A 57,671-nucleotide genomic window follows, 5' to 3' on the forward strand; every position below is an offset into this window, starting at 1 on the left:
AACCCTAGTTATCTTGGAGCCATCCAAACCTTTCGAAGTTACCAAGCCAATTTTGAGACAATCCCTACAAATGGGACAGGAATTGACAGTGCGGCTCTCGAATTATCAATTAAGCTTAACCGCCCCAAGATCATTTACCTAGCTCCCACATATCAGAATCCAACCGGCACCACTTTAACTGTTGAGGAGAGAAAGATGGTACTCCGTATCGCGAGTAAGTACAATATCCCCATAATTGAGGATGATCCTTACGGCGAACTTCATTATGATGGTTCTTCCATTTTACCTATTAGGTCTTTTTCTACCGAGGACGAAGTGGTTTATCTAGGTACCTTTTCTAAAACCCTCGCACCGGGGCTTCGACTCGGCTGGATTGTCGGCGGAAAGGATCTGATAACCAAACTCGTCGTTGCAAAACAAGGGACCGATTTACACACCAGCACTCTATTACAAAAAGCTACTCATTACTACCTAACTCATTTTAATCCAATTCAACACATCGAAACGATTCGCCAAGCCTATAAAATACGAAGAGATCTTATGCTTAACGAACTAAAGGAAAACTTTAACGATCAAGCTATATGGACCGAGCCATCTGGGGGAATGTTTATTTGGCTGACCCTGCCAGAAGCGTATGACACTCTTAAACTCCTGCCCTATGCCTTGGCTAGTAATGTGGCCTATGTTCCGGGGGTAAATTTTTTTACAGATGGAAAAATTTACAGCAACATGAGATTAAATTTTTCTAACCCCTCCCCACTGCAAATAAAACAGGGAATTAAACGTTTGGCAAGCATATTACCAAATTACTAATTCGGGATAAGTCGAACCGAGAACCACAATTTTAAATATTTGACTTCAGACATGTTAAATCGAAACAAGTAATGTGAGGAAAACAACAATGAAACTGCACTTAGACCGTTCCCTAAAAACGCCGCTTTACTTACAAATCAGAAGTCAGATTCGTCAACTCATTCTAGCTAATGAACTCCCTCCCGGATACCGCCTCCCACCTGAGCGCAAACTTGCCGCCTCTTTAGGAGTCAATCGCACAACAGTAGTCAACGCCTACCATGAGCTGACAGCAGATGGATTAATTCAGCCACATGTAGGCAAAGGAACCATCGTAAGTCCAGCCCAGACAGTTCAACATTTTCTCAACCGTTTGTCTAATCTCGACCATTCTGAGGTATTTGGTATGCCCGTCCAGCCAATATCTTGGCAGAACTTTTATACAAGTCAGTCTGAACGTATGCATAATCCGGTATTAGCCTCCATACTGGATGAGATCGGTGAAGAAGATCAGATTTCCTTCGCCTTGGGATCTCCCGCAGGGGAATACTATCCGCTAAACGAATTGAACGAAATTTGCAAGGAAGTAATGCGTCCTGGTAATTGGAAGGCCTTAGAATACGGACCTACCATTGGACATTATCCTTTACGCCAATACTTAGCGGATTGGCTTAGTTATCGAGGCATAAATGCTCAAGCCCAAACAATTCTTATGACCTCCGGTTCTCAACAGGGACTCGATCTGCTTACCAAAGTTTTCTTAGAACCAGGTGACTATATTGTAATGGAGGAACCTTCCTTTCTTGGAGCAATAGGGGTCTTTAAGGCAGCCGGGGCTCACATTCTTACTATACCTTTAGATGAGGAAGGCTTAAGAATAGATGTCTTAGAGCAGATTCTCTCACGACATCGACCTAAATTCATCTATACTCTCCCGACCTTCCAAAACCCCACTGGAACAACCATGAGTCTTGGACGGCGGCATGAACTTCTTAGATTAGCCTATCAATACCATGTGCCCATTGTAGAAGACGATCCTTACAGTGAACTCTATTACGAAAATCAACCACTTCCTTCCCTTAAGTCCCTTGATGAGCACGCACATGTAATATATCTTGGAACATTCTCCAAAATGCTCTTTCCAGGTCTCCGCCTCGGCTGGTGCGCAGCACCTCTCCCGGTTCTAGAGCAATTATCCCTAGCAAAACAGCACGTTGACCTCCATACCAGCACAACAACTCAGTGGATTATGACCGAATTTTGCAACCAAGGACTGTTGGACAAACACCTTCCACTTGTAAGAAGCCAATATAAGCGCCAACGAGATGCTATGGTGACCGCTTTAACGGAGTTTGCACCACAAGGCTTATCTTGGACCGTTCCAGCAGGCGGGTATTATTTATGGTGTGAATTGCCGCCGGGATTGAAAGCTGCAACACTGCTTACCAAAGCAGCGGAAAAGAAAGTGACTTTTGTCCCAGGAAATGCTTTTTACGTTAACTCCGGAGGGAAGGACAGGATCAGACTCTGTTTCTGTCGTCATTCCGAAACGACGATTCGAGAAGGGATCTTCCGTCTCTGCGGAGCTGTTTCCGAGTTGTTAAATCAGCCTCACCATGGAGGCAGGATTCTCAGACCTCGATTTAATGAACCTTTAGTGTGATGAATACTTAAAGAAGGGGCTTTGCTTCAAAATGATGCAAAGCCCCTTCTTTTATGGTATCGGCTAACTCTCAAATCATCTAATCAGTAACTCCCCTGCTGACAATCACGTGGTACCCCTGCTCCTCAGCCTCTAAGGCAAGTTTTCACCCCTTCCTCCATTCGGGCGACCTTAATATCGATCTCTAAAGCCTCTTCCAAACAACTGACTTCTTTAATCAAACTAGCCAGCTCTTGTAATGATGCGATAAATAAGATTTCGGCCATTTCTTACGCCCCCCGGGTTCGTGTTGCCATTGATCGACCAGCATGGCGTCTATGTCTTAGAATTTTGCCCCATACTTATTCACGTGAACCTTATCAAACCCTAAATCTCCCTCCACATGAGGCGACTTTGATTCTTCAGGGTATCCGATAGAAATAATCGAAGTAACTTTAAGATTCTCTGGAATGCTCAAGATCCTTCGTACGTACTGTTCGGCCGTTTCAGATTCCGAGAACTGGCGTTCCCTAATTTGAATCCAGCAAGATCCTAATCCTAAAAATGCTGAAGTCAGATGCAGAATCGTTGCCGCAATGGATGCATCTTCTATCCATACATCACTTTTCGCAGGATCAGCCAAAATAACAATGCCCAAGGCAGCATCCTTTAGAAACCCTGCACCTTTTTTACATGACGCTAACAGAGTTAAGACCTCAGGATCATCGACAGCAACAAATTGCCACGGTTGGAACCCTCGCGAGGAGGGGCTCAATAAAGCAGCTCCCAAAAGCAATTGAACTGTGTCAACATCCAACTTTGCAGATGCATACTTGCGAATACTGCGGCGTTTATAGAGAAGATCCAACATAATTCTACCCCCTGTCAAATTTGAACCTAGACGATAATTGAGCAATTTTATGTAAACTTAAATATACTCATTAAGATTATATTGAACGCCCCCGATTATTTTTGCAAGCCTCAAGCTTTTCCCGATACAGAGTTTTTTCGAAGGAAAAATATGGTTGGATCCATTCTCCTGTCCTTATGTTTCTATTCTAGGAGAGCATTTTAATATGCTGAAAAAAGAGGCGAGGATCAGGCATCCTCGCCTCTAGTGATTATATTCGAAATTCAAGTACATTTTGGCAAAGTAACATTAGCGTCTACCCAATCCAGCAATTCAGGAACACTGTTAACTGTCAAGCCTAAATTCAGATTATTTCTTTTGATAAATACAATCTCTAAACCCAATTCCAAGGCAGCAGAGATTTTCGTATCAGTCCCACCAGCAAACCCGCTGTCTCGAGTCAAAAGAATATCAGCACCGTAAAATTTAAAGAATACTCGATTTACTTCTCTAGAAAATTGTCCTTGCATAGCAACGATGTTCCTAGGCGGAATGCCCATATCTTGACACTTCTGTACTAAACGTCCCTCAGGCAGAACCCGGACAACTATACGGGCAAATCGGGCAAACGAACTTCGTACTATGCTTTCTAATTGGTGACTTCCCGTCGTGACAAAAATCGTTACAGGACGTCCTTTCTCTTGATGCAAAGCACCCACGCGCCGCTCCAATTGGAGCAGTGCTTCCTCCCAATTATCTACTGGATAGATTAATGGGCTAACAGGAATAATTGTCTCAGGTCTTTCTAAACGAAGATAAGGAATACCTCGCGGTTCACACCATTGGCGTAAAGGGGCAAACTTTACACTGCTGGAAGGCGGGCTGGCATCAATGATTAATGTCGGCGCATGGAGACACATCTTTTCGCTCCACGTTTGCATTCGTATTAGCTCAAGCCTTCTGCTATTAAGACATTCACTAATTTCACGCGCCGCAGCTGTTTCTCCCAAAAGTAATATCATTTGCTGACCTCCATTGAAGCTCTCATTCTATGCACTTTGCTGACCGCTCTTAACCGGAATGTTCTGGAATAATTCTTCTTTTGATTTTGGTAAAGGCGCAGACGGAGGCAGCCATCCTTTTTTGACCAACTCACTATGTGTCTCTATCAGCCAGGGAATGGTTAAATCAGCGCGTTTCACGATCTCTGTCCGAGAAAATAGTTCACCGGGTAATCCGTGCGCGATAATTTCTCCACGGTACATGATTGCTAACCTATTTGACCAGCTATAGGCTAAATCGACATCATGAGTCGAGAGAATAATTGTCTTTCCTTCATCACTTAACTTTTCTAAAAGTTGCATGAACTCTTGAGCGTGACGAGGATCCATCCCAGCAGTAGGCTCATCAAAAATAATAATTTCTGGCTCCATTGCCAATACCCCCGCAATAGAAACCCGCTTTTTTTGACCATAACTTAACAAGTGAGTGGGTTTATCTTCTATGTCTGTGGTTTCAGTATCTAACAAGGCTTGTTTAACTCTCTGTGTTACAACTTCCTCTGAAAGTCCGAGATTAAGCGGGCCAAACGAGATATCTTGCCATACACTGGCGGAAAATAGCTGACTGTCCGGATCTTGAAAGACAATTCCCACCTTTTTGCGCAGTTCGGTCAAGGCCTTCTTTTTATAAGATATATCTTGTCCTTGATATTTAATAAAACCCGAGTCAGGGCGATAGATTCCATTAAAATGCATAAACAAAGTCGACTTTCCGGCTCCGTTTGATCCTAGAATAGCTAACTTTTCTCCCTTTTGAACTTGCAAATTTACTTTGCGCAAAGCACTTGTACCATCTGGATAAGAATATTCTAAGTCAACTGTTTCAAGTATGAGCTCTGACAACTATATTACCTCCAAAGCAAATTCAATAAAATTAAAGGGATTTCGATCACAGCTATTATAAAATAATTTTTGAAGCTAACCGGCCGTTTCTTGGTAAGCACCTTGATCTCTCCCGTGTAACACCGTGCAGCCATGGAATTGTAAAGGTCTTGCGATTTAACAAAGACCTTCCCTAAGAGTGCAGAGAAGAGCCTGCTCATAGAACGAAAAGAACTATTCACGGAGATATAGCCTGAACGAGAATACTGTGCACGCCGAATCGCAGTTGCGGTTTCCATAAAAACGAAGATAAAGCGATATATAAGCACCATTAATTCTGTAATTATGAATGGTACTTTTAACTTATGGAGGACTGTAATCAATTCAGTGAGCGGAGTAGTCAAGGCCAGAAAATAGAGACACGATACCGCTCCTAACGACCTGAGAAAGAGGTTTGCCGCTGTCATTAGATCTGGGTAGCGTATTCCTATGGTAAATCCATTATACGTTTGAGCAAGCCAAAAACCTGAGGAGTTGGTCGATACTGAAAACACAATTGTTAACATACTGATTAAAAGAAAGGCCAGAGGAACAGTCATAAGCTTAATTAAAACTCGGGTTGGAATACCTGCTTTCAAGATAATTCCTCCGGCCATTACTGCCAAAACGATAAGAGGGGTAATCATCGTTGAAGATGCTAGGCATACACCCATTGTAAGCATCACAAAAAGTGACTTTTCTGCTGGATGAACGCTTTTTAGATTATTGTTATAGGCATAAGAATCAACGGCGATCACACTTGATCCCTCTTATTAATACTGTTTTTGCCCTTCGTGTACCCTAGATAATAAAAAACGAATCCACTCCCGACAGCAGCCTGCAAGGCAAACAAGAATGACTCCACCTCTCCGCTGGGCGGTTCCCAAAATGACTCAAACCAAGGTGTGTAAGTTGCATTGAGTGCGCTGATCGCTTCTGAGGCTTGAGTATCAGCACCAGCAAACTCGGCGCTTCGGGCTATGTAAAGTGGGACAAATGCCAGTAGCGCAACAAAGGCAAGAATTATCATATTTTTGTTAAAGAGTTTCATGCTTTCACCTCCCGCTTAATGGAAGATATCCTTTTGCCCGTAAATGCAGTTAAAACCTGCAACTCTTTTTGACTGTAAGCCGAAAGAATATTAAATACCATCACCGTAAGCAAACCTTCGCTAATAGCTAAGGGGATCTGGGTGAGTGCAAAAATGCCCAAGAATTTAAGTATAGCAGCAGTTACTCCGCCTGCCGCTGCCGGAAACGCCAGTCCTAACTGAATAGAGGTTGTCACGTAGGTCATTAAATTTCCTAAAGTTGCCGCCATAAAGATAGAGAGCCATTGGGGAGCTCCCAACTTCTTTAAACCTTTGTACACACCATACGAGACAAAAGGGCCAACAATCCCCATAGAAAAAGTATTTGCGCCTAAGGTTGTTATTCCTCCATGAGCCAGTAAAAGTGCTTGGAAGACTAAAACAATCATGCTTAAAACAGTCATGGCTGTGGGTCCAAACAAAATTGTCCCTAATCCCACACCTGTAGGGTGTGAGCTGCTGCCAGTAACAGATGGGATTTTTAAAGCTGACATCACAAACGCGAATGCTCCTGCCATACCTAGCAGCATTTTTAAATTTGGGTGGAGTGTGACTGTTTTTTTGATGGAACGCACCCCGGCAATGACAAAAGGAATCATGACGATCCACCAAAGAGCTGCCCAGTTAAAAGGTAGAAATCCTTCCATAATATGCATAGCATAAGCATCGTCTGGAAAGATGATGTATATAGACATAACATAGGTTATTAATAACCCAATATGTTTGCTTTTACGAAGAAACATAGCTTTATCACTCCTTCTTACATTTTAAATGCCAAACCTAATGTTTGTTAATTTAACTATCTGAGATACCTTTTATTCACTGTTCCGGATTTCCCTCCTCTCTCATGGAAAAAATAAAGAGATAACCCTACATCACTAATCCGAAAGACAGCAATGTACTGGTTATCTCGAACGGTGCGTTCTCTTCTGCTTTCAAGTCGCGCTCGCATTTTTGAAAGCAGATCCCGCATGAACAAGACATATACCTGCAGATAGTTTCCCTCGGGAAACCTATTATGTACACAAAATAATATATAAAGCCCTCCATGATATGGAGGGCTGAATTAACAAAAATTCCTGCCACTCATCCATCGTGAGTTAAAGCATACGAGCAGTCAGGTCTCCTGGCTTAGGATCATCGTTTATTGCCTCCTTCCCAAGTTTCCTCAGTGGATCCGGCAAAAACTCCCCATTTACAGTGGCGGGACCGCGCCGGATTCACACCGGCTTCCCTGTTTAATTTTTCTATAAAGAAAAATTACTTGCTCGAAATATTTACTTTTTATAAATTTAACACGAATACTCTTCACCGTCAAGTAAGAATTTTTTCAACTTTATAACTATTCAACCTCTTGAATAATCGGTAAAATAACAGGTCTGCGGCGTGTTTTTTCATAAAAGTGTTTACTTAAAGTATCTCGGATTTGGTTTTTAAAGACAGCCCATTCAGTAACTCGATTCTCTCGACAACGCGCCATCGTCTGTCTAACCTTTTGTTTAGCTTCTTCTAACATGGTCTCTGACTCACGTACATAAACAAATCCTCGTGTCACAATATCAGGACCCGATACAATAGCCCCACTTGAACGGCTTATGGTCATGACGACAATTAGAATACCATCTTGTGAGAGTTGTTTGCGATCTCGTAACACGATGTTGCCTACGTCCCCGATCCCTAACCCGTCTATCAAGACTTTTCCAGCCATTACCTTACTGCCTAAAGCTGCCCCGTGGCGCGTGAATTCAACAACCCCACCGTTCTCAGTAATAAAAATATTTTCTCTGGGAATACCGAGTTGTTCTGCTAACTGGGCATGTTTGATCAACATGCGATACTCCCCGTGAACAGGCATAAAATATTGCGGTCGAACCATGCTTAGCATTAATTTTTGTTCTTCCTGACTTGCATGACCCGAAACGTGCATTCCTTCCGCCGATTCGTAAATCACATTAGCTCCCAATTTAAATAATTGGTCAACCGTCTTAGCTACAGATTTCTCATTACCTGGAATTGGGCTCGCAGAAATGATCACAGTGTCTCCAGGTTGAATCGCTACATGCCGGTGATCGTGGTTTGCCATGCGGGTCAACGCTGACATCGGCTCACCTTGGCTCCCAGTGGTTAAGATACAAGCCTGATTTCCCGGCAATCCGATAATTTCATCGATATCCATAAGGGTCCCCTCTGGAATATCTAAATATCCCAGTTCCTCAGCAATTCCAACTATATTTACCATACTTCGTCCCACAACCGCTACTTTGCGGTTAGTATTAACTGCTGAGGTAATCGCTTGTTGAAGTCGGTATACGTTGGAAGCAAAGCTCGCAAGAATGACACGATCCTTAGCATTACGAAATGCTTCATCAATCATTTCCCCAACATGACTTTCAGAGGGCGTAAATCCAGCTCTTTCTACATTCGTACTGTCTGACAGTAAACATAAAACCCCTTTATCTCCCAGTTCGGAGAATTTATGAATGTCTAGTATCTCACCCGAAACAGGGGTGTGATCTAGTTTAAAGTCTCCCGTTACAACAACTGTTCCTAAAGGAGAATGGATAGCGATCGAAACTGAATCCGGTATACTGTGATTGACACGAATAAATTCAATGCGAAAAACTCCGAGCTTGATGACATCACGAGGCTGTACAACCGTTGCCTGGATATTATTTAAGTTATTCTCTTTCATCTTGGACTGTATGATTCCTAAAGTCAAACGCGTTCCAAAAACGGGCACATCCACATCTCTCAATAAATATGGCAAGGCACCGATATGATCTTCATGTCCATGGGTTAGCAATATACCTAGAAGCATTTCTTTGTGTTCAATCAAATATGTGTAGTCTGGTATTACAATATCAATCCCCAGCATGTCTTCATCCGGAAACGCTAATCCAGCATCAACAAGCACCATCTGGTTATCATAGCGTATTACTGTCATATTCTTTCCAATTTCTCCGAGTCCGCCCAAAGGAATAATTTGCAATTTATGATCTTTTGGCAATCAAATCCACCTCCTATTTTTGTACTAGTATAAGGGCAACCGCCTTCGGCTTGGCGCTAACCAAGTTTTCTTTACACTACCCAGAAAGTATTAACTTAACGTTATATACTTCTGAAGCATAAGGGCAACTAGGCGACCGCCTGCACCTTCGGCTTGGCGCTAGCCAAGTTTTCTTTATATCTCATGTGCCTAAAAAGCTAACGGGATCCCCGTGGTTTCTTCGAAGCCCCAAAATAAAGCAACAAAAAGACGCGAAATAACATAACGAACACAATGACGCCCAGTATTCGCCAGTACTTCGATAATCATCTATGAAACTAGCCGCACAATAAAGATAATACATTATAGCGCGAAAAACGAAGGCTTGCAAGTTAGTTCATTTTCTCTTAAAGCACCTTGATCACTCTATTTCTGACATGGATAATGTATTAAATACCACAATTCGGGAACTATACCTTTAAGTCGTACTTTCTGACTAGTACTAGAAAGGTGGAATAGTCATGACCAATGTTGTTTGCAGCGCAACCAAATGCCATCATAACGAGGATGGCCACTGTCAACTTGAAACATTAAGTGTCACCTCCAGCTTAATGGATCGTGAAGCTGAATGTGCTTTTTACGAACCCGGAGATAAATAAATCTTCTACAATCTATTAATTCCCTTATTATATCTCTTCTATAAGTCATCACCTTAGTAGGTGGTGACTTATATTATTTTTTACAGGCAGGAATTTAGATAGTGCTAGAGAATACTATTTTAAAATAAAGAATATTATAAAAATTTTGTGGCTATTTACAATGAGGAGGTTAAAGATGTTAAAATCTAAAGATGATCTTACCCGAGAGCAAGCACTAGCCCTGTTAGAAGATTTTGCAGTACGCTGGTTAGCGCATGATGGGCTTTGGTTCCAAGCTATTGAGCAAGTGCGAGGGATTGATGAAGCAGTCGAACTAGATATTAAGGCTTGGCGAACGTTTACTGTCTTAGAGGCTAAACGCATTATGAAGTTCCTTGGGTTACCTAAAGATGGAGGGCTTGACGCATTGGAAAGAGCTCTAAAGTTTCGGCTTTATGCCTTCATCAATGTACAAGAATGTTTCAGACCTAACGATCATACCCTTATCTTCCAAATGAAGGATTGCCGTGTTCAATCTAAACGAAAACAAAAGAATATGCCTGACCATCCTTGTAAGCCGGTGGGAGAAGTCGAGTATTCGTTATTTGCTTCTACAATTGACTCGCGAATCAAGACGATTTGCATAGCATGCCCGCCAGACCCTCACCCTGAAGAATTCTATTGCGGTTGGAAGTTTACTCTTGGCGATGAATAGCTATAAAGAAAATGAACCCCTGCATAGACGTAAGCAGAGGTTCATTTTCTTATAAGAATATATAAAGCGCAGAGCATTTTCTTCGGTTATTTCGGGTTTTGCTCGTAAAATCTCCTAGACGATTGGGTGTCCAGGTTTTTCGGAAGCAACTTTTAATTCTGATATTAGTTGTGCCTGAATTCTATTCTTAGGGGTTGACTTTTTTATAGTTTTCAGAAGATCTTGTAAAAAGGTTATTTCTTCACTCGTTGCCTCAACTAAAGGCAAGCGAACTCCACCGGCTTTGATACCAATCATATTCATAAGTGCTTTAATCGGAACAGGGTTTGAGGTTACAAATATCCCTTTAAATACAGGAAACAGTTCAAGATGCCATTTTGTTGCTTGAGCTGTATCCCCTGCAAACCACGCATCTACCATGGCTTTCATTTCGTCTCCAATGACATGGGCAGCAACGCTGATTATTCCGCTGCATCCTAAGGCCAGCATTGGCAAGGTCATTGAGTCATCTCCGCTGTATACCTCAAATTCAGCCGGCAACAGTCTTTTTAGCTCAGTGACCTGATCCAGGGAGCCTGCTGCTTCTTTTAAAGAAACTATGTTAGGAATTTCAGACAATCTCTTAACTGTTTCTGGCATTAAATTAGCTGACGTTCTGCCAGGTACATTATAAAGCATTAAAGGTAATGATGACGCCTCTGCTATCGCCTTAAAGTGCTGAAACATTCCCTCTTGAGAAGGTTTATTATAGTAGGGTACAACTGCCATTAAACCATCTACACCCGTTGTCGCCGCCATGCGGGCCAATGAAACACTGGAATTTGTGGAATTTGATCCAATCCCTGCAATCACCGTTGCCTTCGTTCCCAAAGCCCCTTTAATCGCCTTAAAGAGCTCAATTTTTTCTTGATCGGTTACAGTCGGAGATTCTCCTGTGGTACCACACACGACAACCCCATCTGATCCATGGTCTGTCAAATACTTAGCTAAGCGTACGGCTTCTTGATAATCCACTTCCAGCGCTTCGTTCATGGGAGTTACCATGGCAGTCAAGATTCTACCAAAAGACATCTTTCTCATCCTTTCTTCCCACATCCATTTTACATACTATATGTCTAGCTCAAACTTCTTGTGCAACGCTTGTACTGCAGTCACCATGTCCCCCTGATGAACCAGCACCCAAATTGTTGTATGTGAATCAGCCGATTGCAGGATAGTCACACCAGCGTCCGAGAGTGCTTCGACCATATCTGCCATAACACCTGGGACGCCTGCAATTCCAGCCCCAACTATGGATACCTTTGCACAACTAGGTAAAACCTCTGGTTCAAAGTCCATATCCCGTAACATTTGGATTGCTTTTGTGGCAACCTCATCTGAAACAGTATATAACACTGCTTCTGGTTGCACACTTATAAAATCTACACTTATATCAGCAAGTGCCATTGCTTTAAAAATCCGCTTATCTGTAAGATGTATGTTTGAAGCATCTGCGGTTAATATCCGAAGTTGAGTGACATTAGGTGTATGGGCGATTCCTGCAATGATGCGGTCAGTGGTGATATCCGTTCCGACTTCCCGATTGGGATGCATATTGGTTACCAATGTCCCTGGGGCTTTAGAAAAAGTTGATTTTATCCTCAGCGGAATATTTCGTTGCATCGCGATTTCCACGGCGCGTGGATGAATAACTTTTGCTCCTTGATAAGCCATCTGACATATTTCGTTATAAGTAACAATATCTAAAATACGAGCATTTTCAACGATTCTAGGATCAGCAGTCATGATCCCTTCAACATCTGTATAGATATCGATAAATTCAGCAGCAAGGGCAACCCCAAGTGCTGAAGCCGTAGTATCACTTCCTCCTCGACCAAGAGTTGTAACCTGACCACCTTCTGTAACTCCTTGAAATCCGGTCACAACTACAACGTATCCTTCTGCCAATTGCTTTAGTATCTCAGCCGGCTCCACTCGAACAATCCGGGCATCCCCAAAATCATTATTAGTAATGATTCCTGCCTGCCCTCCTGTCAAGAGGACCGCTCTCAACCCCAGGCTATTTAAAGTGCTTACCAAGACAGTCCCTGAAATGACTTCTCCACAACTCATCAATAAATCTAACTCGCGTTTGGGTAAATCAGGATGTATTCCTTTAACCATATTCAGAAACGTATCCGTTGCATAGGGGTCCCCGGATCGTCCAATAGCCGATACCACGACAACTGGAGAATACCCATCCTGAACTGCTTCTGAAACTATAGAAGCCACCTGAGTCCTTCGCTCTTCTGTAGCTAGGGAGGTACCGCCAAATTTCTGTACTAGGATATTCAATTCCTATCCCCCCTTCTCGTGGTTCGATGTTCGTGGTTCAAACCGCGAACTCCAAATTATATCTTTAACCAATAGAACTTTAGACCACTAAATCTCCAACTGCAATCCTCGATTAAAGTAATAGCTCTGCGATTTGAACAGCGTTTGTGGCCGCACCTTTGCGAATTTGATCTCCTACCACCCACATGTTAAATCCCTGATCGATGGAGTAGTCTTTACGCAAACGTCCAACATAGACTTCATCTTTGTCAGAGCTAAACCATGGCATTGGATAGTGATCCTTACTAGGGTCGTCTATTACTACGATACCAGGAGCTTTGCTTAAGGCCTCCCGAATTTCTGAAACACTCACCAGTCTGTCTGTTTCAACATTAATAGATTCTGAGTGACTCCGAAAAACAGGTACGCGAACTGTTGTCGCGGTAATGGCCATACTAGGTACGCGGAAAATTTTCTGGGTTTCTTTAACCATCTTCCACTCTTCTTTGGTATAGTCGCCCTCTTGAAATACATCAATGCGCGGAACAAGGTTAAAGGCAATCTGATGAGGGAAAACACTGGAAATAAGTTCTTCCCCTTGAGACCAAGCTTTCACCTGTGCACCTAATTCTTCAATACCTTCTCGCCCGGCACCTGAAACGGCTTGATAAGTAGATACTACCACGCGACGGATTCCAGCTAAATCATAAATAGGCTTAAGGGCAACTGCCATAATAATCGTCGAACAATTAGGATTGGCAATTATTCCCTTATGCCATTTTACATCTTCCGGATTAACTTCTGGTACTACAAGCGGCACTTCCGGGTCAAGTCTAAAAGCACTGCTGTTATCAATGACCACAGCCCCACTGTCAACCGCAGATCGGGCATATTCCGTACTTGCTGATCCACCTGCAAAGAGCGCAATATCTATCCCCTTAAAACTCTCGTGGGTTGTCTCCTGAACCTCTAGTTCTTGACCCTGCCATGCAATACGTTTACCAGCAGAACGCTTTGATGCTAATAACCTCAGTTCATCAACTGGAAACTTCCGCTCGGCAAGAATTTTAAGGAACTCTTGTCCTACTGCACCTGTGGCTCCAACAATTGCTACATTTGACATTAATTATGTGCCTCCTTACTTTATATCTGGAATTAGACCAGTGGGGGGTGCCTTACTGCACGCAAGGCACCTTGTTTTGCCAGACGATAATCACTTTACTAAATAATCCACTAATACCGGTTGAATTTGCTTTCCGGCACAAGCCATGAGAATGGTATCCGGAATTTTATCCATATGTGCCACTAAAGAATTTGCCTTGACTTCTGGATTATCTTGACCAAACGGCACCAAGTAAATATTTTTTGTAATGAGTAAGGTTCCAATATTACGGGCATTTAATCCCAGTCCGTCATTACTGGAAATTGCTAAAACTAAAGGTCTCTGATTTCGAAGATGGGATTTAGCAGCCATGAGCACCGGGCTGTCAATAATTCCGTTAGCAAGCTTTGCCAGAGTATTTCCGGTACATGGAGCAATCACTACGCAATCGAACATCTTATTGGGTCCAATCGGCTCCGCATCAGGAATAGTAGAAATCAGCTCCTTATGAGTAATCTCTTGAAATCGATGCTTCCAATCCTCTGCTTTGCCAAATCGTGTGTTCATACTATCAACAGAATAAGAGATAATCGGTGTCACCTCTGCACCCTCATCAACTAATCGCTTCATTACCTGGGTAACCTCATGTACTGTACAGTGTGATCCTGTTATAGCAAAACCAATTCTCAACCCATCAAACTTCATCCCTTACACCTCCACTTTACGAGTAGTGTTCACTGTGGTCAAGTGACGAAGAATAAGTTGCGGGTAAATATGAGCAAGAATTCGTCCGGCTGTTTTAGGAGCTACGGTGCCGGGGAGGCCGGGAGCTAAGAATGCTTTTATACCTTGATTCTGAGCATATTCGAAATCTGTGCCTCCAGGAGCAGATGCCAAGTCCACGATTACCGCATCTCGATCGACCTTTTCTAACACCATGCGACCTAAAACAGGATGAGGTACTGTGTTAAAGATGATTTCAGCGTGACCAATCTCATCTTCAATATCTGCGAAATGTACCGCATGAACTCCCATCTCGGTAGCACGTGCTAAATCGGAAGGCTTTCGAGCAACACCAGTTACATGGGCACCAATTCCTTGCAACATGCGAGCTAAAGTCCAACCACACCGACCTAAGCCAACGACAAAACTATTGCTGCCATGAATTGTAATCGTCGTGGCCTGCATCGCCATTTGAATAGCACCTTCTGCCGAAGGTATGGAATTAAGGATAGCAAGTTCATTTAGGCTGGCAGTTTCTACTAATTGAATTCCTAATTCAACTGCGCTTGCTTTCAGATCTGGTCGTGCAAAACCAATGACCAATGGTACATGCTTCGGAATAGATTCAAGTACCTTCTTGTTTAAGACAATGGGTGAATCTGAGTATTTAGCTTTGACAGCCCCACGTTCATCCGTGCCGAACATCGGAAAAAGCAACACATCCACTTGCCCAACAGCATCTTCCAGAGATGGCGCTAGCGTTAATCCCGAAATGGGAGAAGCCTTTTCGAATCCGACCCCGACTATGTAGGCTCCCTGTTTTTGTAGTTCGGAAATTAAATAGAGTTCCCGATCATCTCCCCCAACTACTGCAAAACGAATTCCCTTCAAACCCGCACTCATTTTTATGCCCCCTTTGAGACAGTGTCCTATGACTACTATCCATTATATGAGGGTATGCAGGCTGCGGTTACGCCTAAATCATTAATCAAGGAAATTATCGAGCCCTATTACCAGTTCTGTCAGATCAGAAGATTTACGTATACTCAGCATAACCCCAGGCATATAGGTTTCTCTGGAAAATGCATCATGCCTAATGGTCAGTGCCTGACCTAATCCCCCGAATATAACTTCTTGGTGAGCAATTAAACCTGGCAAACGTACAGAGTGAATATGAATTCCAGCAATGTCGGCGCCTCTGGCCCCTTGGATTTTTTCGTATTCATTCGGGTGTCCTTGGACCATAGGTTCACGGACTTCCAAAATTCCTTCCACCGTTTTTAAGGCTGTACCCGATGGAGCATCTAATTTTTGATCATGGTGCATTTCAATGATATCAACATTAGGGAAATATTTTGCAGATTCCCTAGCAAAACGCATCATCAAAATTGCCCCAATAGAGAAATTCGGTGCCAAAAACGCACCTGTTTTTTCTTTTTCTACGAGTGTACGAATTTCACCTATCTCAGCTTCATCTAACCCGGTGGTTCCTATAATCGGAACCACTCCAGCCATTATAGCTGTTTTCGAATTTTTTAAAACTGATTGAGGATTCGTGAAATCAACTAAGACATCGGCTCGCGAAGAACGCAAATTCTCAATCTCCAGTGGCCCTGTAATATCAATACCAACCCTCGGAGCACCAACAACAAACCCAACATCCATTCCTTGATGTCGCGTATCTGAAGCCCCTACTAAAAGGAGATCTTCTTCTTTCAAAATCGTACGGATCACTTCTTGACCCATCTTCCCACTTGCTCCAGCCACGTAAACACGAATTTTCTTCAACGAAACCCCTCCTGCGATGATAAGGTAAAAACCCCGTTGCCAAAACGCAATGCGGGGTTAAAGCTATTCCATTCATTTTATTGGGTATCAGGGCCTCTGTCAAATTGAATTTTCAGCGAATTCTTTCCGATCTGTTCTGTAGATCGACGATAATGACCTCAGACCCGACTTTTTTGACCGTTTGCCAAGGTATCACAAGCTGTTCACGCTCTCTATCTCCTTTGGAACCCCAAAAACCTGAAAAACCTCCTCGGGAAGTAAGAATGATTGCTTCAACAGATCCATTAAAGGAAATCTCAAGATCTGCATCTCCCACCAGTCCCAGTTTTGCTCCATCATAGAGATTAATTATTTCTTTCCCTGCCAGATCACTTAAAAGCATCTTAATCCTCTCCCCTATTTTCTCAATTTTATCCAAGCTTTTAGAACAAATGGTTGTAATATAGCCAGAAATAGAGAAATTACTGCAAGCGGCTCTACAAAGTATATTGAGTTATTGCTCCACCAATCTTCCGGTATCTTCAAGAAGGAAAATAAAAGTTCCAGTGACAGATAAATCCCCCCGGCGGTCCCAACTAATTGGCTTAAGGCCGAAGCAAGCATGTTAGATGGCGGCTCAGATGATCGCCACATCATTTTATATTTTCGTTCACGTACTGAAACAACAATACCGATTGCTAGAAGTATTACCCCAAGGGCTTGCATTTTCACTCCCCCTCATGGGGAGTGTATGAATAGACAAACTTCCTTAGAACAAAAAACAGAAGGTTTTTAGATTCCTAAGGAAGTTTGCAACGCACTCTATTTTTTTTAGTTACTAAGCTTGGAGCTAGCCAAGCATTTCTTTACACACCTGTCGAACCAAAACCGCCCGTTCCTCTGGCGGTTTCTTCCAGTTCTGCGACTTCTTCAAAGACTGCCCTGAAAATAGGCATAAATATCATTTGAGCTATTCTGTCTCCTGAATTGACCGTAATTGGCTGGTCACCCAAATTATGCATCAATACTTGAATTTCCCCACGATAATCTGAATCAATCACTCCAACACCGTTTGTTAAGCCTATTCCGTAACGACTGGCCAAACCGCTGCGTGCAAAGACAAGTGCAACAACATGCGGTCCTGGAAGTTCAATAGCCAGACCTGTAGGAATCTTAACATTCTCTCCTGGACTTAAGGTCAGGGTGTCTTTCAAATCGGCACACAGGTCAACTCCAGCTGAAGCCACGGTTGCATAGCTTGGCAGAGCTAAAGAATTTTTACTCACTTTTTTTATTTTTACATTTATAGAGTTAGACACTGAAAAACTCCCCCAAAACGATATTCAATGTTCGATATTCGTAGTTCGTTATTCCACTTTAAATTACGAATATTGAATTTCAGACCTAGGACGTCGAGCCCTAGTGCAGATATTCGAACCACGAACCGCGAACTACGATTACTCCCATCCTGTTTGCTTCAACATTTCGGGCATAACCACATCATGTCCGGCTGGGCCCAGGGTCATAATACTTATATTGTCCTTTTGCCAGAGACGTCCAATCACACGTAAAACATCCTCTTGAGTTACCTTCTCGAGTTTCTCTACCACTTCCTCCGGTGAAAGCACGCGGTTATAGGTTAGTTCCGTCTTCCCTAAGCGGCTCATTCGACTGCTAACCGCTTCCAATCCGAGATATAACCCGCCTTTAATTTGAGCTTTTGTTCTCACCAATTCTTCGACGCTGATTCCCTTTGTCTTCATCTCCATCAATTCTTCTAGAATACAGGCGATGACTTCTTGAGTATTTTTCGGGCTTGTTCCCGCATAGACCGCAAATAACCCGGTATCAACGTAAGTTGAGTGATAAGAATAAACAGAGTAAGCCAATCCCCGCTGTTCCCGTATCTCCTGAAACAAACGAGAACTTAATCCTCCGCCTAAAATATTATTAAATATGTGCATAGCATAGATATCTTCATCATCTTGACCCAGTCCAGGCACTCCCAAGAGGATATGCATTTGCTCTGTATCTTTCTTCTGATAATGTTCTATCGTCAAACCTTTGGGCGTCTCCTCGAGTACTCTTCGCCCGCCTCGGTTAAATGTGCCAAAATGAGGAGAAAGCTTAGCTACAACATCCTCATGTTTTATTTTACCAGCGACAGAAATCACCACATTATCAGGAGCATAATGTTCAGTAAGAAACTGCATAATTTTTTCTCTGCTCAGAGATCTTATACTCTCTTCTGTGCCTAATATCGGTTTCCCAAGAGGATGATCATTCCAGACATACTCTGAAAAGACATCATGGATTAACTCATCCGGAGAATCTTCGTACATTTTAATCTCTTCAATTACAACATTCTTTTCTTTTTCAATTTCCTTTTCATCAAATAGCGAACTGAAAAACATATCACTTAAAACATCAATCGCAAGATCGAGGTCCTCATCAAGTACTTTAGCGTAATAACAAGTGTATTCTTTGGTTGTAAAAGCATTCAGCTGCCCGCCAACCGCTTCAAGTGATTCTGCTAAAGCGCGAGCACTTCGATGCTCAGTTCCTTTAAAAAACATATGCTCAATAAAGTGGGAAATACCCTCAAACCCTTCACGTTCATCTCGAGATCCTGCCCCTACCCATATTCCTAAAGCAGCCGAACGAACATGGTCAATTTCTTCTGTAATAATCCTAACTCCGTTAGGCAACAACGTCTTTTTATACAATAATTTCACTCCCTCGTACTTCCTTCAATGATAAGGAATTATCGTTTTAAGGAACGATTTTTCTGCGATTTCATTTTCACTTATCAGATGAACGCTATTCAGCCTTTTTTCTCCAAGCCAAACTTCGAAACGACCTACCCGTTCTCCGGCACGAATAGGAAGATTCGTTGCTTTCTCCCACTCGATACGGGTTAACAGCTTCTCGCGGTCAGCCTTCGGAATGCTAACATCGAGTGGATCAGTCGCTAAGACTTGGACCGGCTTTGTAATATGAGGAAACTCTCCGATAACCTGTCCAACATCTGCCAATCGAACAGTCTCAGTGTTTTGAAAGCCCCACTCTAAGAGTTTCTTAGCATCTCCGAATCGATCGGGCGCATTGAGAACGACAACTAACAATTGACGTCCTTCCTTCGTGGCAGAAGCCACAAGGCATTTGCCGGCAGCGGTCGTCGTCCCCGTTTTTATACCATCTGCATAAGGATAGTTCCAGAGCAATTTATTCGTATTTCTTACATCCATAAAAACGTCCGGTTCAATAAAATGAATTTCCGTTTCCTTTTGCCGGGTAATTGATTGAAATTGAGGAATTTGCAAACCATATCGTGCCATTACGGCAAGGTCATAGGCTGTGGAATAATGCTCCTTACGGGGTAAGCCATTAGTATTTACGAAATTTGTATCTTGAGCACCAAGAGCTAAAGCCTTACGATTCATAAATTTGACGAACTGTTCTTCACTTCCGGCGATATGCTCTGCTATTGCAACGCAAGCATCATTGCCGGAACGGACCAATGCCCCCGTTATAAGTTCATAGAGTGTAATCTTTTCTCCCGGGTCAAGAAATATGGTTGATTCTCCTACAGCCGCCGCTTTTTCACTGACCGTAACAACTTCATCCGGTCGACCTAACTCAAACCCTAAAATTGCGGTCATGATTTTGGTGGTACTTGCGGGAGGACGACGTTTATGCGCCTGTTTACTAAAGAGAATATCCCCAGTTGCCACATCCATCAGCACAGCAGCATCTGCGGTAACCCCTGAGGGACTCTTTGCAACCAAAGGTTTATTTTCGAGCTTATTAGCCGGGGCACCATATACAGGATTCACCAGTAACAAGCTTAAGACTATAACACAAAGAATAACGCAGTCCCAAGCCTGCGTCCACCTTAGCCTGATCATTTAACCACCTCAACTTTTCATTTATCATGAGGTAGTATCTCCGCTCTGGTCATATGTTATTAGCTCATCAAGAGTTTGGAAAATATAACCCTCTAAAGTTAGTTGTTTAAGAATCACAGGCAAGGCTTTGACCGTATTTGCTTTAGGATGCATTAATACTATGGCTCCAGACTTATTTGGCTTAATTCCGAACCGTATCGCTGGATTAATGATTCGTTTAGCAATGATTTCCGGCGTGCTTTCTGGTCTCCAGTCAACCGTATCTAATGTCCAGAGAATGGTCTGATAACCTAGCTCATGGGCAGCTCGAAGTCCTGGTATACCCTTCTCACCATAAGGAGGGGCATACAAATGTGTCTTTTTCCCTATAATTCCTTCGATAATACTCTCAGTTTTTTTGATTTCTTCTCGATTGGTCTCCACGGACAGCAGATCTGGATGGGGATGAGAATACCCGTGATTTTCGATCTGGTGGCCTCTGCTATGGATTTGTTGCAGTAATTCTGGATTCTTCTTAGCCCAACGTCCTGTAACAAAAAAAGTTACATCTGCTTTGCCATTCTCCAATTCATCCAAGATGGCTGGGATATATTCTTCGCCCCAATCCACATTAATCGTTAAAGCCATGATTTTCTGATCCGTCTTGATCTGCTCAATTGGTTTAGAGACAGGCGTATTTGATGTTGTAACCCAACGCTCTGCTATAATTCCGGCGAGTAACAGAAAGAAAATCCCGCCAAACGAGAGTATTCGTCGCGAGATTTTTAAGTTAATGAACATATGCGTCCCCCCTTCCTTAAAATTTATGCGGATAGGAGGACTCACAGACTGATCATTTGTTGATTATTTGGTTAAAGTCGTTAAGATTTAGGAACCGTTGGATTCTCCTTACGGGGCATCGCCTCTTTGCGAGATAGATTTAACCTGCCTTGTTTGTCGATAGCAGTTGCTTTAACTGTAATCTCATCCCCAACTTTAACAATATCTTCTACTTTTTCTACACGTTCGTGAGCCAGTTGAGAAATATGAACGAGGCCTTCCTTACCAGTAAGTCCCAGAACCCCTGGAATGACTTCAACAAAAGCGCCAAAATCCATAACTCTTGTTACCTTACCTTGATAGATCTTGCCAACTTCTACTTCCTGAGTCAGGGCCTGAATAATTTTCAAGGCCTTCTCTCCACCGTCGCCACCAACTGAAGATATGAAGACACGTCCGTCATCCTCGATATCAATTTTGACATCAGTTTCCTCTACAATCTTCTTAATGGTTTTTCCTCCAGGTCCGATAACATCACGAATCTTATCCGGATGAATTGTGGCGGTGATAATTCTTGGTGCATAGGAAGAAAGTTGCGGTCGAGGCTTGTCCATCACAGCCAACATCTTATCTAAAATGAAAAGTCGGCCGGCTTTAGCTTGGGTTAAAGCTTTTAAGAGAATCTCTCTGGATACACCCATGATTTTAATATCCATTTGCAAAGCGGTTACCCCTTTGCTGGTTCCAGCCACTTTAAAATCCATATCCCCAAAGTGATCTTCCATGCCTTGAATATCAGTAAGAATGGCAATTTGATCTTCTTCCTTAATAAGGCCCATGGCAATCCCTGCTACTGGCGATAAAATAGGAACGCCTGCATCCATTAGAGAGAGTGTGCTGCCGCATACGGAAGCCATCGAACTAGATCCATTGGATTCCAAGACCTCAGAAACCAAGCGAATCGTATAGGGAAACTCGTCTTCGTTTGGTAAAACCGGGATTAAGGCACGTTCTGCTAAAGCACCATGACCTATTTCTCTTCGTCCCGGCCCACGCATAGGCCTTGTCTCTCCAACACTGTATGGAGGGAAATTATAATGATGTATATAACGTTTCGATCTTTCTAGGCCCAAACCGTCTAAAATCTGTTCATCCCTTGCAGCACCCAAAGTCGCTACTGTTAAAACCTGAGTCTGCCCGCGTGTAAAGAGGCCCGTCCCATGTGTACGAGGTAAGATCCCTACTTCGACACTTATCGGACGAACTTCATCAACTGCCCGACCATCAGGTCTAATCTGCTCGTGGGTGATCAATTTGCGGACAATCTGATGGACAATGTCCTCTAAAACATTTTTAATGACTCTTGAATCATCTGGGAACTCAGCTTCGAAATGAGCCAAAGTTTCAGCTTTAACTTCGTCAATTGCACTCTCCCGGGCTTTTTTCTCCTCCACGCGGACAGCCTTATCTAACCTGTCGTAAGCATAGGCATTAACCGCTTCTACAATATTAGCCGGATTGCCTGCAATCTTTAATTCAAGTTTATCTTTTGCTAAGCCCATCTTAGAAGCTTCCTCACGATAGTCTTCAATAAACTTGGTTATTTTCTTGATTTCTTCATGTCCAAACATAATAGCTTCTAGGATTTTATCCTCTGGCACTTCATGAGCACTGGCTTCTACCATCATAACAGCATCCTGCGTTCCTGCTACTGTAAGAAGCATTTCGCTTTTTGCTGCTTGTTCAATAGTAGGATTAATGATGTATTCATCTTCTACAAGTCCTACCGTAACTGCCGCGATAGGACCTTCAAAGGGAATGTTTGATATGCTTAACGCTGCAGAAGCAGCATTGATTGCGGTAATATCTGTTGCACAGTCTTGATCAACTGACATTACTGCTGCAACCACTTGAACTTCATTGCGAAATCCTTGTGGAAACAACGGGCGGATAGGACGGTCAATTAAACGTGCTGACAGGGTAGCCTTCTCACTCGCTCTTCCTTCACGTTTAATAAATCCGCCTGGAATTTTGCCTGCAGCATACATACGTTCTTCAAACTCAACAGTCAAGGGAAAGAAATCAATGCCCTCTCGAGCTACAGTACTGCATGTAGCAAATGCAGTCACCACTGTATCTCCATAGCGGAGAAATATTGCACCTCCCGCTTGCTTACCAAGTTTCCCGGTTTGGAAAGTCATAGTTCTTCCACCTACCGAGAGTGACTTTTCTAGTATTTCCTGTTTCACAATGGAACCTCCTTAAATCTATTCAAATCCTTTTTAACTTGTTTTCTCTTCGACATATTGTTATTATTTCCTGCAATTTGCAGAAATAAAACTAAGTTAGCAATAATATCTCTTATACTGCATAAAAACCATCTTTTTACTATCATTTATAGGCATTACAGCCATAGAAAGGCACTTAATCCCCCTAAAAAGAAACCTTACTCCTTAGGTTTCTCTTACCGAGCGCAATTATGTAGAATATTCTAAGTGTCCCTAGACATAGTTTTAATTTCAAATCATGCGTCTTGAGAACATCGCCCTCAGACCTCGACTTCGCTCAGTGTCTTTTAAAGGAGAAAGAAGCGGATCTATGTGATCCGCTTCTTTCTCGCCTTTAAGCTAGATTATTTCCGCAAGCCAAGTACACCAATAATATTACGATAACGATCAAAATTAACGTTCTTTAGATAAGTTAATAACGCACGCCTGGAACCAACCATTTTCAAAAGTCCACGACGGGAATGGTGGTCTTTCTTATGCGTCTTAAAGTGTTCTGTTAAATACGTAATTCGCTCAGTGAGAAGCGCAATTTGCACTTCCGGAGAACCGGTATCCCCTTCGTGTTGTGCGTGCTTTAAAATAATCTCTTGCTTTCTCTCAGGTGTCATCATGATAAAATTCCTCCAATTTTTATAATTCCCGACTGCCCAGGTTAACGTTGGAGACTTCGTTTAGCCGAGTCAGTGGGTCCTAATAGTTTCTAAAGTAGTATACATGTTAATTATTGATTTGTAAAGTTAGTCTGCGATAGGGCGTTATTGCTGTCTTGGCGATCTTGGATTTCATCTAATACCCCTTTAGCATTTGAGCAATCTCTTTCTAACTGAGTCAAAAGCTCGTTAACCCCATTAAATTTTCGTTCGTCACGCAAACGTTCTTCAATACACACTGTGATTTCCTTGCCATACAGATCACCTTCAAAATCAAAGAAATGGACCTCCACCACAGTATCATACACTTCATGAAAGGTTGGTTTCATTCCGATGTTCATCATCCCTAATACGCGTTTTTCATCAATAGTACTCCAAACTGCGTAAACCCCTCGCTTCGGAATCAAAAAATCGTCTGAAGTTAGAATATTGGCTGTAGGGTAACCAAGCATCCGTCCGCGCTCTTCCCCATGTATAACTGTCCCACGCAGGCAAGGAAGGTGTCCAAGCAGAGAGCTTGCCAATTGAATATCCCCTAGTTGTAATGCTTTACGAATACTGCTGGAAGAGATCACACGGCCACCCAAAGTCTGAGCCTGAAGCACACTCACTCCAAAGCCATGCTTTTGCCCTAAGGCTTGAATCAACTCGGAATTACCTTTACCTTGAGCACCAAATGAATAATTAAAACCAACCACAACATGAATTACCCCAAGAGGTAAAAGAATCTTCTCAACAAACTGTTCTGGAGAAGTATTCGCCATCTCCATTGTAAAGGGCAGATGGTAGACTGTACGAACCCCAATCTCCTCCATATAAAGTAATCGCTCTTGAGTCGTGGACAATAGTTTTACTCCCCTTTCGGGAAATAATACTTTTAGCGGATGAGGCTCAAAGATCAAAACATCAAGCCCCACCCCTAAACGCGCGGCTTGTTCAAGCCCATGCTCAAGCAATCGACGATGTCCCAGATGTACCCCATCAAAATTACCTAACGCTAAGACACAAGGTTCTCTTTCCATAGGCAGACTTGTTCGAACTTGCACCGATCTGACCTCCTAAATATCAGAACTAGTCAGCGACTTTCTGACTAGTCATTTGAAAACTTTATGTGGGTAAAGAGCTTCCTCACGCCAAACCCCTATTCCGATTAATTCTTCACTCTCCATAACTTGTACGTAAGGCTCTTTTTTATCGTCTAAAATCTTAACTTGTTCTCTTTTAGTTGGCAACCCATTCCTGAAAGCATTTGAACGCAATCCGGATAAGGAAACCTTAGGCAGATCAATTCCAGCAGTTAACGGCAGTATAAAGGAAAAATCGCCGTCACATACAGCCTCTTCAATCTCTTCAAGCGTCCAACTTTCTTGGATCTTAAACGGCCCGGAACGAATTCGTACTAAATAGGACATATGTGCTCCACAACCTAAAGTTTGTCCAAGATCATGACAAATTGTCCTTATATAGGTCCCTTTTGAACACTCAATGTCCAAGATAGCTTTTGGAAACTGTCCATCAAACCATTCTTCAAGGTTCAATTTATAAATAGACACTTCACGTGGATTTATCTCGATCGGTATCCCTTTTCGAGCATATTCATAGAGATGTTTACCTTCTTTACGAACTGCGGAATACATCGGAGGAACTTGGGATATCTTACCTGTAAAATTGGGCAAAATTCGTTCTAATTCACTTCGGTTGAGTATTGGTGAGGTCTCGCGGATTACTTTACCATATGAATCCTGAGTATCTGTCGTAACGCCAAACGTCAATTCGGCAATATATGCCTTCCCTTGCTCTGTTATATACTCTGCTAAACGGGTTCCCTTGCCCACACAGATCGGTAACACACCAGCAACCCCTGGGTCAAGAGTTCCTGTATGTCCAACTTTTTTTATCTTTAGAATTTTTCTTATCCAGACAACAACATCCGAAGAAGTCATTCCAGGCGGTTTGAGCACGTTAATAATTCCTTCCAATCCTTAACGCCTCCTCAATCGCACTAACTATGCTTTGCTTCGCATCCTCTATTGGGACTCTGAAGGTACAACCCGCAGCTCGATTGTGTCCTCCTCCGCCAAACTTAGCTGCAATCGCATTAACATCCAACCAGAGATTCGAACGCAAACCTGCCTTAATTTCTAAAGGTCCTGCCTCTTTAAGTAACACAGCTGCCTCAACGCCCGCAATACTGCGTGCGTGATTAACCAAACCCTCACTTAATTCTTGTTCTGCGCCGCTCTTTTGAAAATCCTCTAAGCTTAAAGTCATAAGGGCCAACTGCCCTTCGGCGTGGATTTCCAATCCATTTAAGGCATATTGAAGTAGCTTGATTTGGGAAAGTGGCTTTTGATCAAAAATTTTGTGGTGAATACTAACCAAATCTATACCTAGATCCAATAGTTCTGCAGTCAGACGATGAGTCTGAGCTGTAGTATTACCATACTGAAAACACCCTGAATCCGTCACAATGGCTGTATAGACATTTGTAGCAATTTCACTGTCTATCTCTGCACCTAAAAGGTTAATGAGAGTCAAGGCAAGCTCTCCAACAGCACTTGCTTGGGCATCAACCCAGTTGATGTGTCCAAAGTGTTGATTCGAGATGTGATGATCTAAGTTAAGTATTGTACTTACTTTAGAGATATCTGACGTCAAAAGGTTAACTCGTCCCAGATCTGTACAGTCCACAAATACAAGAGTCTCTGGTTGAGGATCAGGAAGTTGCTGACTTATACGGGATGAACCCGGCAAAAACATTAAGTTGCTTGGCACCGGATTCGGGTTATAAAACGATACCTCTTTGCCCATTTTTTCCAATGCCAAACCGATGGCCAACATTGATCCTAAACAGTCGCCATCCGGAGATACATGGGAGAAAAGCGCCACCTTTGGCGCTTTTCTCAGGACTTCAATGAACTCTTGGACAAGGGTGTTTTCATTCATGGGATTCTTCCTTACCCGTTTCATCGGACACCTTAACATCTTTTAGTAATTTTGCAATGTGTGCACCATGTTGAATGGAAGGATCGTATTTGAAAACGATCGATGGAACATGTCTGAGTCTTACCCGTTTTCCAATTTCAGATCGAACATACCCTGCCGCGCGATTCAAGGCATCCAATGATGCATTTCCTTCATCCTCAGTGCCCAAAACACTTATATACACTTTTGCGTGTGATAAATCATCTGCAACATCCACACTTGTGAGAGTAACAAATCCAATACGAGGATCCTTTAACTCCACTCGAATAAGTTGAGAGATTTCCTCTTTAAGTGTTTCCGCTAACCGATTGGGTCGATGTTTTGACATACCTAATACCTCCAGGGCTGATTTACTGCTATAATGTCCGCTTTACTTCTTCCATAACAAATGCCTCAATAGTGTCTCCCTCTTTGACATCATTATACTTTTCTATGCCAATTCCGCATTCGTAACCCTCAGCAACTTCTTTTGCATCATCTTTAAAGCGCTTAAGAGATTCCATAACGCCTTCATGGATTACTATACTATCACGAATAACGCGCACTTTTGCAGAACGTATGATTTTTCCTTCTGTCACCATACAACCAGCGACCGTTCCCGCTTTAGGGACTTTAAAGACCATACGGACTTCAGCCTTGCCTACGACAACCTCTTTGAAGGAAGGATCCAGCAAGCCAGTCATAGCAGCTTTAACATCCTCAATGGCATCATAGATGACTCGGTAAAGTCTCACATCTACGCTATCCAGTTCAGCCGTCGCCTTCGCGTTGGCATCTGGTCGGACATTAAAGCCCAAAATAATTGCATTTGAAGCTGACGCGAGCATAATGTCATTTTTATTGATTGCACCGACCCCGCCATGAATTGGATTGACGCGTACCTCACTCGTCGAAAGACGAAGTAAGGACTGCTTTAAGGCTTCGACTGAACCTTGTACATCTGCCTTAATGATAATGTTTAGGTCTTTGATCTCGCCCTCTTTTATCTTATCAAAAAGGTCTTCTAAGCTCACTTTAACAGCCACGCTTTGCTTGGACTCTGCTACTTTTCGTACAGCAATACGTGCCGATGTTATTTGACGAGCCAATTTTTCATCTGCTACAACATAGAAAGGTTCCCCAGCTTCAGGCACTTCGGACAAACCATGCACTTCCACGGGCATGGAGGGACCGGCCTTTTTAACACGTCGGCCTTTTTCATCCAACATGGCCTTAATTCGACCATAGGCACAGCCGGCAACAGCCACATCTCCAATGTTAAGCGTACCCTTGGAAATAAGAACGGTAGCGACAGGTCCTTTACCCTTATCTAATTCGGCTTCGATGACTGTGCCAGCAGCCGGACGATTGGGATTTGCTTTAAAATCACGAACTTCAGCGACTAATAAAATCATCTCAAGAAGTTGTTCGATGTTTAGTTGACTTTTTGCCGATACAGGAACGGCAATCGTATCTCCGCCCCATTCTTCAACGACAAGACCGTACTCGGTCAGTTCCTGTTTTACTTTTTCAGGAACTGCATTTTCTTTATCTATCTTATTAATAGCTACAATGATAGGCACGTCAGCTGCTTTAGCATGATTTATAGCCTCAATGGTTTGTGGCATAATTCCATCATCAGCCGCTACTACCAATATAGCGATATCAGTTACTTGAGCACCACGAGCACGCATAGAGGTAAAAGCTTCATGCCCAGGTGTATCCAAGAAGGTAATCTTTTGACCATTAATTTCAACTTGATAAGCCCCGATGTGTTGAGTAATTCCTCCCGCCTCCGAAGCCGTTACATGTGTTGTTCGAATAGCATCAAGAAGGGAAGTTTTTCCGTGGTCGACATGTCCCATTACGGTAACTACAGGTGGACGGAAAACGAGGTCTTTTGGATCATCTTGGATCTCTTCAATAACAGCCATTGATTTCTCGGCTTTAACCTCAACCGTAACACCCATTTCACCTGCCAGGATGGTGGCTGTTTCAATGTCCAATTCTTGATTAATTGTAGCCATAACTCCCAGAGTCATAAGCTGTTTAATCAGTTCCCCAGCCTTACGGCTCATTTTAGAGGCTAAATCTTGGACAGATATTGATCCTTGTATCACAATATGCTTTGGAGTCGTATCCCTAACTTCTTTTTTTGGATGTTTTTGAAAGCGTCTATGTGGTGACCGGATGGCATTTTCTCTTTCTTTTTCTACTTCACGTTTCCGTTCATAAGCCTTATCCTGGGCCTTCTTATTTGCAGGCATCTGTCTTTTAGCTTGCTCTACGATGATTGGTGACGGCGGGGCACCTCCACCAGCACGTGGAGCCATTCCTGGACGATTACCTTGCGATTGACCTTGATATCCTGGACGGGCACCTTGCGGTTGACCCTGATATCCTGGTCGGGGACCTTGCTGCTGACCTTGATATCCTGGTCGCGGGCCTTGCGGCTGACCCTGATATCCTGGTCGCGGGCCTTGCGGCTGACCTTGATACCCTGGTCGCGGGCCTTGCGGCTGACCTTGATACCCTGGTCGCGGGCCTTGCGGCTGACCTTGGTACCCTGGTCGCGGGCCTTGCGGCTGACCTTGATACCCTGGTCGCGGACCTTGCGGCTGACCTTGATACCCTGGTCGCGGACCTTGCGGCTGACCTTGGTACCCTGGACGCGGACCTTGCGGCTGACCTTGGTACCCTGGACGCGGGCCTTGCGGCTGACCTTGGTACCCTGGTCGCGGACCTTGCGGCTGGCCTTGATATCCTGGTCGCGGACCTTGCGGCTGGCCTTGATATCCTGGTCGCGGACCTTGCGGCTGGCCTTGATATCCTGGACGCGGACCTTGTGGCTGGCCTTGATATCCTGGTCCCGAGCCTTGCGGCTGACCTTGATACCCTGGTCTAGGGCCTTGCGGCTGACCTTGATACCCTGGTCTAGGGCCTTGCGGTTGACCTTGATATCCTGGACGCGGACCTTGCGGCTGACCTTGGTACCCTGGACGCGGACCTTGCGGCTGGCCTTGATATCCTGGTCGCGGACCTTGCGGCTGGCCTTGATATCCTGGTCGCGGACCTTGCGGCTGGCCTTGATATCCTGGTCGAGGGCCTTGCGGACGTCCTTCTAATTCCGAATTAGGATTTTGAGACTGCCCTTCTGTACCCTGACGAGGACCTTGTGACTGTCGTTCTATTGCCGAACGGGGTTCTTTCAGCTTACCTTCTTGTGCTGATTCAGATACTATTGGCCTTTTTTCCTCAGTATTTTTGTGTTCAGAATGCTCCAAATTTATCTCCTTTCCTTTCAGTTGGTTCCTTAATCGATCTGCGTCATTTTGATCGACCGTACTTAAATGGTTTTTCACATCAGTTCCCATAGCCACGAGTCTTGTCATCACTTCTTTACTGCTAAAATTCAATTCTTTTGCTAATTCATGAACACGAATACTCATTTAACCACCCCCACATAATCGGCTCCCACATTACGCTCCAAGCATCAGCTCCTTGCTAGTAATATAGCCTTAGCAAACCCTTGATCCAAAATAAGCACTGCTGAACGCGGCGAAAGTCCTATAGAACATCCTAGTTCTAGCTTTGTACCAGTGATATACACTGGTAATTTTATATCATTAGCCCACAGAGTATACTTTTTTTGTGCTCCGTGAGCATCCTCCGCTATGATAAGAAGAAAGCCTTTTCTTTTTTTAATCATGGCCTCAATTTGAGCATCTCCAGAAGCAATTTTTCCGGCCCGCCGAGCAATTCCAATTAAAGATTGGGTACGTGTATTCACAAAGATATTTTTCCTTCCAAGTGAGTAAAAACTGCTGGATCTACATCCACTCCAAAAGCTTTCCTGAAGCGACGCTCTTTGACGGCGGTTTGAAAACAGACAGAATTAGAGCAAAGGTATGCGCCACGACCATTCCGTTTTCCAGTGGGATCGAGCTCTACAATTCCTTCTGGAGTTCTAACGATTCGCAAAAGCTCTTTTTTGGGCTTCATTTCTTGGCACCCTAAGCACATCCGCATCGGGACTTTTCGTGTCTTCATACCATCACCCCTTTCCTTTCTTTTTTTTCTCCTTAGGACGCTCGTTGATGCCAGTTAATAAATCCTCAACTATTTTATCCGGGACTGCTTCAGTAACTATCGGATCGACATCATTTTCAAGGGGCTCCAGCTCCTCTGCATATCCGGCATATGTTTCATTCTCATTATTTTCAGCGTTTTCGGTAAGTTTTAGCCCTTGTGTAACCGTGTCTTCTTGATACTCTTGTTCTTCTTGATACTCTTGATATCCATCGGATTCTGCGTACTCATCATATTCAGAGTATTCCTCATATTCGCCATACTCATCATAATTTTCATACTCTTCTTGTCCTTGGGGAATGATATTATGAGCGATGGCCTGAGATTCACTTTTTATATCAATCTTCCAACCCGTAAGTTTGGCCGCTAATCGTGCGTTTTGTCCCTCTTTTCCAATCGCCAAAGAAAGCTGATAATCCGGAACCACAACAATAGCAACCTTTTCATTGAGTTTAGGATATACTTGTAAGACTTTTGCAGGAGATAGGGAATTAGCCACAAATTCTTGGGGATCGATTGAGAAGTTTACAATATCAATCTTTTCTCCTTTTAATTCTGTGACAATAGTCTGTACGCGCACTCCTTTAGGGCCAACACATGCTCCTACAGGGTCAACGTTTGGATCACGTGAATAAACTGCGATTTTGGAGCGAGCTCCAGCTTCACGAGAAACTCCCTTTATTTCTACGATCCCGTCATGTATCTCAGGAACTTCAAGCTCAAATAAACGTTTTATTAAGCCTGGATGTGTTCGGGAAAGCATAATCTGTGGGCCCTTCGTCGTTTTCTTAACCTCTACGACATAGGTTTTGATACGCTCAAACGATTGATATCCTTCTCCAGGTATTTGTTCCTGTGCAGGAAGTACAGCTTCTACTTTCCCTAAATCAACAATGACATTCTTCTGTTCATACCGCTGGACAACTCCGGTAACGATATCCCCTTCACGATTGACAAATTCGTCATAAATCATGCCGCGTTCTGCTTCTCTAATGCGTTGTACGACAACTTGCTTCGCAGTTTGCGCAGCAATTCGCCCAAACTCACGAGGAGTTACTTCGTATTCCACAATGTCTTCAAGTTGGTAATTAGGATCCAGATTACGCGCCTCCACCAAGCTAACCTGAGTCCGAGCATCCTCCACGAGATCGACAACGGTTTTACGGGCATAAACTTTAAACTCACCGGTTAAACGATCAATAAGAACTCGTACATTTTGTAATGATCCGAAATTCTTCTTGTATGCGGAAATCAGTGCAGCCTCAATCGCCTCAAATAGAATTTCTGCAGAAATTCCCCGTCCTTTTTCTAACTCGTGAAGGGCCTCGATGAACTCCATATTCATTTTTCCTTTTTCCTCCTTATTCTATTGTAAAAAATAATCTAAAAATCCAGTGCCAAATGAGTTTTCTTTACCAACGTGCGTGGAATGGCGACACGCTCATCATTGTATTCTAAAACGATCTCATCGTTGATTAGTCCAACAAGATTTCCGGAAAATTTCTTGTACCCTTGAAACTGGGAACTGGTATGGACATTAACCAAACTTCCCTGAAAACGAACAAAGTCCTCTTCCTTTTTAAGAGGACGTTCAAGTCCAGGAGAAGACACTTCCAACATATAGGCTTGCGGAATAGCATTTTTTTGATCAAGCATTTCACTTACAATGTGGCTGATAGTTGAACAATCATCCATATCCACGCCACCGTCTTTATCTATGTAAAGGCGCAAATACCAATGCGCACCTTCCTTTAAGTACTCTACATTGACTAATTCGAGGCCTTTCTCTCTTACGAGTGGTTCAACCATAGACGCGATTTGTTGTTCTATTGCTTCATTCATATGAATTCGCTCCTTTAAACGTAACGTAATGGACATTCTCCTCATAGTCTTACGAAGATGTCCTCAAGTTATACTTACGCTACGAATTGGACAAACGAAGGAGCGGGCTAGAACCCACTCCTTACCATCAAGACTACAAATTTCCTTATACTAATATAGCATATTCGTTAGAACTGTGCAACCTGCTACTAACTTTGACCAATTAAATCATGTTATAATTTTAAAACACAACGAATCTCTAAAATTGCAAATGAAAAGGTAATACTTGATGTTGTTAAATAAGCAAATAGCCAAGATTATTAAAAGTATAACCAATGATAATTATTCCAACTGTCACAAGTCCGGCAAAAACAACGAGAAGCTTGGTTTTGACCACTTTTTAATTCCATCCCCTTATCTTCACAGATGACTCGATGTATTATCCATGTTTAGACCAATGTTATCAAACAACTGTTTTAATGCTTCAAGGTTCTTTCTATTAATAGAGTATTTCATCCAAACTCCATCACGCCTGCTGTCTACCAAACCACTTTCGCTTAAGATTTTCATATGGTACGAGAGGGTAGGCTGGGTGATGTTGAATTCCTCTAAAATATCGCAAGCACACAGTTCTCCATTGGAAAGCATGTCAAATATTTTAAGCCTGGTTTCATCTGACAGGGCTTTCAAATACATGGCATGTACCCCATAATCCTCTTTCAAAATTCTCACCTCGGCGATTAAAATTGCGCAATACACATTGACACTTCTCTATGTCTATTATACGACGATATAGAGAGATGTCAATGTGTATGTTGTTTAAACTTCACTTCTATAAAACTTTTGATGTCCATACGGCAATAACGTAAATTGGCATATATCCGTTGCCTTAATACTTTGAGGCAACGGATATATGCCAATTTACAATAAAGATTGTTTTAAATCAAAAAAGATTAGTTGACTAGCATTTAGGACGATTCATCAGTGCGTAATACAGTTTATTATCTTTAAGACCGTGGCATCTAAGGATCTCTCATTCTTCAATCGGCTTAAGTTAGTATTTCGATGGTTTTTTGAAACCACATTTCGATGGATATTAATATTCTTCTCTTTTACCGAATTCAGCAGATTCTACCCATTCTTCTGAGTGATTAATGAGGGTAACTATCTGATCAATTATTGCATAATGATCCTCTTCTTGTTTTATCAAGTATTCAAAAACCTTTTTCGACTCATTATCCGTTGCTTCAGATAAGTATTTGCGATATAGGTTTATACTTTCTTTTTCATTTTCTAAAGCTGACCTGTACACATCAAGTTGATTAGGAACTTGTTTAAGTTCATTTTTAAGAGTCCCCAGGTCATTAAACACGCTTTTAGCTTCAGATAGCGTTTCACTTTGTTTTAAATCGAAGGATAATTTATTAACCTTATTTTCTAAAATCTTAGCATGTATATTTTCATCTTTCGCTAACAAAAGAAAGACAGTGCTTAAACTATTGTCCTTATTGATTTTAGCTTGCTCGGTGTAATATTTCTCTCCTTCAAGTTCCATTTTGATTGCAAACTCTAAAATATCCATAAACTAACCTCCCTAATAAATATTAGTATGCCCTTTTCGACGGGATGTGGAACAATCAACTGATTACATTATAGTACTTATTATTTAAAATTACTATGACTTTATACTATTTATTAATAAGATAATTTAGAATTTAATTATATTCTTATTGTTCCTAAAAAAGACCTCAAAAATACGGGATTTAATACTTTGTTCAACGTTATTGGTCATGCGTTTCAATAACCATATCCTAAGAAAAGGAAGTTCTGAGCTCCACAATGGAATGGAAATTCGGCCTATCTAACCCATAAATTCATGTCCTCAAAAGAACCTGCAATATGGCAATTATTAATCAGTCGCCCTTGATATCTGTATCCAAGTTTATAGAATACTCTATTCATCCCAAAAGACTGAGCGCGAGCTAATGTATATAGTATAAATGAACCATGCTTTTGAACTTCATGCTCTAAAATACCTAGTAAACGTTCGGACAGTGAATGTCCACGGTACTCTTCAATCGTTGCACAATCCGTCATTTCGCAACGATTAAAAAGATAATCAGGGTAAGCAGCTGCTACCCCAATCAGTTTCTCTTGTGAAAACGCTCCAGCAAAAATATTTCCATTATGCATTAAAGAACTGATATACTGAGAACTTTCCACCGGGGATGGGTAGCTTATAAAAACTTGTGTTAATACTTGCGATATTTGTCGGGCAAAGGTTTCATCTAAAATCTTCAATTCCATTCCGATTGGCAAACTTTGTGACTGCTTAATTGGTTCCGTCCTAACCGTATACACAATATCATTCTCTTTTTGTATCTTATCTGAAAGTCCTCTTGCCTTAAAAACGTAATAGGCAAGGCTAACCGCAAATTCCTCATAGTCATAACGAAAGATGTTTCCTTCGATATGAAAGCCGCATTTCACAAATTTAGGTACATCTCTGGGCAAGGCCCATAGCCAAATTTTTTCCAATTCCTTTGTAACTGCCAGATCAATAAGCTCCCGACTAAATAGAGAAGGCTTAGTTCCTAGTGGGTATCCGTTGACGACTAGGCGTTTATTCCTCTCATCCACCGAAATGAGACTTGGGGAACTTACTGCGCCCCTAGTGTTAAACATTTGCTCCACCTCCGCATCCGCCGGATACTTTTTTTCTCCTCTCCTGCCGCATGTTTTCTTGGGGTGTCAGACTAATCAGCCCGCCTTTCAGCAATTTAGCAAGACCAATTTTACGAGTTTTGGAACTGCTGCAGGTGTTTGCGCATGTCTTGCAACGGCTTGTTTTATCTTCTGGTTCCTGATATACGCTGATAACTCCTTCATAATTACGAAGAATTACTTTGTCATTTGATTGGGAAATCAAATAGTTAGGTTGAAGGGGGATTTTACCTCCACCTCCCGGGGCATCGACAACAAAGACAGGCACAGCAAAGCCAGAGGTATGTCCTCTAAGCATTTCAATGATTTCCAAACCAGTACTGACAGAAGTTCGAAAGTGCTCAATGCCACTGGATAAGTCGCATTGGTATAAGTAGTAGGGCCTCACCCGGCATTTTACGAGTTCATGAACCAGTTTTTTCATAATCACAGGACAATCATTGATTCCTCTAAGCAAAACCGTTTGGTTCCCAAGTGGAATACCCGCATTAGCCAGTTTGTTCAGAGCATTGCGTGCTTCAATCGTAAGTTCCTTGGGATGATTAAAGTGGGTGTTGATCCAGATTGGATGGTATTTTTGAAAAACTTCAATGAGCTTATCCGTAATTCGCATCGGCAATACTACTGGGGTTCTTGTCCCAATGCGGATAATCTCAACATTAGGAATCGAACGAAGGTTGGATAAGATATAATCCAGCCGATCATCAGAAAGGGTCAATGGATCCCCTCCGGAGATCAGGACGTCACGAATCTGTGGGTTGGAACGGATATAGTCCAGGGCGAGCTTAAATTGATTCAATGGTAAAGCCTTGTCCGTTTGTCCAGCCATTCTCCTTCTGGTGCAATGTCTGCAGTACATTGAGCACTGATCAGTTACCAGGAGTAACACTCGATCTGGATAACGGTGTGTCAATCCTGGTACCGGAGAATCAGCTTCTTCATGCAGTGGATCTTCTAAATCACATGAGGATTTGCTCAATTCGTGGATTGAAGGAATTGCCTGTTTTCTAATAGAGCACTCTGGATTCTGGGGATCCATCAGGGAAAAATAGTATGGAGTGATTGCCATTCGGAAATTTTCCAGGCACTTCTCAATCTGATCAGCTTCCTCGGAGGGAACAGACATAGCCTGCAGTAATTCCTTGTGGTTTGTAATCCTGTTAGACATTTGCCAGTGCCAATCATTCCATTGCTCATCATTTATATCAGGCCATAAGGTTTGTCGTCTTTGTTCATTCACATTCATTTGTTACCTCCTCGTCAGTTACCCTAATTTTCAGGATAGCCCCGAGCCCCGATCTCTTATCTTTCTTTAGAAAACCTTGTGAGAAATATCCTAATGCAACTGACAACTTTAATAAACATAATAAGTTGTTGGTGAATATATGTCAACAAAAACTTTTGTAGAAATATGTATAAATTTTCTATATACGTCTATACAAGTATCAAAACCCTCGAAATGGGAGATTGAACATAATGGCCTTATGTTTAAAAATATGGTATACTTTAAATACAAACAACTTATTATATATAATAAAGTTGTTTGTATCACGATTTTTTTCTTTCTCGGGAGGTGGTTCTATGCTTATATAGAAGGAGTTTGAAGTTGTGCTCTTTCAAATGAAAAAAGGTACATAGGAGGTAGAAGAAAAAATGAAAAAATTTAATGTTCTAATCCTCATTACCCTAATCTTGTTGATAATAAGCGGCTGTGGTACATCAAAAACCAATTCTGACACGCCAACTAAAACCACCTTGGACCAGATTAAGGTCGACGGAAAATTGACCTATGCCATGAGTGGTCAGTACCCACCCTTCAACTATTTTAACGAGCAGAACGAGCTTACTGGATTTGATGTCGAAATAGGCCAAGAGATTGCCAAAAGAATTAACGTGAACCCAGCACCGATCGCAACTGAATGGGATGGACTCATTGCAGGCTTGACAACCAGCAAATTCGACATGATCTTAGGGAGTATGGCGATAACGGACGAGAGATTGGAAAAAGTAAATTTCAGTACCCCTTATTACCGTTCAGGAGCCCAAGTTATTGTGCCCTCGGACTCGCAAATCAGAGGAGGGATTGATCTCAAAGGCAAAACAGTCGGGGTTGTTCTGGGGACGACATTTGAAACGAAAGCTCGAGAATTGGGGGCTGCTGTAAAGACTTATAAAGGTGACCCTGATGCCTTTAATGATATGGCCAACAAAAGACTGGATGCCGTTATTACTGATAAGATTGTAGGTTTAAATGCGATTAAAGAGAATAATTACCCCTATAAACTGGTGGGCGATATGTTATATGCAGAGAAGATGGGCATTGCGATTCGCAAAGACAGTCCCAAATTACTGGAGGCTGTGAACAGTGCTTTAGCTGAAATGATGGATGACGGAACCTATCAAAAAATTAGCGAAAAATATTTCAATGCGGATATTCGTTAAAGCCGAAGGTCAATCAGCAAGGGGTGCCGCTCTGATCAGACTGGAGGTATGTTGCTTTGAATCTTGACTTTAGTATCATCCCTAAATATCTGCCTTTTTTGTTGCAGGGGGCAGGTTTGACCATAGAACTTGCTGTACTGGGAATTGCATTTGGCATCCTTCTAGGTCTCGTTGCCGCTCTCATGAAGATATCTCACACACCCCTGCGCTATATTGCTCATTTTTACATTTGGCTGATTCGGGGAACCCCTTTGCTTGTTCAGCTCTTTCTCATTTATTTCGGTTTACCACAGCTTGGTATTACATTAAGTGCTTTTGCATCTTCTGTAATAGGACTGGGAATCAACAGCGGGGCGTACCTTGCCGAAGTCTTTCGGGGGGGAATTGAAGCAATCCCGGAAGGGCAAACTGAAGCTTCTCTATCCCTTGGCATGGGCAAATTCTTAACCATGCGCAGGATTATCTTCCCCCAAGCTTTGCGGATTTCGATACCGTCATTGGGCAATCAGTTTATTATTACTTTAAAAGATTCATCACTATGTTCAGTCATTACGATGTCGGATCTTCTTCAAACGTCCCAGCGTTTTGCCAGTAGGACGTTTGCCTCATTGGAATTCTACACCGCCGCCGCCGTACTCTATTTACTGATGACCACAGTGATATCAGCGCTTTTACGCAGTCTGGAGTGGCGATTATCTAGAGAAAGCCGGACAAGGGGGAATTGATATGAATTTGGCATACATACCGAAAAAGTCAAAGGTCGATAATCTTAGTCTTCCGGAAAAGTCAATGATCAATGTTAAGGGTCTAGTCAAAGATTTCGGCAAGAATCGAGTTATTGATGGTATCGATGCGACAGTATCTGCAGGTGAGGTTGTGGTCCTGATCGGAGCGAGTGGTTCAGGAAAGAGCACTTTTCTGCGTTGCTTAAATGGACTGGAAACACTTACCGCGGGAGAAATCTTGATAGACAGCGTACCTCTGGAAAGCAAATCAAGCAGTCTCAAACTGATTCGCCGTCAGGTGGGAATGGTGTTCCAGCAATTCAATCTCTTCCCTCACCTGACTGTGTTGGAGAATGTCATCGAAGCTCCCGTTCACGTGCTTAATCAAAAGAAGGACATTGCTGTCAAAGCAGCCCGGGAGCTACTCACGAAGGTTGGCCTTTTGGATAAACAAAACTGCTACCCAGGGACGCTGTCTGGGGGACAAGGCCAAAGAGTGGCCATAGCCAGAGCACTGGCTATGCATCCGAAAATTATGCTTTTCGATGAGCCAACCTCAGCTCTTGATCCTGAGCTGGTTGGAGAAGTTCTCACCGTAATGAAGCAGTTGGCAGAGGACGGAATGACAATGGTTGTTGTCACTCATGAAATGGGCTTTGCTAGAGAAGTAGCAGACAGGGTAATCTTCATAGACGAAGGCCGTATTGTTGAAGAGGGCTCACCTATTCAGATTTTTAGTAACCCCCAAGAAAAACGAACCCAGGCCTTCCTCGGCAGGTTAAGTCATTAAATGACTTAACCTGCTTATTTTTCAGAGGACTTCTGGCATCTCGATACTCTCCCTTAGCTGTAGATCTTCTGTCTATTAGCAACTCTTGGCATATTAATAAACTCAACTTATGCTTATTCTTCGCATAATGCGACATTTACTGCATTATTCATTTACTATATATCACAAACAAAAAAAGAAAGTAACAGAATTGCCCCTTTGTTTGATACAAAAAGACGACCCCTAAATAAAAGAGCCGTCTTTTTGTGCTGTTAATACTTACTTTTTGATGGTTGGAATAGGTTCTGTTGAGATGGCATCCAAATTGTCTTCCCAAAGATACTTTCTCGTTTCTGCTACGATAACTCCACTTAAGAGAAGCAGAGAGATAAGGTTCGGAATGGCCATCAGTGCATTCATAGCATCCGCCATATCCCAAACAAGTTGAAGAGTCATTATGGAGCCAAAGAATACGGCAAGCACCCAGACTACACGGTACGGAATAATTGCTATTTTTCCAAATAAGTACTCAATAGCTCTCTCCCCATAATAAGACCAACCTAAAATGGTTGAAAATACGAAGGTTAAAAGTCCAAAAGTTAGAACAATCGGACCAACTACAGGGATTTGAGCAAAGGCCATTTTTGTTAAAGCGGCACCTTTTAACCCTTCCGCTGCCGCTGGGTTGCTCAATATACTGCTCACTACGACGATACCGGTCATTGCGCAAACTACCACAGTATCCCAGAAGGTTCCGCTGGCAGAGACTAGGGCCTGACGAACAGGGTTTCTGGTTTGAGCTGCCGCTGCCACGATTGGCGCAGATCCCAATCCCGACTCGTTGGAGAATAAACCGCGTGCGATACCATAACGAGCTGCCATCATGATAGACGCCCCAATGAAGCCACCGCCAGCCGCCTGAGGGGTAAAGGCAGATTCAAAGATTAAGGATATAGCAGGTAATACGTAAGAAGAATTCAAAACTAAGATAGCGATGCATCCAAGAACGTAGAAAATTGCCATGAACGGTACAAGTTTCTCACACACTCGAGCAATGGATTTCACTCCACCGATAATAACAACACCCGTGAGAGCGGCCATAATGAAACCCGTGATATAATGAGGGATGTTAAAGGTCTCATTTACCATTGAAGAAATCGAATTGGCTTGAACAGTGTTACCAATACCAAAAGCGGCAATCGCAGTAAAGATACAGAATAACACAGCTAACCACTTTTGTCCTAAACCGTTCTCCAGTGCATACATTGGACCTCCGAGCATTGTACCATTGGAGGTCTTAACCCGATATTTTACGGACAATAAAGCCTCAGAGTACTTTGTTGAGATGCCGAATACTCCCGTTAGCCAGCACCAAAGCACTGCACCAGGACCGCCCAGGGCAATAGCCGTAGATACTCCAACGATGTTACCTGTACCAATGGTAGCCGCTAACGCAGTAGTGAGGGCACCAAATTGACTTACATCCCCTTCAGCAGTTGGGTCCTTAGTTACAGAAAGTTTGATGGCTTTGAAAATGTGCCTTTGGATAAATCGGGTACGAAAGGTTAGGAATAAGTGCGTACCAAAAAGCAGAACCAGCATCGGGGGGCCCCAGAGATAATCGTTCAACCAGATAATAGCGTTGTGAAATGATTGCATTTTTTGTTCCTCCTTAATTAATCTTTCTAATGCCCTAGCAACTTAGACAGTTGCAACTTTATATATAAAAAGAGCCAAATCTTAGCGATTTGACTCTGGATATTATTAGCATTATTAGTCTATTTTAGAAGTCACCTGAAAATGCGTCTTTTAAAAATAAACATAAAAAATACTCTGTCCTTTTGCCTGAGAGATTAGCAAAGCGTCATTGCGTTGCCCCTTCGGCGCCCATCATTTGGGTCTCTCCAGAGTCCTGTCAATTTACGGTCCTGCTTGAATTCAAGCTCCTGAAAGTACAACCTCTTCGGCAGGCTACTTGCCACTCTCCCGCAAATATCATCCAGCAATATTCAATTTATCAATTCCGAGACTCCCACTTCTTCAAGTGGGTGTTCCTTATTCTACTTCGGTGACGATAGTCTCCAGTGGAGAGTATCGCCAAGCGCCTTTCCCAATAGGAATACTTGGCGCGAAGTATTTGTATGTGGATCTGCGCCTTCGGCGTAAGTCTCCACTGGAGACTTACGTCACCGAAGTCTCGATGTTCAGCTTTAGCTGAACGAGTTCACTGGAGTTAATTAACATTATAGTTTTATATATAACTTTATACAAGATAAATTTAAAAGACAAAGATTCTAACGACGCAAATTTGAGTGTTCCAGTTCATATCTCACCCCAAGATTAATCAACGTTCGAGACACCTGCTTCTGTAAGTAGGTGTCTCCCTGTTTTGTTAATACAGTAAAGCTTTCTCCACAATTGCCTTCACCTTTTGAGTGAGGTCTTCTACTTTCACCAAATGTGTCTCACCAGATTTACGCTCTCTGAGTTCAACCTGACCATTGGCCAAGGTTTTGCTTCCTAAGGTCACCCTTATCGGATATCCAACCAAATCTGCGTCTTTAAATTTCACACCAGCACGTTCATCTCGGTCATCGAGAACAACTTCCACTCCAAGACCCTTGAGCTCTTGATAAAGTTTAGCAGCTGTCTCAACGACTAAGGTGTCTTTGGTACTCGCTGGTACAATGATACATTGGTAAGGAGCAATCGGCATGGGCCAGATAATTCCAAAGTCATCATGATTTTGTTCGATGGAAGCAGCAATCGTTCTGCTTACCCCAACTCCGTAACAACCCATCACACAACTTTTCTCCACACCGTTTTCATCTAAAAAGTTTGCTCCTAATGCTTTGCTATACTTGGTTCCCAGTTTGAAAACTTGGCCTACTTCGATTCCTCTGGCCTCTTTAAGTGGAGCACCGCATCTAAGACAAGCTTCACCCGGCTCAACCATTCGTAAATCAAGCACCTGATCTATACGGAAATCTTGACTGGGGACAACATCCACATAGTGATTATCCGCCTTATTCGCTCCGCACACAACCTTTTTCATGAGGGGAACCTCTTCGTCCGCAATGACCATAAGCCCATCAGGCACTCCAACAGGGCCTACAGAACCTGGCTCACAACCCAAAATCTTCTCAACTGACTCGGGTGAGGCGAGTTGAAGGGATACAAACCCGCCTAAGGCATTATTTACTTTTATTTCATTTAGTGTACGGTCCCCGCGTATCAACACTAAAAACGTCTTCTCATCCCCTTGATAAAGCAACGACTTAACTAAGGTGCTCTTCGGTACAGCTAAAAACTTACTGATGTCCTCAATGGTCTTGACTCCCGGTGTTGGCACTAACTTCCGCTGTCCTTCAGGAGATGCATCCTCGATAATTTGGGGACGGCACTCGGATTTTTCCGTATTGGCGGCATAATCACACCCTGAACAATACACCACCGAATTTTCCCCTGAATCAGCCAATACCATGAACTCATGTGATCCACCGGTCCCTCCAATAGCACCTGGGTCCGCTTCGACCGGACGATAGGTTAAACCGCAACGGGAATATATTCGGCAATAAGCATCGTACATTTTTTGATAACTCTCATGAAGGCCTGCTTCATCACGATCAAACGAATAGAGGTCTTTCATGATGAATTCACGGCCGCGCATTAATCCGAAGCGAGGGCGTCGCTCATCGCGATATTTGTTTTGAATTTGATAAAGGAGCATTGGCAGTTGCTTATAAGATCGGATTTCACCCCGAACAAGGTCTGTGATAATTTCTTCGTGAGTCGGTCCAAGACAAAACTCACGATTGTGACGATCTTTTAGACGAAACAACTCTGCGCCATATACATCCCAGCGTCCGCTCTCTTTCCATAATTCAGCTGGTTGCATAATTGGCATAAGGACTTCTTGTCCCCCTTTGGCATCCATTTCTTCTCTTATAATAGTTTCAATCTTTCTCAATACTCTTAACCCCAAAGGCAAATAGGTGTAAAATCCAGACGCAGACTTGCGAATTAAACCTGCCCTGACCATCAGTTGATGGCTGATGACTTCAGCTTCAGCTGGAACCTCGCGGAGTGTAGGATTTAATAGTTGGCTGACGAGCATGTTGTCCATTCCTTTCCAAAATCATCTTAGTGTTACTATTTCTCCTGTGATCATACTTACTTAACGCGACCTTATTTTTTATTAATACCTTTTCAATTTGTCAATTGACGCATCTATAAATTATCAAGTAAAAACCAAATACGACTACTGAAGTTTCTGATGACCCCGAACATAATCCTCAATTTCGTGGAGCAGGGCTGCTAGCAATTCGTGTTCCGGCAAACGGGCTATTATCTCTCCTTTGCGAAATAAAAGCCCCACACCTTTACCCCCGGCGATTCCAAAATCAGCTTCACGGGCCTCTCCTGGCCCATTGACTGCGCATCCCATAACTGCAACTTTTAAGGGCCTGTCCAATGGTGGAAGCAGTAATAACTGTTCCTCGACTTTTTCTGCCAAGGCTGCCAGATCAACCTGTGTCCGACCGCAAGTCGGACAACTGATTAATTCCACGCTGCGCTGGCGCAGGTTGAGGACACGCAAAATTTCTAAGGCCACTGGAATTTCTCGCACGGGGTCTCCGGTTAGAGACACTCGAATCGTATCTCCTATCCCTTCGGCAAGCAGTGTCCCAATTCCTATTGCTGATTTCACTACCCCTGAGCGTACAGTTCCTGCTTCGGTGACCCCTAAATGTAAGGGGTAATCAATAACCTCATTTATCTTGCGATAAGCTTCAAGCATTAGGGGGACAGAAGAGGCTTTGAGAGAAACCTTTAGTATATTATAACCTTCATCTTCAAGTAACCGAATATGCCCTAAAGCACTTTCGACCATTCCTGCCGCAGTAGGGCCTCCGTACTTTTCAAGAAGTTCCTTCTCCAGTGATCCAGCGTTAACTCCGATACGGATAGGGATCTGTTGTTCCCTCACTGCATTCACTACCTCTTGTACCTTCCAGCGGGCACCTATGTTGCCAGGATTTAATCTTAATCCATGAATCCCTTGTTCAACTGCCTGAATGGCCAGACGGTAATCGAAGTGTATATCTGCAATTACAGGGAGTGGGCTTGTAGCGGCAATTACTTTTAAGGCCTTCGCCGCATCTGCATCCAAAACAGCAAGACGCACAATTTCACACCCAGCTTCAGCTAAGGTGTGAATCTGTGCCAAGGTGCTGGAAATATCACGGGTATCCGTATTGGTCATTGATTGTACAACAATCGGAGTTCCACCGCCGATTGTTACAGACCCAACCTGTACTGGTTTGGTCATCTTTCTCAGTATCATGACTCAGTTCCCCCTGTAGATTAGCCGGCTTTGACAAATAAGCGCAAGACATCTTTGTAAGTTACGGCAAGCATTAATCCCATTAGTAATACAAAGCCCACCAAGTGTATCATATTTTCCTTTTCTGGATTAAGCGGTTTACCTCTTAATCCTTCAATCAAAAGGAATACAAGCCTGCTTCCATCCAAGGCAGGGATAGGGAATAAGTTAATAAGGCCCAATTGGATGCTTAAGATTCCCGTCAAACCTAATAAGTTAGAAAAACCTTCTTTAGCTCCTTCTCCAATGACTTGAGCAATCATAACCGGGCCGCCTACGTCTGCTGGAATCTTCCCTGTGATCATTTGCGTTAAGGTCATGATAATCAGCTTTGTAAAATCCACTGACCGTTCAATCCCCACGCGGGTTGACTCGAGAATTGAAGCGTGAACATAAGTTACCTCCGGCCCAATCCCAATAATCCAGAACCCTGTTTGTGCATCCTTTTCCGTCTTTACAGATATAGTTTGACGTTGCTTATCTGCGCCTCGTTCTATCGTTAAGCTTAGCACTTGATCCGGCTTAGAATGAATGGCTTCTGTCAAACTAGCCCAATCCTGCGTTAGTTCTTGGTTCACTGCAATAATTCTGTCACCCGGTTGAATCCCTGAAGCAGCAGCGGGTTTATCTTTAACCAACGTGCCAATCATATTACTGCTATCTGGTGCTGGAATCCCCATATAAGCAAAGACACTTACAAACATGATAATCGCCAGAACAAAATTCATTACAGGTCCGGCCGCAATTACAGCCATACGTTGCCAAACGGGCTTATTCATAAAACTTCTTGCATCTTTGTTCGAGGCTATAACCGCTTGACCTTTTTCATCGATTTCTGCATCCATACCATGAAGTTTGACGAACCCCCCCAGAGGAACAACACGCAGAGCGTAAAGCGTTTCTTTCCCTTGATAACCCACAATTTTCGGACCAAAACCAAAGCTGAACTCAATTACTTTGACTCCAATCCATTTCGCGACAATATAGTGTCCAAATTCATGAATCATGACCATGCTTCCAAAAACAAAAACGATGGCGAGTGTCGTTAACACTTTAACCCCCCCCTTTTTCTCCTCGATGTTCGCAGTTCGCGGTTTGAACCTCTTTAATACAGATATAAATATTCAAAAATGGCTGTCCATCTCGTGTTTTCGAAAGTCAAACATTAAACTATGAAATAAGTTCTTCTGCCCGCTGACGAGCCCAAGTGTCTGCATCGAGTATACTTCCCAAATCCATGTTATCTAAAACATGGTGCTCGGAGCATACTTTTTCAACAATTTCTTGAATTCCCAGATATGAGACCTGCTCATGCAGGAATGCTGAAACAGCAATTTCGTTAGCAGCATTCATAACGGCTGGGAGAGTCCCTCCTCGTCGTCCTACATGGTAAGCTAAGGCTAAGGCAGGGAATGCATCTAAATCAGGTTCATGGAACGTTAAAGTTTTTCCTCTAAGGTTAAGCCGTTCAAATGGATTCTTCCAACGCGTTGGATAACTTAAGGCATATTGTATTGGTAAGCGCATATCAGGCCTGCCTAACTGAGCAAGCACTGAGCCGTCATGATATTCCACCATAGAGTGGATTACACTCTGGGGATGAATCAGCACCTCTATCCCATCATACTCCATATTAAACAAATAATGCGCCTCGATCACTTCAAGCCCCTTGTTCATCATTGTTGAAGAATCAATCGTGATCTTAGCCCCCATATCCCAGTTGGGATGGCAGAGCGCTTTCTCCAGAGTGACAGTCGCTAACTTTTCCTTGTTCCAGCCAAAGAAAGGTCCCCCAGATGCGGTTAAAATAATTTTCTCAATGGTTTCTGGACCTTCCTCTAAACACTGAAAAATGGCAGAATGTTCACTATCCACGGGAAGGATTTTGCAATTCACTTTCCGAGCCGAAGACATTACTAAGTCTCCGCCTGCCACCAGGGTTTCTTTATTAGCTAAAGCAATCGTTTTACCAGCTTCAATCGCAGCTAGGGTAGGTTCCAAACCAACCCTGCCAGACAGAGCCGTAACCACTGTATCGACCTGTTGAGGGATGACAGAGTTGATAATCCCCTCCATTCCCTGATCTACTCTAATTGGTAAATCTCTCAACCTTCCACGAAGTTCACGCGCGGCAGTCTCTTCCATCATCACGACCACTTCAGGGCGATATAAACGGGCCTGCTCTTCCATAAGCTGGACACTTTTTTCAGCCACCAAGGCATGAATCTTAAGGCGTCCTTCGGCATGACTGACGACATCTAGAGTTTGGCGTCCAATTGAACCTGTTGATCCCAATATAGTCAGCGTTTTCAACGCGAATCATCTCTTCCTGCTCAATAATAGCTTATTTTTCATAGTAAAGTCATCCTGGCAACTAATCATCTACACTTTTGGAGGTCCAAAAACGCTGACTCTCCGCACAGCTTCATAACATATTACGAATGCAGGTCCTACAATAAGACCGAAGCCACCTATTAATTGTAGTCCAACATACATCGAAATAAGCGTTGGAAGCGGGTGAATTCCAATTGCTTTGGATAAAACTTTTGGCTCAAGAAACTGCCGCACAACCATGATAACAATCCACATCAGCAACAACTTTAGCCCTTCGCCGAAGGATCCCATAATAAAAAGTGCGACAGCCCAAGGCACGAATAACATTCCAGTCCCTACAATCGGGACAATATCCAGCAAACCAGCCATAACTCCAAGCGTAACTGCATAGCGGTTTCCCATCAACAGTAAACCGCCTATTGTTGCCAGCGAAGTTACAGAAACTAAGATCGCTTGTGACCGCAAATACCCTACAACAGCTGCACCCAAATCCTCGCTAATCGCCTGAGCTCTTAAATGCCAACGGCTTGGAAACAAGTTAGAAATAAATCGTTTTACATTTGGATAACTTGAACTTATCAGTAATGTTGCCACAACAGACACGACTAAAATAATGAATACACGCGGCAAAGCGGTCAGAAAAGAAAGTAAGAATGAACTTGCCGATTTAGCCCATGCTTGAAGGGTGCTGGCCAGAGTTTGTGTCGCCGTAAACAAGGTGTCTTGGATTTGGGGGTTTACCTCCACAAACCTTTCCGCAGTCTCTACTTGCTTTGAGACAAGATCCACCAGATACCCATAATTAGGTAAATTAATGGCCAACTCGGATAATTCTGTATAAAGGCGGGCAACAATTACAAAAACAAAAAGGCTTAATCCTGCAATCGCTAATAATAAAGAAAGAACTGCTGCATATGCCCGACGAATTCGTATCCCTCGCATTAACCTAACAAGGAGCGGTTCGAGTAAAAAGGCAATAACGAGAGCAATAATAAACGGCAAAAAAGCGCCAAACAGCTTACTGATAACCTCACCGAAAACTGGCAAAAAGTCTTGGAAAAAGTATGTAAAAACCTTCAGAATTACAAGGAGACTTGTCACAATTGCCAGCCTGTTGATATTTGCCCAAAGAGGGTGTTTCTGGATACTCAATACCTTCACCTCAAGATAATAGAATTATTCCATAGTATACCAATGGCAGGGCAAATATCAGACTGTCAAAGCGGTCTAAAATCCCGCCATGCCCTGGAATGAGGTTTCCAGAATCTTTAACTCCTGCGCCGCGTTTCAACGCTGACTCAAATAGATCCCCCACTTGAGCGCTGATTCCGATAATTACTCCCAAAACGACATATATAATCAAAGAAGCTCCGCCGATGAGGTGCCATGCTCCAATGGCTACAACGACACTGAACAGCAATCCGCCTGCGGAACCTTCCACAGTTTTCTTTGGACTTACGTTAGGTGCCAAAGGACGGCGTCCAAATTGTCTCCCTATAAGATATGCGCCGGTATCCGTTGCCCATACCAAAAAGATTGTAAGAAAAGTCCACTCGATTCCTCTCGGAACCTGACGAAGTAAATAAAGATGGGAAAGTAAGACAACTGCGTAAACGACAGCCAATAAATTAAAGTTTGCTTCCGAAAGCGGCGACTTAGGATATGTCAGAGCAAGACGACCAAGACATATCAAAAACCAGAAGAGAAGGGCCGCCATTATCCATTCTTCCCTGCCAGTGAACAAACTAGTCAACCAAACAGCGGTGGCTGCCGTAGTTTGTATATACCAAGGGTTCACACCCATTTGAACCCCAATTTGCAAAAATTCTCGCAAGGCCAGCAAGGTCAATATAGCGACCAAGAAAGCTGTATAAGGTCCCCCTAGATAGATTAATGTCAGTAAAATCGGGGCACCGATCATTGCACTCATTGTTCTTATAAACATGTGCTATCCTCAATCTGTATGTATTCCACCAAATCGGCGATCTCGTTTCTGGTACGTTATAATCGCAGCAAGTAAAGTCTTTTCCCCAAAATCAGGCCAGAGTTCTTCAATTACTACAATTTCAGTATACGCAAGTTGCCAGAGCAAAAAGTTGCTTAGCCTCATCTCTCCTGAGGTCCGAATCATTAAGTCGGGATCCGGCAACCCTCTTGTAAAGAGCGCATTACTAAAGCGGTCTTCATCAATATCTTCGATTTGCTGTTTCCCATTCAAAACATCTTTACTTATTTTCTTGACAGCGTCAATAATCTCGGATCGCCCACCATAATTTAAAGCAAGGTTAAGAATAAGTCCTGTATTATTTCGAGTACGTTTAATCGAATTGTCCAATTCACGCTGAGCTTCCTTAGGCAGCTCATTAATTCCACCTATCGCACGAATGACTACATTGTTTTCATGAAGTTCTTGAAGTTCTTTTCTCAAGTACTCCGTAAGCAAAGTCATGAGCACACCCACTTCGTCCTTAGGCCTGCTCCAGTTTTCCGTGGAAAACGCATACACCGTTAAGACCTCAATCCCTAAATTAGAACAGGTCTTAACAACTTTTCGCAGAGCCTCAACTCCAGCGCGATGTCCCATTGAACGGGGAAGAGCTCGCTTTTTAGCCCATCGCCCATTCCCATCCATGATAATGGCAATATGGCGAGGAAGTCGTTCCAGCGCAATCTGATCCTTTGAATCCACCTTATTGAGTTTCCAAGCCTTAGGCCACATCATTACACCCCCAACTCGATGTTCGATGGTCTATATTCGTTGTTCGCGGTTCGATTTTTGGTCGTCATACTTTATACTACTGTACTAGTTATCATAATCTTGCTCACTCTAAGGCATACTCGAAATTTGCGTTCGAACTACGATCTTCGATTATCGAACCACGACGAGTCGCGAACCTCGAATTACGACATTGACCCCCTTGAAAGTTAGGGGGTCAATGTCTGTTTCTGCGAAAAATTTTCGTGCGCCAATATAATTTCCACACGGTCAGCAAACTCTCTGACGCGAACAACTCGGCAGTTTCCCCACGATTCTATATTACCATGAGGACGTGTGGTTTGGAAAGCGTAAGGTTTATCCAACCTTTCAATTTCGGGCTTAATCTGATTCCAATCGCGACCGAGCCAAGCCTGAATCATACTTCTATGATTTCGCTTTCCTTGGTTTCCATTACACGTTCAATTTCTTTGATTATCTTATCCGTCATTTTCTGTACTTCTTCTTGGGCTCTTTTGACCTCGTCTTCAGAAGCGTCGTGATCTTTCTCCAGCTTCTTCAACTGATCATTAACGTCTCGACGCACGTTACGTACCGCAACACGTGCTTCTTCAGCCTTCTTTTTAACCGTCTTTACTAATTCCGTTCTGCGTTCTGAAGTAAGCTGCGGAATCATGAGACGTATTACATTCCCATCACTTGACGGATTAAGCCCTAGATCTGATTTCATAATTGCCTTTTCGATAGAAGGAAGAACGGTTCTATCCCATGGCTGAATGAGCAACATTCTAGCCTCAGGAGCAGAAACATTAGCCAATTGATTAATAGGGGTAGGCGATCCATAATATTCAACCATGACCTTGTCTAGAACACTCGGATTGGCACGACCCGCGCGAATCGTAGAGTATTCTCTGCGCAATGCATCAACTCCCTTATGCATACGCTCATCCGCATCTTTAATCACTTCTGAAATCATTGATTATCCCTCCCAACATAAGTTCCAATCGATTCTCCCATAAGTACACGCCGAATATTACCCTGTTTCGTAAGGTCAAAAACTATTACCGGAATATTATTATCCATACAAAGTGAAGTCGCTGTGGAATCCATTACTCCAAGACCTCGACTAAGGACATCCAGATAGCTTAAACGCTCAAATCTCTGAGCTGAGGGATTAACAAACGGATCTGAATCGTAAACCCCATCCACCCGTTTAGCCATTAAGATAACTTCCGCTTCGATTTCCGCTGCTCTTAAAGCCGCGGTGGTATCCGTAGAGAAGTAAGGGTTACCGGTTCCAGCAGCAAAAATTACAATCCGCCCTTTTTCCATGTGGCGAATGGCCCGCCGACGAATATAAGGTTCTGCAACTTGTCGCATTTCGATTGCCGACAAGACCCTGGTGTCTGACCCTGCTTTTTCCAAAGCGTCCTGTAAAGCTAAGGCATTCATCACGGTAGCTAACATGCCCATGTAATCGGCTTGGGAACGATCCATTCCTTGAGCACTACCCGTAATACCACGCCATAAGTTCCCCCCGCCAACAACCAGGCTAACTTCAACCCCCATATCACGAATTTCAGCCACTTGCTCCGCAACGGAAACCAGCATATCATGTTGAAGGCCAAAACCTTGATTACCTGCAAGGGCTTCCCCACTTATCTTAAGGACAACTCGTTTATACCGTGGCTTTTTCATGGATTAACCTCCATCAATCTAATTATATTCGTTTGATAGAAAACCTTTCACATTTCAAAAAGAGAACACCTGGGTGTTCTCTAGATTGATTGTCAGGTCACTTATCGATTTAGTTCTTTCATAACCTCTGCAGCGAAATCATCTTGTCGTTTTTCAATACCAGCACCTAACTCGTAACGAGTGAAACGACGAATGACGATGCGTTCACCAATTTTAGCTACCTTGTCTAGAACAAGCTCACTAATGCTCTTATCAGGATCTTTGACAAAAGCTTGTTCTAATAAACATACTTCTTTATAGAATTTTTCAATTCGGCCTTCTACCATCTTCTCGATAATTTTTTCAGGCTTTCCTTCATTAAGAGCTTGCGCCTTCAAAATATCTCTCTCATGTTGGAGTACGTCGGCAGGAACTTCTTCCTTGTTCAAATATTGTGGATTTGCCGCTGCAATATGCAGACCAAGATCACGAACCAATGTTTTGAACTCATCTCCTCGTGCGACAAAGTCTGTTTCACAGTTGACTTCAAGCAACACACCGATCCGTCCGCCACCATGAATATAGGACTCTATCAGCCCTTCTGCGGCAACACGCGCACCTTTTTTCGCAGCGGCGGCCAGTCCTTTCTCACGGAGATAATCACAAGCCTTCTCCATTTCACAACCGCATTCCGTAAGTGCCTTTTTGCAATCCATCATGCCTGCTCCGGTTCGCTCTCTAAGCTCTTTAACTAGAGCTGCAGTAACCTCTGCCATGTTAAACCCTCCTATTCGATGTCATAAAAGCGATACGTAATGCGCCGAAGTTCGACGCATAGTATCAATATGTGATGATTAAAAGATAACCATAAGTAAATTTGTTATAAGTATTTATTAGTAATAGTAAGATACGAAACGTGCGAGGTTCGAAATTCGAACCTCGCGCTTCGCTTTGTACTTTTTTGCTTACGCTTCGACTGCTTCTCCGGCTTCCTCAGCTTCTTCCTCGTTACCTTGTTGGCCTTCGATAATAGCATCAGCCATTTTTGCAGTTAACAACTTGACAGCACGAATGGCATCGTCATTAGCCGGAATAACAACATCAATCTCATCTGGATCGCAGTTAGTATCTACTATTGCAACAATAGGAATATGCAAACGGCGTGCTTCTGCAACGGCAATGCGTTCTTTGCGCGGATCTACGATAAATAGAGCATCTGGGAGCTTTTTCATATTCTTAATACCGCCCAAGAAGCGCTCCAGTTTTTCCATCTCATGACGCAGTGCAGAAACTTCTTTTTTTGTAAGCACTTCAAAAACGCCTTCTGCTTCCATGCGCTCTAAAACACGTAATCGATCAACACGTTTTTGGATTGTTTGGAAGTTGGTCAGCATTCCTCCGAGCCAACGCTCATTGACAAAGTACATCCCGCATCGTGCAGCTTCATCTTTAACTGATTCTTGCGCTTGCTTCTTGGTACCCACAAACAGCATGGTACCTCCTTCAGTAGCAAGATTCCGAACAAAGTTATAGGCCTCATCTACTTTTTTCACGGTCTTTTGCAAATCAATAATGTAGATTCCATTGCGCTCCGTAAAAATATAGCGCGCCATTTTTGGGTTCCACCGACGTGTTTGATGTCCAAAATGAACACCCGCTTCAAGTAATTGTTTCATAGAAATAACAGCCATTGAGATATACCTACTCTCTTTTCGTTTTTTCCACCGCAGGTTCATCTCAAAGTACCCCTTGCCTCCCGACAAGGAACTGGCACCTTCATCCCACTGCGTGTGTCATTAAATCACACTGTTACTAGATTAGCATATTCTTATTGGCTTTGCAACGAAATTCACCTCAAAAGTACTATGCTTAATTAGCCAACCTCGTGAGATTTGAACGTATGTCGTACTGTTGAATAAAGATCTCCAAATCACTCATAAGCTCTGGAAAAGGGAAATAGAATTCACTTACATAATATAACTCTTGGCTCGTCCGAATCTGGGCGATCTCCTGCCCTTTATCATCGAAATAAAAGGCAACCCGTCGAATATCTTTCGGCTCAAGGATGTGTTCGCCCAGCAACGAACTAAAGACAATTTGTCCGCCATTCATAATAATACGTTTGCTCTTTCCAACGACCCACAAGGTGATTATTCCAAGTCCTGAAATCACATAGATTCCTATGAGTACCCTTAGTTCCAGGCTTGGCAACTTGCTGAAAATATGCACTCCCCCAATAATCAGGGGATATAGAATAAGAAACACGAGGCCTGGAATGATAAGGGGTCTCAGTTGGTAAACATAATCATGTTCTTCCATCGAAATACCTCCTCTTTAAAAGGCCTATTTCATGTGTTTAGTATGCTTTTCCAGTTCATCAAGCAAATAATCGTTCAGGACTCGGATATAAGTACCTTTCATCCCTAATGACTTTGACTCGATCACTCCAGCAGACTCAAATTTCCTCAAGGCATTGACGATCACGGAACGAGTAATTCCCACTCGATCGGCAATTTTGCTGGCAACCAAAAGTCCTTCCCCGCCGCCCAACTCGGCAAAGATATGCTCAACTGCTTCGAGTTCAGAATACGATAGAGTTCCAACCGCAATTTGAACTGCCGCCTTTTTACGAGCTTCTTCTTCTGCACGTTCTGCCTTAACACGCAAAATTTCCATACCTACAACGGTTGCACCATATTCGGCAAGCACAAGATCGTCCTCATTAAATTCCACATCATACTTAGCGAGCACAAGCGTCCCAACTCGTTCTCCTCCACCTAAAATAGGTACAGTGGTTGTCAATTTATTGGTGAATCCACAGGGTTCGGTACTATTAAAAATACAACCATTGGCAACTTGTGTCGTATTCGTAGTTGTTCCGGTAACTTTCATCAGACCCTCGTTATAACTTTCTGGAAACCGCTCGGTGTGAACAACAATGTCTTCCATAATTCCGCAAGCAAAACCCTCCATAAAACTGTACCCAAGGATCTTTCCACGTCGTCCCACAATGTAACAGTTAGCAATTACTGCCTGGCGGAGAACTTTCGCCATCTCCTCAAAATCTACAGGATTACCAGCAGCCCGTTGAATCAACTTATTTATGGTTCTCGTTTTTTCTAATAATGTTGTTTCCATAAGTTTATATCCTCCTTTAATTTACCTCTTAGTTTTATTTACATGTTTCTACAAAATATAGCGTGCTAAGTCTTGATTTCTAACCACATTGCCTAAGCGGTGTTCAACATACTCCTTGTTAATGGTCACCGTATAGTCTTCCGGCAGTTCTGAAGCTTCAAACGATAATTCTTCAAGCACTTTTTCAACAATTGTATGAAGTCGGCGAGCTCCAATGTTTTCCGTTGTAGAATTAACTTTATAAGCCACTTCTGCCAATTCATCAATAGCATTCTCTGTAAAATCTACGTTTATCCCTTCAGTTCCTAATAAAGCGCTGTATTGTTTAATAAGCGAGGATTGAGGTTCTGTAAGAATGCGTTTGAAATCAGCGACGCTTAACGACTCGAGTTCTACACGAATCGGGAACCTTCCTTGAAGTTCTGGGATAAGATCCGATGGCTTACTAACATGGAAGGCTCCCGCAGCAATAAATAAGATGTGGTCAGTTTTAACCGGACCATACTTCGTTACAACGGTTGATCCTTCAACAATCGGCAGAATGTCACGTTGGACTCCCCCTCTGGAAACATCCGCACCGCTTGTACCTTCACGTCCAGCAATTTTATCGATCTCATCTAAGAATACAATTCCTTCTTGTTCAGTTCTCCGAATTGCTTCCTGCACAGCTTCGTCATGATCTATCAAGTTTTGAGCTTCTTCCTGGATCAAGATCTTTCGAGCTTCGCGTACTGTGACTTTTCTCTTCTTATGACGTTTTGGGAGCATACCAGACATCATATCCTGAATATTCAAACCCATCTCCATCATGTTATTGTTGCCCAGCATATCGGAAAGAGGCATACTTTCTTCAACTGAAATATCAATAACCTTCTCTTCAAGCTCTCCACGTTGCAAGTGTTCTCTTACAACTTTACGCTCTTTTTCGATTTCAGGATTTACATCAGGTTCTTTTTCTTGATTTGATGACTGTCCGAATAACATTTGAAAGGGGTTGTTTGATGAACTCTCTGTGCGTTTTTCTGGAACGAGCAATTCAAGTAAACGTTTTTCGGCATTGACCGCAGCCTGAGCCTGAACTTGGTCCATACGCTCTGCCTTCACCATGCGCAAGGATATTTCAATTAAATCGCGAATAATAGATTCCACATCCCGGCCTACATAACCAACTTCAGTAAACTTTGTTGCTTCGATCTTAATAAAGGGGGCTCGTACGAGCTTTGCCAGCCGCCGTGCTATCTCTGTTTTACCTACGCCTGTTGGACCTATCATCAAAATGTTTTTAGGTATAACCTCTTCTTGCAACTGTTCCGGTAAACAAGAACGTCGATAACGATTGCGTAAGGCAACCGCAACAGCCCGCTTTGCTGTATTTTGTCCGATAATGTACTGGTCCAATTCTAGGACAATTTGACGCGGAGTCAAGTGATCCATAATCACACCCCCTATAACTCTTCGACGATAATTTGCTCATTTGTATAGACACATATTGAGGCAGCTACCAGCATTGCTTCCCGTACAATCTCTGATGTTGATAGATCCGAGTGCTTTGTTAAGGCACGCGCCGCTGCTAAAGCATAGTTTCCACCGGATCCAATGGCCGCGATTCCATCATCTGGTTCAATCACTTCACCCGAACCAGACACAATCAAAAGGTTTTGCGTGTCGGCAACTATAAGCAAGGCTTCGAGATTCCTCAGCATTTTGTCTGTTCGCCATTCCTTCGCCAACTCTACAGCTGAACGTTGAAGATTTCCATGATATTCTTCAAGTTTTTGTTCAAACTTATCAAAAAGAGTAAACGCATCCGCAACGGATCCGGCAAACCCTGCAATGACTTTTCCATGAAATAAGCGACGAACTTTGCGGGCAGTATGTTTCATAATGGTCGCCTGCCCCATAGTTACTTGACCGTCACCCGCTATAGCTATGTGTTCCCCTTTCTTCACAGCGACAATAGTTGTTGCATGAAACATAATAAACCCCCTTTATATAAAGTTTACTAGGGCTATTTCAGCATGTCAAGTTGAATTGTAGTTAATTTACATTTTTTTGAGAAAACTTATGTTTTTTTATCTTTATTCGGTACTTTTGCACGGGGATGAGCTTGACTAAAAACTTCTTTGAGTCGTTCACGGGTTAAATGAGTGTAAATTTGAGTAGATGAGAGTTTCTTGTGTCCGAGTAACTCTTGAACACTTCTTAGATCGGCCCCGCCATCTAAGAGATGGGTAGCAAAGGAATGACGCAGCATATGAGGGTGTACGTGTTGTTCCAAACTGATCTTAGCGACCAGTTTATCCAAGATCCTGCGAACAGACCTCTCAGTTAAGCGCGCTCCTTGGTAATTGAGCAAAAGCGCTTGATTTTGATCTGCGCGCATTCCCAAATAGGCTTTGATGGCCGCAATAGAGTAGTTAGTTACCGGAACCACTCTCTCCTTGCTTCCTTTCCCGAGAACCCGGATCAACCCGCTGTCCAGGTCAAGATTATTTCGATCCAAACCAACCAGTTCACTTACTCTCAGTCCCGAACCGTAGAGAAGCTCAAGAATTACTTTGTCCCGACAACCCAATAAATCTGTCCCATCCGGAGCACCGAGGAGCCCCTCTACCTGATCCAGATATAGAAAATGCGGGAGTTTGCGTCCTAATTTCGGACTCGCCACCCGCTGTACCGGATTATTTTGTAGTATTTCCTTATAGCATAAGAACTTAAAAAATGAGCGCAACGCAGCGAGC

59 protein-coding genes, 1 pseudogene and 2 riboswitches (2 of these 62 cut by a window edge) are annotated in these 57,671 nt (G+C 43.0%); of the genes and pseudogenes, 7 read left to right on the forward strand and 53 right to left on the reverse strand.

The features are described from left to right. Both M8E35_RS10150 and pdxR read left to right on the forward strand, forming a co-directional pair. Nucleotides 1–813, forward strand: partial view of an aminotransferase-like domain-containing protein gene (locus M8E35_RS10150; protein WP_252468755.1) — the 3' portion only. Its footprint begins 363 nt before the window's first position; only the last 813 of its 1,176 coding nucleotides appear in the window; the start codon falls outside the window, past its left edge; the stop codon is at nt 811–813. A gap of 88 nt (nt 814–901) precedes the next feature. After that, on the forward strand, nt 902–2,455 hold the full coding sequence (gene pdxR / locus M8E35_RS10155) for a MocR-like pyridoxine biosynthesis transcription factor PdxR (protein WP_252468757.1): 1,554 nt from the start codon (nt 902–904) through the stop codon (nt 2,453–2,455). A gap of 125 nt (nt 2,456–2,580) precedes the next feature. On the opposite strand, the gene M8E35_RS10160 is transcribed toward pdxR, so the two are convergent. The 8 genes from M8E35_RS10160 to M8E35_RS10195 form a co-directional block, all read right to left on the reverse strand. Next, complete coding sequence (locus tag M8E35_RS10160; protein WP_252468759.1) at nt 2,581–2,721, reverse strand: hypothetical protein; 141 nt, start codon at nt 2,719–2,721, stop codon at nt 2,581–2,583. A 56-nt stretch (nt 2,722–2,777) separates the two neighbouring features. Continuing rightward, nucleotides 2,778–3,305: a nitroreductase family protein gene (locus M8E35_RS10165; protein WP_252468760.1), complete on the reverse strand. Its 528-nt coding sequence runs from the start codon at nt 3,303–3,305 to the stop codon at nt 2,778–2,780. A gap of 263 nt (nt 3,306–3,568) precedes the next feature. Then, nucleotides 3,569–4,306: a precorrin-6A/cobalt-precorrin-6A reductase gene (locus tag M8E35_RS10170; RefSeq protein WP_252468761.1), complete on the reverse strand. Its 738-nt coding sequence runs from the start codon at nt 4,304–4,306 to the stop codon at nt 3,569–3,571. A 27-nt stretch (nt 4,307–4,333) separates the two neighbouring features. Then, nucleotides 4,334–5,188 (reverse strand): energy-coupling factor ABC transporter ATP-binding protein, encoded by an 855-nt coding sequence (locus tag M8E35_RS10175; RefSeq protein WP_252468762.1) that lies wholly within the window; start codon nt 5,186–5,188, stop codon nt 4,334–4,336. Between the two features lie 5 nt (nt 5,189–5,193). Then, nucleotides 5,194–5,964, reverse strand: a complete 771-nt coding sequence (cbiQ, locus tag M8E35_RS10180) for a cobalt ECF transporter T component CbiQ (RefSeq protein WP_252468763.1) — start codon at nt 5,962–5,964, stop codon at nt 5,194–5,196. Continuing rightward, the gene (locus tag M8E35_RS10185) at nt 5,961–6,257 is read right to left on the reverse strand and encodes an energy-coupling factor ABC transporter substrate-binding protein (RefSeq protein ID WP_252468764.1); all 297 of its coding nucleotides are present in this window, start codon (nt 6,255–6,257) and stop codon (nt 5,961–5,963) included. The genes cbiQ and M8E35_RS10185 overlap by 4 nt, the downstream gene beginning before the upstream one ends. Further along, entirely contained in the window at nt 6,254–7,039 is a 786-nt protein-coding gene (locus tag M8E35_RS10190) for an energy-coupling factor ABC transporter permease (RefSeq protein ID WP_252468765.1), read from the reverse strand. Before M8E35_RS10190 ends, M8E35_RS10185 begins: the two co-directional genes overlap by 4 nt. Nucleotides 7,040–7,395: 356 nt before the next feature. Continuing rightward, nucleotides 7,396–7,579: riboswitch (cobalamin riboswitch) on the reverse strand. 59 nt (nt 7,580–7,638) lie between these two features. Next, nucleotides 7,639–9,303, reverse strand: a complete 1,665-nt coding sequence (locus M8E35_RS10195) for a ribonuclease J (protein WP_073032021.1) — start codon at nt 9,301–9,303, stop codon at nt 7,639–7,641. A 500-nt stretch (nt 9,304–9,803) separates the two neighbouring features. On the opposite strand from M8E35_RS10195, the gene M8E35_RS10200 reads away from it, so the two are divergent. Together M8E35_RS10200 and M8E35_RS10205 are read left to right on the forward strand one after the other, a co-directional pair. Further along, entirely contained in the window at nt 9,804–9,941 is a 138-nt protein-coding gene (locus tag M8E35_RS10200) for a DUF1540 domain-containing protein (protein ID WP_073032019.1), read from the forward strand. A gap of 175 nt (nt 9,942–10,116) precedes the next feature. Beyond that, nucleotides 10,117–10,635, forward strand: coding sequence for a DUF6125 family protein (locus tag M8E35_RS10205; RefSeq protein WP_252468766.1), 519 nt, complete (start codon nt 10,117–10,119; stop codon nt 10,633–10,635). Between the two features lie 114 nt (nt 10,636–10,749). Here the strand turns inward: M8E35_RS10205 and dapA are convergent, their stop codons facing one another. The 28 genes and pseudogenes from dapA to kamA form a co-directional block, all read right to left on the reverse strand. Next, complete coding sequence (gene dapA, locus M8E35_RS10210; RefSeq protein ID WP_252468767.1) at nt 10,750–11,706, reverse strand: 4-hydroxy-tetrahydrodipicolinate synthase; 957 nt, start codon at nt 11,704–11,706, stop codon at nt 10,750–10,752. Between the two features lie 36 nt (nt 11,707–11,742). Then, nucleotides 11,743–12,969: an aspartate kinase gene (gene dapG, locus M8E35_RS10215; protein WP_252468768.1), complete on the reverse strand. Its 1,227-nt coding sequence runs from the start codon at nt 12,967–12,969 to the stop codon at nt 11,743–11,745. Nucleotides 12,970–13,081: 112 nt separating this feature from the next. Further along, nucleotides 13,082–14,071, reverse strand: a complete 990-nt coding sequence (locus M8E35_RS10220) for an aspartate-semialdehyde dehydrogenase (RefSeq protein ID WP_252468770.1) — start codon at nt 14,069–14,071, stop codon at nt 13,082–13,084. Nucleotides 14,072–14,161: 90 nt separating this feature from the next. Further along, nucleotides 14,162–14,755 (reverse strand): dipicolinate synthase subunit B, encoded by a 594-nt coding sequence (locus tag M8E35_RS10225; RefSeq protein ID WP_252468772.1) that lies wholly within the window; start codon nt 14,753–14,755, stop codon nt 14,162–14,164. Between the two features lie 3 nt (nt 14,756–14,758). Further along, nucleotides 14,759–15,676 (reverse strand): dipicolinate synthase subunit DpsA, encoded by a 918-nt coding sequence (gene dpsA / locus M8E35_RS10230; RefSeq protein WP_252468773.1) that lies wholly within the window; start codon nt 15,674–15,676, stop codon nt 14,759–14,761. A gap of 81 nt (nt 15,677–15,757) precedes the next feature. Continuing rightward, entirely contained in the window at nt 15,758–16,561 is an 804-nt protein-coding gene (gene dapB, locus M8E35_RS10235) for a 4-hydroxy-tetrahydrodipicolinate reductase (protein ID WP_252468774.1), read from the reverse strand. A gap of 112 nt (nt 16,562–16,673) precedes the next feature. Next, a complete protein-coding gene (locus tag M8E35_RS10240; RefSeq protein WP_229247166.1) occupies nt 16,674–16,943 on the reverse strand; it encodes a YlmC/YmxH family sporulation protein in 270 nt (89 codons plus the stop codon). A 14-nt stretch (nt 16,944–16,957) separates the two neighbouring features. Then, entirely contained in the window at nt 16,958–17,266 is a 309-nt protein-coding gene (locus M8E35_RS10245) for a hypothetical protein (RefSeq protein ID WP_252468775.1), read from the reverse strand. A 140-nt stretch (nt 17,267–17,406) separates the two neighbouring features. Then, nucleotides 17,407–17,859, reverse strand: a complete 453-nt coding sequence (gene dut, locus M8E35_RS10250; RefSeq protein WP_252468776.1) for a dUTP diphosphatase — start codon at nt 17,857–17,859, stop codon at nt 17,407–17,409. Between the two features lie 138 nt (nt 17,860–17,997). Next, entirely contained in the window at nt 17,998–19,266 is a 1,269-nt protein-coding gene (locus M8E35_RS10255; RefSeq protein ID WP_252468777.1) for a M16 family metallopeptidase, read from the reverse strand. Between the two features lie 24 nt (nt 19,267–19,290). Then, the gene (locus M8E35_RS10260; RefSeq protein WP_252468778.1) at nt 19,291–20,448 is read right to left on the reverse strand and encodes a D-alanyl-D-alanine carboxypeptidase family protein; all 1,158 of its coding nucleotides are present in this window, start codon (nt 20,446–20,448) and stop codon (nt 19,291–19,293) included. Nucleotides 20,449–20,472: 24 nt separating this feature from the next. Continuing rightward, on the reverse strand, nt 20,473–21,228 hold the full coding sequence (locus tag M8E35_RS10265) for a polysaccharide deacetylase family protein (RefSeq protein ID WP_252468779.1): 756 nt from the start codon (nt 21,226–21,228) through the stop codon (nt 20,473–20,475). A gap of 80 nt (nt 21,229–21,308) precedes the next feature. Then, on the reverse strand, nt 21,309–23,456 hold the full coding sequence (locus tag M8E35_RS10270; protein WP_252468780.1) for a polyribonucleotide nucleotidyltransferase: 2,148 nt from the start codon (nt 23,454–23,456) through the stop codon (nt 21,309–21,311). 383 nt (nt 23,457–23,839) lie between these two features. Continuing rightward, complete coding sequence (gene rpsO, locus M8E35_RS10275) at nt 23,840–24,106, reverse strand: 30S ribosomal protein S15 (protein WP_289710772.1); 267 nt, start codon at nt 24,104–24,106, stop codon at nt 23,840–23,842. A 110-nt stretch (nt 24,107–24,216) separates the two neighbouring features. After that, nucleotides 24,217–25,191 (reverse strand): bifunctional riboflavin kinase/FAD synthetase, encoded by a 975-nt coding sequence (locus M8E35_RS10280; protein ID WP_252468781.1) that lies wholly within the window; start codon nt 25,189–25,191, stop codon nt 24,217–24,219. A 48-nt stretch (nt 25,192–25,239) separates the two neighbouring features. Continuing rightward, on the reverse strand, nt 25,240–26,124 hold the full coding sequence (gene truB, locus M8E35_RS10285; RefSeq protein WP_252468783.1) for a tRNA pseudouridine(55) synthase TruB: 885 nt from the start codon (nt 26,122–26,124) through the stop codon (nt 25,240–25,242). Next, nucleotides 26,108–27,091, reverse strand: coding sequence for a DHH family phosphoesterase (locus M8E35_RS10290; RefSeq protein ID WP_252468784.1), 984 nt, complete (start codon nt 27,089–27,091; stop codon nt 26,108–26,110). The genes truB and M8E35_RS10290 overlap by 17 nt, the downstream gene beginning before the upstream one ends. Beyond that, complete coding sequence (gene rbfA / locus M8E35_RS10295) at nt 27,084–27,458, reverse strand: 30S ribosome-binding factor RbfA (RefSeq protein WP_252468785.1); 375 nt, start codon at nt 27,456–27,458, stop codon at nt 27,084–27,086. The genes M8E35_RS10290 and rbfA overlap by 8 nt, the downstream gene beginning before the upstream one ends. 28 nt (nt 27,459–27,486) lie before the next feature. Next, a complete protein-coding gene (gene infB, locus M8E35_RS27175; protein ID WP_252468786.1) occupies nt 27,487–30,558 on the reverse strand; it encodes a translation initiation factor IF-2 in 3,072 nt (1,023 codons plus the stop codon). A gap of 44 nt (nt 30,559–30,602) precedes the next feature. Then, complete coding sequence (locus M8E35_RS10305; RefSeq protein ID WP_252468787.1) at nt 30,603–30,899, reverse strand: L7Ae/L30e/S12e/Gadd45 family ribosomal protein; 297 nt, start codon at nt 30,897–30,899, stop codon at nt 30,603–30,605. Then, the gene (rnpM, locus tag M8E35_RS10310) at nt 30,896–31,159 is read right to left on the reverse strand and encodes an RNase P modulator RnpM (protein ID WP_073032855.1); all 264 of its coding nucleotides are present in this window, start codon (nt 31,157–31,159) and stop codon (nt 30,896–30,898) included. The genes M8E35_RS10305 and rnpM overlap by 4 nt, the downstream gene beginning before the upstream one ends. A 4-nt stretch (nt 31,160–31,163) precedes the next feature. Continuing rightward, complete coding sequence (gene nusA / locus M8E35_RS10315; protein WP_252468788.1) at nt 31,164–32,543, reverse strand: transcription termination factor NusA; 1,380 nt, start codon at nt 32,541–32,543, stop codon at nt 31,164–31,166. A gap of 38 nt (nt 32,544–32,581) precedes the next feature. Then, nucleotides 32,582–33,040 (reverse strand): ribosome maturation factor RimP, encoded by a 459-nt coding sequence (gene rimP / locus M8E35_RS10320; RefSeq protein ID WP_252468789.1) that lies wholly within the window; start codon nt 33,038–33,040, stop codon nt 32,582–32,584. 274 nt (nt 33,041–33,314) lie between these two features. Next, a pseudogene (locus tag M8E35_RS10325) lies at nt 33,315–33,419 on the reverse strand (permease); the annotation flags it as partial. 20 nt (nt 33,420–33,439) lie between these two features. Beyond that, nucleotides 33,440–33,742, reverse strand: coding sequence for an ArsR/SmtB family transcription factor (locus M8E35_RS10330; RefSeq protein ID WP_289710773.1), 303 nt, complete (start codon nt 33,740–33,742; stop codon nt 33,440–33,442). A gap of 373 nt (nt 33,743–34,115) precedes the next feature. Beyond that, nucleotides 34,116–34,601, reverse strand: a complete 486-nt coding sequence (locus tag M8E35_RS10335; RefSeq protein WP_252468790.1) for a ferritin-like domain-containing protein — start codon at nt 34,599–34,601, stop codon at nt 34,116–34,118. 275 nt (nt 34,602–34,876) lie between these two features. Next, nucleotides 34,877–35,704, reverse strand: coding sequence for a putative beta-lysine N-acetyltransferase (gene ablB / locus M8E35_RS10340; protein WP_252468791.1), 828 nt, complete (start codon nt 35,702–35,704; stop codon nt 34,877–34,879). Beyond that, nucleotides 35,697–36,989 carry a lysine 2,3-aminomutase gene (kamA, locus tag M8E35_RS10345; protein ID WP_289710774.1) on the reverse strand — a complete coding sequence of 431 codons (1,293 nt, stop codon included), beginning with the start codon at nt 36,987–36,989 and terminating at the stop codon, nt 35,697–35,699. The genes ablB and kamA overlap by 8 nt, the downstream gene beginning before the upstream one ends. Before the next feature lie 407 nt (nt 36,990–37,396). On the opposite strand from kamA, the gene M8E35_RS10350 reads away from it, so the two are divergent. The 3 genes from M8E35_RS10350 to M8E35_RS10360 all read left to right on the forward strand — a co-directional run bounded on the left by M8E35_RS10350 (nt 37,397) and on the right by M8E35_RS10360 (nt 39,700). After that, nucleotides 37,397–38,185: an ABC transporter substrate-binding protein gene (locus M8E35_RS10350; RefSeq protein ID WP_252468792.1), complete on the forward strand. Its 789-nt coding sequence runs from the start codon at nt 37,397–37,399 to the stop codon at nt 38,183–38,185. 56 nt (nt 38,186–38,241) lie between these two features. After that, nucleotides 38,242–38,910: an amino acid ABC transporter permease gene (locus M8E35_RS10355; RefSeq protein WP_252468793.1), complete on the forward strand. Its 669-nt coding sequence runs from the start codon at nt 38,242–38,244 to the stop codon at nt 38,908–38,910. A gap of 64 nt (nt 38,911–38,974) precedes the next feature. Continuing rightward, complete coding sequence (locus M8E35_RS10360) at nt 38,975–39,700, forward strand: amino acid ABC transporter ATP-binding protein (RefSeq protein ID WP_252468836.1); 726 nt, start codon at nt 38,975–38,977, stop codon at nt 39,698–39,700. 258 nt (nt 39,701–39,958) lie between these two features. On the opposite strand, the gene M8E35_RS10365 is transcribed toward M8E35_RS10360, so the two are convergent. The 17 genes from M8E35_RS10365 to xerA all read right to left on the reverse strand — a co-directional run. Then, nucleotides 39,959–41,338: an alanine/glycine:cation symporter family protein gene (locus tag M8E35_RS10365; RefSeq protein WP_252468794.1), complete on the reverse strand. Its 1,380-nt coding sequence runs from the start codon at nt 41,336–41,338 to the stop codon at nt 39,959–39,961. A 164-nt stretch (nt 41,339–41,502) separates the two neighbouring features. Next, a riboswitch (glycine riboswitch) is annotated at nt 41,503–41,597 on the reverse strand. Nucleotides 41,598–42,071: 474 nt separating this feature from the next. After that, nucleotides 42,072–43,796 carry a proline--tRNA ligase gene (locus M8E35_RS10370; protein ID WP_252468795.1) on the reverse strand — a complete coding sequence of 575 codons (1,725 nt, stop codon included), beginning with the start codon at nt 43,794–43,796 and terminating at the stop codon, nt 42,072–42,074. Nucleotides 43,797–43,940: 144 nt separating this feature from the next. Next, a complete protein-coding gene (gene ispG / locus M8E35_RS10375; protein WP_302049603.1) occupies nt 43,941–45,023 on the reverse strand; it encodes a flavodoxin-dependent (E)-4-hydroxy-3-methylbut-2-enyl-diphosphate synthase in 1,083 nt (360 codons plus the stop codon). Between the two features lie 23 nt (nt 45,024–45,046). After that, a complete protein-coding gene (rseP, locus tag M8E35_RS10380; protein ID WP_252468800.1) occupies nt 45,047–46,117 on the reverse strand; it encodes an RIP metalloprotease RseP in 1,071 nt (356 codons plus the stop codon). A 118-nt stretch (nt 46,118–46,235) separates the two neighbouring features. Next, nucleotides 46,236–47,378, reverse strand: coding sequence for a 1-deoxy-D-xylulose-5-phosphate reductoisomerase (locus M8E35_RS10385; RefSeq protein ID WP_252468802.1), 1,143 nt, complete (start codon nt 47,376–47,378; stop codon nt 46,236–46,238). A gap of 69 nt (nt 47,379–47,447) precedes the next feature. Beyond that, nucleotides 47,448–48,551 carry a sporulation integral membrane protein YtvI gene (gene ytvI, locus M8E35_RS10390; protein ID WP_252468803.1) on the reverse strand — a complete coding sequence of 368 codons (1,104 nt, stop codon included), beginning with the start codon at nt 48,549–48,551 and terminating at the stop codon, nt 47,448–47,450. A 10-nt stretch (nt 48,552–48,561) separates the two neighbouring features. Beyond that, the gene (locus M8E35_RS10395) at nt 48,562–49,344 is read right to left on the reverse strand and encodes a phosphatidate cytidylyltransferase (RefSeq protein WP_252468804.1); all 783 of its coding nucleotides are present in this window, start codon (nt 49,342–49,344) and stop codon (nt 48,562–48,564) included. Between the two features lie 9 nt (nt 49,345–49,353). Next, on the reverse strand, nt 49,354–50,118 hold the full coding sequence (uppS, locus tag M8E35_RS10400; protein ID WP_252468837.1) for an undecaprenyl pyrophosphate synthase: 765 nt from the start codon (nt 50,116–50,118) through the stop codon (nt 49,354–49,356). A 415-nt stretch (nt 50,119–50,533) separates the two neighbouring features. Continuing rightward, complete coding sequence (gene frr, locus M8E35_RS10405; RefSeq protein WP_073032882.1) at nt 50,534–51,091, reverse strand: ribosome recycling factor; 558 nt, start codon at nt 51,089–51,091, stop codon at nt 50,534–50,536. Beyond that, entirely contained in the window at nt 51,088–51,813 is a 726-nt protein-coding gene (gene pyrH / locus M8E35_RS10410) for a UMP kinase (protein WP_252468805.1), read from the reverse strand. The genes frr and pyrH overlap by 4 nt, the downstream gene beginning before the upstream one ends. Before the next feature lie 101 nt (nt 51,814–51,914). Then, complete coding sequence (gene tsf, locus M8E35_RS10415) at nt 51,915–52,568, reverse strand: translation elongation factor Ts (protein ID WP_252468806.1); 654 nt, start codon at nt 52,566–52,568, stop codon at nt 51,915–51,917. A gap of 189 nt (nt 52,569–52,757) precedes the next feature. Then, on the reverse strand, nt 52,758–53,483 hold the full coding sequence (rpsB, locus tag M8E35_RS10420; protein ID WP_073032885.1) for a 30S ribosomal protein S2: 726 nt from the start codon (nt 53,481–53,483) through the stop codon (nt 52,758–52,760). Nucleotides 53,484–53,661: 178 nt separating this feature from the next. Next, complete coding sequence (locus M8E35_RS10425; RefSeq protein ID WP_252468807.1) at nt 53,662–54,111, reverse strand: hypothetical protein; 450 nt, start codon at nt 54,109–54,111, stop codon at nt 53,662–53,664. A gap of 24 nt (nt 54,112–54,135) precedes the next feature. Then, on the reverse strand, nt 54,136–54,930 hold the full coding sequence (gene codY, locus M8E35_RS10430) for a GTP-sensing pleiotropic transcriptional regulator CodY (RefSeq protein WP_252468808.1): 795 nt from the start codon (nt 54,928–54,930) through the stop codon (nt 54,136–54,138). 48 nt (nt 54,931–54,978) lie between these two features. Continuing rightward, entirely contained in the window at nt 54,979–56,364 is a 1,386-nt protein-coding gene (hslU, locus tag M8E35_RS10435) for an ATP-dependent protease ATPase subunit HslU (RefSeq protein WP_252468809.1), read from the reverse strand. A gap of 11 nt (nt 56,365–56,375) precedes the next feature. Next, nucleotides 56,376–56,906 carry an ATP-dependent protease subunit HslV gene (gene hslV / locus M8E35_RS10440; RefSeq protein WP_073032891.1) on the reverse strand — a complete coding sequence of 177 codons (531 nt, stop codon included), beginning with the start codon at nt 56,904–56,906 and terminating at the stop codon, nt 56,376–56,378. Nucleotides 56,907–56,992: 86 nt separating this feature from the next. Beyond that, nucleotides 56,993–57,671: the 3' portion of a site-specific tyrosine recombinase/integron integrase gene (gene xerA, locus M8E35_RS10445; RefSeq protein ID WP_252468810.1), read on the reverse strand. The gene runs 236 nt beyond the window's last position; 679 of the gene's 915 nt are visible here — the last part of the coding sequence; the start codon falls outside the window, past its right edge; its stop codon occupies nt 56,993–56,995.

Source organism: Desulfosporosinus nitroreducens (assembly GCF_023897015.1).
Taxonomy (GTDB): domain Bacteria; phylum Bacillota; class Desulfitobacteriia; order Desulfitobacteriales; family Desulfitobacteriaceae; genus Desulfosporosinus; species Desulfosporosinus nitroreducens.

Coding starts and splice junctions, on each gene's coding strand:
- pdxR (WP_252468757.1), top strand. CDS start 902: ATGAAACTGCACTTAGACCGTTCCCTAAAAACGCCGCTTTACTTACAA.
- M8E35_RS10160 (WP_252468759.1), bottom strand. CDS start 2,721: ATGGCCGAAATCTTATTTATCGCATCATTACAAGAGCTGGCTAGTTTG.
- M8E35_RS10165 (WP_252468760.1), bottom strand. CDS start 3,305: ATGTTGGATCTTCTCTATAAACGCCGCAGTATTCGCAAGTATGCATCT.
- M8E35_RS10170 (WP_252468761.1), bottom strand. CDS start 4,306: ATGATATTACTTTTGGGAGAAACAGCTGCGGCGCGTGAAATTAGTGAA.
- M8E35_RS10185 (WP_252468764.1), bottom strand. CDS start 6,257: ATGAAACTCTTTAACAAAAATATGATAATTCTTGCCTTTGTTGCGCTA.
- M8E35_RS10190 (WP_252468765.1), bottom strand. CDS start 7,039: ATGTTTCTTCGTAAAAGCAAACATATTGGGTTATTAATAACCTATGTT.
- M8E35_RS10200 (WP_073032019.1), top strand. CDS start 9,804: ATGACCAATGTTGTTTGCAGCGCAACCAAATGCCATCATAACGAGGAT.
- M8E35_RS10205 (WP_252468766.1), top strand. CDS start 10,117: ATGTTAAAATCTAAAGATGATCTTACCCGAGAGCAAGCACTAGCCCTG.
- dapA (WP_252468767.1), bottom strand. CDS start 11,706: ATGTCTTTTGGTAGAATCTTGACTGCCATGGTAACTCCCATGAACGAA.
- M8E35_RS10220 (WP_252468770.1), bottom strand. CDS start 14,071: ATGTCAAATGTAGCAATTGTTGGAGCCACAGGTGCAGTAGGACAAGAG.
- M8E35_RS10225 (WP_252468772.1), bottom strand. CDS start 14,755: ATGAAGTTTGATGGGTTGAGAATTGGTTTTGCTATAACAGGATCACAC.
- dpsA (WP_252468773.1), bottom strand. CDS start 15,676: ATGAGTGCGGGTTTGAAGGGAATTCGTTTTGCAGTAGTTGGGGGAGAT.
- M8E35_RS10240 (WP_229247166.1), bottom strand. CDS start 16,943: ATGCTTTTAAGTGATCTGGCAGGGAAAGAAATAATTAATCTCTATGAT.
- M8E35_RS10245 (WP_252468775.1), bottom strand. CDS start 17,266: ATGCAAGCCCTTGGGGTAATACTTCTAGCAATCGGTATTGTTGTTTCA.
- M8E35_RS10260 (WP_252468778.1), bottom strand. CDS start 20,448: ATGATCAGGCTAAGGTGGACGCAGGCTTGGGACTGCGTTATTCTTTGT.
- M8E35_RS10265 (WP_252468779.1), bottom strand. CDS start 21,228: ATGTTCATTAACTTAAAAATCTCGCGACGAATACTCTCGTTTGGCGGG.
- rpsO (WP_289710772.1), bottom strand. CDS start 24,106: ATGATGACACCTGAGAGAAAGCAAGAGATTATTTTAAAGCACGCACAA.
- M8E35_RS10290 (WP_252468784.1), bottom strand. CDS start 27,091: ATGAATGAAAACACCCTTGTCCAAGAGTTCATTGAAGTCCTGAGAAAA.
- rbfA (WP_252468785.1), bottom strand. CDS start 27,458: ATGTCAAAACATCGACCCAATCGGTTAGCGGAAACACTTAAAGAGGAA.
- infB (WP_252468786.1), bottom strand. CDS start 30,558: ATGAGTATTCGTGTTCATGAATTAGCAAAAGAATTGAATTTTAGCAGT.
- rnpM (WP_073032855.1), bottom strand. CDS start 31,159: ATGAAGACACGAAAAGTCCCGATGCGGATGTGCTTAGGGTGCCAAGAA.
- nusA (WP_252468788.1), bottom strand. CDS start 32,543: ATGAATATGGAGTTCATCGAGGCCCTTCACGAGTTAGAAAAAGGACGG.
- rimP (WP_252468789.1), bottom strand. CDS start 33,040: ATGAATGAAGCAATAGAACAACAAATCGCGTCTATGGTTGAACCACTC.
- M8E35_RS10335 (WP_252468790.1), bottom strand. CDS start 34,601: ATGGATATTTTAGAGTTTGCAATCAAAATGGAACTTGAAGGAGAGAAA.
- ablB (WP_252468791.1), bottom strand. CDS start 35,704: ATGTTTAACACTAGGGGCGCAGTAAGTTCCCCAAGTCTCATTTCGGTG.
- kamA (WP_289710774.1), bottom strand. CDS start 36,989: ATGAATGTGAATGAACAAAGACGACAAACCTTATGGCCTGATATAAAT.
- M8E35_RS10350 (WP_252468792.1), top strand. CDS start 37,397: ATGAAAAAATTTAATGTTCTAATCCTCATTACCCTAATCTTGTTGATA.
- M8E35_RS10360 (WP_252468836.1), top strand. CDS start 38,975: ATGATCAATGTTAAGGGTCTAGTCAAAGATTTCGGCAAGAATCGAGTT.
- M8E35_RS10365 (WP_252468794.1), bottom strand. CDS start 41,338: ATGCAATCATTTCACAACGCTATTATCTGGTTGAACGATTATCTCTGG.
- M8E35_RS10370 (WP_252468795.1), bottom strand. CDS start 43,796: ATGCTCGTCAGCCAACTATTAAATCCTACACTCCGCGAGGTTCCAGCT.
- M8E35_RS10395 (WP_252468804.1), bottom strand. CDS start 49,344: ATGTTTATAAGAACAATGAGTGCAATGATCGGTGCCCCGATTTTACTG.
- uppS (WP_252468837.1), bottom strand. CDS start 50,118: ATGTGGCCTAAGGCTTGGAAACTCAATAAGGTGGATTCAAAGGATCAG.
- frr (WP_073032882.1), bottom strand. CDS start 51,091: ATGATTTCAGAAGTGATTAAAGATGCGGATGAGCGTATGCATAAGGGA.
- pyrH (WP_252468805.1), bottom strand. CDS start 51,813: ATGAAAAAGCCACGGTATAAACGAGTTGTCCTTAAGATAAGTGGGGAA.
- tsf (WP_252468806.1), bottom strand. CDS start 52,568: ATGGCAGAGGTTACTGCAGCTCTAGTTAAAGAGCTTAGAGAGCGAACC.
- rpsB (WP_073032885.1), bottom strand. CDS start 53,483: ATGGCTGTTATTTCTATGAAACAATTACTTGAAGCGGGTGTTCATTTT.
- M8E35_RS10425 (WP_252468807.1), bottom strand. CDS start 54,111: ATGGAAGAACATGATTATGTTTACCAACTGAGACCCCTTATCATTCCA.
- codY (WP_252468808.1), bottom strand. CDS start 54,930: ATGGAAACAACATTATTAGAAAAAACGAGAACCATAAATAAGTTGATT.
- hslU (WP_252468809.1), bottom strand. CDS start 56,364: ATGGATCACTTGACTCCGCGTCAAATTGTCCTAGAATTGGACCAGTAC.
- hslV (WP_073032891.1), bottom strand. CDS start 56,906: ATGTTTCATGCAACAACTATTGTCGCTGTGAAGAAAGGGGAACACATA.